Source organism: Pseudomonas sp. 14P5.3.2 (assembly GCF_057799175.1).
This window is the reverse complement of sequence record NZ_JBYOKU010000001.1, coordinates 57672-114823: the sequence shown is the minus strand read 5'-3', so window position 1 is coordinate 114823 and position 57152 is coordinate 57672. Positions and strand designations below refer to the sequence as shown.

At 59.6% G+C, this 57152-nt stretch carries 55 protein-coding genes and 1 pseudogene (2 of these 56 cut by a window edge); 24 read left to right on the top strand and 32 right to left on the bottom strand.

Translation table 11 applies throughout. The annotated features are described in order from the left end of the window. From AC27VU_RS00530 to AC27VU_RS00510, 5 genes are all read right to left on the bottom strand, one after another. Nucleotides 1-260, bottom strand: the start of a protein-coding gene (locus AC27VU_RS00530) for a serralysin family metalloprotease (protein ID WP_488723132.1). Its footprint begins 1204 nt before the window's first position; only the first 260 of its 1464 coding nucleotides appear in the window; its start codon is at nt 258-260; its stop codon lies beyond the left edge, outside the window. A 460-nt stretch (nt 261-720) separates the two neighbouring features. Next, a complete protein-coding gene (locus AC27VU_RS00525; RefSeq protein WP_103483487.1) occupies nt 721-1806 on the bottom strand; it encodes a polyamine ABC transporter substrate-binding protein in 1086 nt (361 codons plus the stop codon). Nucleotides 1807-1861: 55 nt separating this feature from the next. Next, nucleotides 1862-2206, bottom strand: a complete 345-nt coding sequence (locus AC27VU_RS00520) for a cupin domain-containing protein (RefSeq protein WP_003225018.1) — start codon at nt 2204-2206, stop codon at nt 1862-1864. 31 nt (nt 2207-2237) lie between these two features. After that, a complete protein-coding gene (locus AC27VU_RS00515; protein WP_103483489.1) occupies nt 2238-3644 on the bottom strand; it encodes an NAD(P)/FAD-dependent oxidoreductase in 1407 nt (468 codons plus the stop codon). Between the two features lie 52 nt (nt 3645-3696). Then, nucleotides 3697-4512, bottom strand: coding sequence for a helix-turn-helix domain-containing protein (locus tag AC27VU_RS00510; protein WP_226499291.1), 816 nt, complete (start codon nt 4510-4512; stop codon nt 3697-3699). A 263-nt stretch (nt 4513-4775) separates the two neighbouring features. On the opposite strand from AC27VU_RS00510, the gene AC27VU_RS00505 reads away from it, so the two are divergent. Next, the gene (locus AC27VU_RS00505; protein ID WP_045122460.1) at nt 4776-5048 is read left to right on the top strand and encodes a DUF1652 domain-containing protein; all 273 of its coding nucleotides are present in this window, start codon (nt 4776-4778) and stop codon (nt 5046-5048) included. A gap of 58 nt (nt 5049-5106) precedes the next feature. On the opposite strand, the gene AC27VU_RS00500 is transcribed toward AC27VU_RS00505, so the two are convergent. Further along, complete coding sequence (locus tag AC27VU_RS00500) at nt 5107-7581, bottom strand: UvrD-helicase domain-containing protein (protein ID WP_488723131.1); 2475 nt, start codon at nt 7579-7581, stop codon at nt 5107-5109. A 280-nt stretch (nt 7582-7861) separates the two neighbouring features. Here AC27VU_RS00500 and AC27VU_RS00495 point away from each other — a divergent pair, with 280 nt between their 5' ends. Beyond that, nucleotides 7862-8557: a pirin family protein gene (locus AC27VU_RS00495; RefSeq protein ID WP_003225024.1), complete on the top strand. Its 696-nt coding sequence runs from the start codon at nt 7862-7864 to the stop codon at nt 8555-8557. 186 nt (nt 8558-8743) lie between these two features. Here AC27VU_RS00495 and pgm read toward each other — a convergent pair whose 3' ends face one another. The 4 genes from pgm to AC27VU_RS00475 form a co-directional block, all read right to left on the bottom strand. Continuing rightward, entirely contained in the window at nt 8744-10390 is a 1647-nt protein-coding gene (gene pgm / locus AC27VU_RS00490) for a phosphoglucomutase (alpha-D-glucose-1,6-bisphosphate-dependent) (protein WP_473019666.1), read from the bottom strand. 96 nt (nt 10391-10486) lie between these two features. After that, nucleotides 10487-11887 (bottom strand): aminotransferase-like domain-containing protein, encoded by a 1401-nt coding sequence (locus AC27VU_RS00485; protein ID WP_488723130.1) that lies wholly within the window; start codon nt 11885-11887, stop codon nt 10487-10489. Between the two features lie 48 nt (nt 11888-11935). Further along, entirely contained in the window at nt 11936-13396 is a 1461-nt protein-coding gene (locus AC27VU_RS00480) for a hypothetical protein (RefSeq protein WP_488723129.1), read from the bottom strand. A 547-nt stretch (nt 13397-13943) separates the two neighbouring features. Beyond that, nucleotides 13944-14966, bottom strand: coding sequence for a zinc-dependent alcohol dehydrogenase family protein (locus tag AC27VU_RS00475; RefSeq protein ID WP_488723128.1), 1023 nt, complete (start codon nt 14964-14966; stop codon nt 13944-13946). A 270-nt stretch (nt 14967-15236) separates the two neighbouring features. Here AC27VU_RS00475 and AC27VU_RS00470 point away from each other — a divergent pair, with 270 nt between their 5' ends. From AC27VU_RS00470 to AC27VU_RS00455, 4 genes and pseudogenes are all read left to right on the top strand, one after another. Beyond that, nucleotides 15237-16151: a LysR family transcriptional regulator gene (locus AC27VU_RS00470; protein ID WP_027612769.1), complete on the top strand. Its 915-nt coding sequence runs from the start codon at nt 15237-15239 to the stop codon at nt 16149-16151. Nucleotides 16152-16484: 333 nt separating this feature from the next. Beyond that, nucleotides 16485-17042: a hypothetical protein gene (locus AC27VU_RS00465; protein ID WP_172488780.1), complete on the top strand. Its 558-nt coding sequence runs from the start codon at nt 16485-16487 to the stop codon at nt 17040-17042. 2 nt (nt 17043-17044) lie between these two features. Next, nucleotides 17045-17713: a hypothetical protein gene (locus tag AC27VU_RS00460; protein ID WP_488723127.1), complete on the top strand. Its 669-nt coding sequence runs from the start codon at nt 17045-17047 to the stop codon at nt 17711-17713. 129 nt (nt 17714-17842) lie between these two features. Then, nucleotides 17843-18066: pseudogene (locus AC27VU_RS00455) on the top strand (transposase); the annotation flags it as partial. Nucleotides 18067-18360: 294 nt separating this feature from the next. On the opposite strand, the gene AC27VU_RS00450 reads toward AC27VU_RS00455, so the two are convergent. The 3 genes from AC27VU_RS00450 to AC27VU_RS00440 form a co-directional block, all read right to left on the bottom strand. Further along, entirely contained in the window at nt 18361-19245 is an 885-nt protein-coding gene (locus tag AC27VU_RS00450) for a restriction endonuclease (RefSeq protein WP_488723126.1), read from the bottom strand. A gap of 323 nt (nt 19246-19568) precedes the next feature. Beyond that, on the bottom strand, nt 19569-22499 hold the full coding sequence (locus AC27VU_RS00445) for a DEAD/DEAH box helicase (RefSeq protein ID WP_488723125.1): 2931 nt from the start codon (nt 22497-22499) through the stop codon (nt 19569-19571). 395 nt (nt 22500-22894) lie between these two features. Next, a complete protein-coding gene (locus tag AC27VU_RS00440; RefSeq protein WP_003225034.1) occupies nt 22895-24073 on the bottom strand; it encodes a sugar transporter in 1179 nt (392 codons plus the stop codon). Between the two features lie 273 nt (nt 24074-24346). On the opposite strand from AC27VU_RS00440, the gene AC27VU_RS00435 reads away from it, so the two are divergent. Then, nucleotides 24347-24715, top strand: coding sequence for a hypothetical protein (locus tag AC27VU_RS00435; RefSeq protein ID WP_003225036.1), 369 nt, complete (start codon nt 24347-24349; stop codon nt 24713-24715). A gap of 32 nt (nt 24716-24747) precedes the next feature. On the opposite strand, the gene AC27VU_RS00430 is transcribed toward AC27VU_RS00435, so the two are convergent. Next, nucleotides 24748-25032 carry a hypothetical protein gene (locus tag AC27VU_RS00430; protein ID WP_003225039.1) on the bottom strand — a complete coding sequence of 95 codons (285 nt, stop codon included), beginning with the start codon at nt 25030-25032 and terminating at the stop codon, nt 24748-24750. Nucleotides 25033-25098: 66 nt separating this feature from the next. After that, entirely contained in the window at nt 25099-25509 is a 411-nt protein-coding gene (locus tag AC27VU_RS00425) for a hypothetical protein (RefSeq protein WP_488723124.1), read from the bottom strand. Between the two features lie 99 nt (nt 25510-25608). Between AC27VU_RS00425 and argP the strand changes: the two genes are divergently transcribed. Further along, a complete protein-coding gene (gene argP / locus AC27VU_RS00420) occupies nt 25609-26535 on the top strand; it encodes an HTH-type transcriptional regulator ArgP (RefSeq protein ID WP_488723123.1) in 927 nt (308 codons plus the stop codon). Between the two features lie 63 nt (nt 26536-26598). Here the strand turns inward: argP and AC27VU_RS00415 are convergent, their stop codons facing one another. Both AC27VU_RS00415 and AC27VU_RS00410 read right to left on the bottom strand, forming a co-directional pair. Next, on the bottom strand, nt 26599-27147 hold the full coding sequence (locus tag AC27VU_RS00415; RefSeq protein ID WP_226499285.1) for a GNAT family N-acetyltransferase: 549 nt from the start codon (nt 27145-27147) through the stop codon (nt 26599-26601). Continuing rightward, the gene (locus AC27VU_RS00410) at nt 27144-27701 is read right to left on the bottom strand and encodes an RNA polymerase sigma factor (protein ID WP_488723122.1); all 558 of its coding nucleotides are present in this window, start codon (nt 27699-27701) and stop codon (nt 27144-27146) included. The genes AC27VU_RS00415 and AC27VU_RS00410 overlap by 4 nt, the downstream gene beginning before the upstream one ends. A gap of 265 nt (nt 27702-27966) precedes the next feature. Here AC27VU_RS00410 and sctW point away from each other — a divergent pair, with 265 nt between their 5' ends. From sctW to AC27VU_RS00345, 13 genes are all read left to right on the top strand, one after another. Next, nucleotides 27967-29076 (top strand): type III secretion system gatekeeper subunit SctW, encoded by a 1110-nt coding sequence (gene sctW, locus AC27VU_RS00405; RefSeq protein ID WP_003225051.1) that lies wholly within the window; start codon nt 27967-27969, stop codon nt 29074-29076. Then, nucleotides 29073-31166: a type III secretion system export apparatus subunit SctV gene (gene sctV / locus AC27VU_RS00400; protein WP_003225053.1), complete on the top strand. Its 2094-nt coding sequence runs from the start codon at nt 29073-29075 to the stop codon at nt 31164-31166. Before sctW ends, sctV begins: the two co-directional genes overlap by 4 nt. 12 nt (nt 31167-31178) lie before the next feature. Next, nucleotides 31179-32111, top strand: coding sequence for an FHA domain-containing protein (locus AC27VU_RS00395; RefSeq protein ID WP_338802040.1), 933 nt, complete (start codon nt 31179-31181; stop codon nt 32109-32111). Further along, entirely contained in the window at nt 32111-33466 is a 1356-nt protein-coding gene (locus tag AC27VU_RS00390; protein WP_488723121.1) for a FliI/YscN family ATPase, read from the top strand. The genes AC27VU_RS00395 and AC27VU_RS00390 overlap by 1 nt, the downstream gene beginning before the upstream one ends. Next, on the top strand, nt 33453-33905 hold the full coding sequence (locus tag AC27VU_RS00385; RefSeq protein WP_488723120.1) for a type III secretion protein: 453 nt from the start codon (nt 33453-33455) through the stop codon (nt 33903-33905). Before AC27VU_RS00390 ends, AC27VU_RS00385 begins: the two co-directional genes overlap by 14 nt. Next, nucleotides 33902-34453, top strand: a complete 552-nt coding sequence (locus tag AC27VU_RS00380) for a type III secretion system HrpP C-terminal domain-containing protein (protein WP_488723119.1) — start codon at nt 33902-33904, stop codon at nt 34451-34453. The genes AC27VU_RS00385 and AC27VU_RS00380 overlap by 4 nt, the downstream gene beginning before the upstream one ends. Before the next feature lies 1 nt (nt 34454). After that, nucleotides 34455-35486 (top strand): type III secretion system cytoplasmic ring protein SctQ, encoded by a 1032-nt coding sequence (sctQ, locus tag AC27VU_RS00375; protein WP_488723118.1) that lies wholly within the window; start codon nt 34455-34457, stop codon nt 35484-35486. Beyond that, nucleotides 35483-36136, top strand: coding sequence for a type III secretion system export apparatus subunit SctR (gene sctR, locus AC27VU_RS00370; RefSeq protein ID WP_003225064.1), 654 nt, complete (start codon nt 35483-35485; stop codon nt 36134-36136). The genes sctQ and sctR overlap by 4 nt, the downstream gene beginning before the upstream one ends. 7 nt (nt 36137-36143) lie before the next feature. After that, complete coding sequence (gene sctS, locus AC27VU_RS00365) at nt 36144-36404, top strand: type III secretion system export apparatus subunit SctS (protein WP_003225065.1); 261 nt, start codon at nt 36144-36146, stop codon at nt 36402-36404. A gap of 1 nt (nt 36405) precedes the next feature. After that, nucleotides 36406-37206, top strand: a complete 801-nt coding sequence (sctT, locus tag AC27VU_RS00360) for a type III secretion system export apparatus subunit SctT (protein ID WP_488723117.1) — start codon at nt 36406-36408, stop codon at nt 37204-37206. Continuing rightward, entirely contained in the window at nt 37203-38294 is a 1092-nt protein-coding gene (sctU, locus tag AC27VU_RS00355) for a type III secretion system export apparatus subunit SctU (RefSeq protein ID WP_003225071.1), read from the top strand. The genes sctT and sctU overlap by 4 nt, the downstream gene beginning before the upstream one ends. A gap of 125 nt (nt 38295-38419) precedes the next feature. Beyond that, complete coding sequence (locus AC27VU_RS00350; RefSeq protein WP_488723116.1) at nt 38420-43381, top strand: AvrE-family type 3 secretion system effector; 4962 nt, start codon at nt 38420-38422, stop codon at nt 43379-43381. A gap of 78 nt (nt 43382-43459) precedes the next feature. After that, nucleotides 43460-44071 carry an aspartyl/asparaginyl beta-hydroxylase domain-containing protein gene (locus tag AC27VU_RS00345; protein ID WP_262141782.1) on the top strand — a complete coding sequence of 204 codons (612 nt, stop codon included), beginning with the start codon at nt 43460-43462 and terminating at the stop codon, nt 44069-44071. 55 nt (nt 44072-44126) lie between these two features. On the opposite strand, the gene AC27VU_RS00340 is transcribed toward AC27VU_RS00345, so the two are convergent. The 15 genes from AC27VU_RS00340 to AC27VU_RS00270 all read right to left on the bottom strand — a co-directional run bounded on the left by AC27VU_RS00340 (nt 44127) and on the right by AC27VU_RS00270 (nt 54380). Beyond that, complete coding sequence (locus AC27VU_RS00340; RefSeq protein ID WP_262141781.1) at nt 44127-44444, bottom strand: HrpW-specific chaperone; 318 nt, start codon at nt 44442-44444, stop codon at nt 44127-44129. Nucleotide 44445: 1 nt separating this feature from the next. Next, nucleotides 44446-45786, bottom strand: coding sequence for a pectate lyase (locus AC27VU_RS00335; RefSeq protein WP_262141780.1), 1341 nt, complete (start codon nt 45784-45786; stop codon nt 44446-44448). A 132-nt stretch (nt 45787-45918) separates the two neighbouring features. Further along, nucleotides 45919-46317 carry a type III secretion system chaperone gene (locus AC27VU_RS00330; RefSeq protein WP_262141779.1) on the bottom strand — a complete coding sequence of 133 codons (399 nt, stop codon included), beginning with the start codon at nt 46315-46317 and terminating at the stop codon, nt 45919-45921. 98 nt (nt 46318-46415) lie between these two features. Then, complete coding sequence (locus AC27VU_RS00325; RefSeq protein WP_003225079.1) at nt 46416-46766, bottom strand: hypothetical protein; 351 nt, start codon at nt 46764-46766, stop codon at nt 46416-46418. Continuing rightward, nucleotides 46759-46953, bottom strand: coding sequence for a hypothetical protein (locus AC27VU_RS00320; RefSeq protein WP_146774697.1), 195 nt, complete (start codon nt 46951-46953; stop codon nt 46759-46761). Before AC27VU_RS00320 ends, AC27VU_RS00325 begins: the two co-directional genes overlap by 8 nt. 100 nt (nt 46954-47053) lie before the next feature. Then, nucleotides 47054-49039: a type III secretion system outer membrane ring subunit SctC gene (sctC, locus tag AC27VU_RS00315; protein ID WP_262141777.1), complete on the bottom strand. Its 1986-nt coding sequence runs from the start codon at nt 49037-49039 to the stop codon at nt 47054-47056. Between the two features lie 13 nt (nt 49040-49052). Next, on the bottom strand, nt 49053-49463 hold the full coding sequence (locus AC27VU_RS00310) for a type III secretion system chaperone (protein WP_003225083.1): 411 nt from the start codon (nt 49461-49463) through the stop codon (nt 49053-49055). Continuing rightward, nucleotides 49450-49671 (bottom strand): HPr kinase, encoded by a 222-nt coding sequence (locus tag AC27VU_RS00305; protein ID WP_003225084.1) that lies wholly within the window; start codon nt 49669-49671, stop codon nt 49450-49452. Before AC27VU_RS00305 ends, AC27VU_RS00310 begins: the two co-directional genes overlap by 14 nt. 63 nt (nt 49672-49734) lie before the next feature. Beyond that, entirely contained in the window at nt 49735-50340 is a 606-nt protein-coding gene (sctL, locus tag AC27VU_RS00300; RefSeq protein ID WP_262141776.1) for a type III secretion system stator protein SctL, read from the bottom strand. Further along, the gene (locus tag AC27VU_RS00295; RefSeq protein WP_262141775.1) at nt 50309-50938 is read right to left on the bottom strand and encodes a hypothetical protein; all 630 of its coding nucleotides are present in this window, start codon (nt 50936-50938) and stop codon (nt 50309-50311) included. Before AC27VU_RS00295 ends, sctL begins: the two co-directional genes overlap by 32 nt. After that, complete coding sequence (sctJ, locus tag AC27VU_RS00290; RefSeq protein ID WP_103483513.1) at nt 50935-51729, bottom strand: type III secretion system inner membrane ring lipoprotein SctJ; 795 nt, start codon at nt 51727-51729, stop codon at nt 50935-50937. Before sctJ ends, AC27VU_RS00295 begins: the two co-directional genes overlap by 4 nt. Before the next feature lie 9 nt (nt 51730-51738). Further along, entirely contained in the window at nt 51739-52095 is a 357-nt protein-coding gene (gene sctI, locus AC27VU_RS00285) for a type III secretion system inner rod subunit SctI (protein ID WP_201137602.1), read from the bottom strand. Nucleotides 52096-52127: 32 nt separating this feature from the next. Next, nucleotides 52128-53045: a DNA-binding protein gene (locus AC27VU_RS00280; RefSeq protein WP_003225093.1), complete on the bottom strand. Its 918-nt coding sequence runs from the start codon at nt 53043-53045 to the stop codon at nt 52128-52130. Between the two features lie 68 nt (nt 53046-53113). Beyond that, on the bottom strand, nt 53114-53356 hold the full coding sequence (locus tag AC27VU_RS00275) for a type III secretion system major pilin HrpA (RefSeq protein WP_488723115.1): 243 nt from the start codon (nt 53354-53356) through the stop codon (nt 53114-53116). Nucleotides 53357-53438: 82 nt separating this feature from the next. Beyond that, the gene (locus AC27VU_RS00270; RefSeq protein ID WP_003225097.1) at nt 53439-54380 is read right to left on the bottom strand and encodes a sigma 54-interacting transcriptional regulator; all 942 of its coding nucleotides are present in this window, start codon (nt 54378-54380) and stop codon (nt 53439-53441) included. Nucleotides 54381-54963: 583 nt separating this feature from the next. On the opposite strand from AC27VU_RS00270, the gene AC27VU_RS00265 reads away from it, so the two are divergent. From AC27VU_RS00265 to mexE, 3 genes are all read left to right on the top strand, one after another. Beyond that, nucleotides 54964-55311 carry a hypothetical protein gene (locus AC27VU_RS00265; protein ID WP_003225099.1) on the top strand — a complete coding sequence of 116 codons (348 nt, stop codon included), beginning with the start codon at nt 54964-54966 and terminating at the stop codon, nt 55309-55311. Nucleotides 55312-55326: 15 nt separating this feature from the next. Continuing rightward, nucleotides 55327-55779 carry a DUF805 domain-containing protein gene (locus tag AC27VU_RS00260; RefSeq protein WP_103483515.1) on the top strand — a complete coding sequence of 151 codons (453 nt, stop codon included), beginning with the start codon at nt 55327-55329 and terminating at the stop codon, nt 55777-55779. Nucleotides 55780-56052: 273 nt separating this feature from the next. After that, nucleotides 56053-57152 carry the 5' portion of a multidrug efflux RND transporter periplasmic adaptor subunit MexE gene (gene mexE / locus AC27VU_RS00255; protein ID WP_262141774.1) on the top strand. Its footprint extends 154 nt past the window's final position, so only the first 1100 of its 1254 coding nucleotides appear in the window; its start codon is at nt 56053-56055; the stop codon falls past the right edge of the window.

Below are 57152 nucleotides of genomic sequence, written 5' to 3'. Positions count from 1 at the left end.
AAGGTGTAAGTCAGTTCGATCTTGCCGCTGTTATCGAGATCGTGCCAGGAAGCACCGTCTCGCAACAGTTGAGTAGCGGCTTGATCCACCGAGAAGGAGGGTTTGCCATTGACCGTGAGGTTGCCGCCACGATCGTACTGATGGCTGAAGCTATTGATCTGGTTCCAGGCGGAGCTGGATGCAGCCAGAGACTGCGCTGCGCCGACAGGTACGAATGTATCTGCGGTGATATCAATAGCGTTAGCTTTTACTTTCGACATAAACACACTTCCTTGTTTAGCAATGGAACAGTTTTTGTCAGATAGCGACAATCCCTGGCGAGATCGTCCTATCACTCGCCCAATGAAGGCGTAAGAAACCTGACACAATTTGAAATCTGTCGTCTAGCGTTTTTTTGAGATCAAATTGAACTGTTGCGTAAAACTGCCGAAAACAAAGCCTGCGGGGTCGAAAGATTGTTTTACCGGGCATCACCACGCCCAATTGTCTGACGATTTTCTATTTAAATATTAAATATTGGTAAGTTGTTTTTTGTTAGACGCGTCTCACTTTCCTGCACTCTATTAGTGCGATGCCAGTGTATTGATATCAAATAAAATGCTGCGCTGAAAACACATTGTGGGAGCGGGCTTGCTCGCGAATGCGGCTTATCAATCAACATAATTGCTGACTGAACGGACGCATTCGCGAGCAAGCCCGCTCCCACAGGAATGAAGTGAATCAGCTACCCGTTCGAATCTTGTTCCACACCCGCGTACGAATCCGGTCGATGTTCAGCGGCATCGCTTCCAGCGCGAACAGCTTGCCCATCATCTCCGGGCTCGGATAGACCTTGGTGTCGCTCTTGATAGCGGGGTCGATCAGACTGTCAGCCTGCTCGTTGCCGTTGGCGTAGTGCACGTAATTGCTGATGCCGGCCATCACGTCCGGTCGCAGCAGGTAGTTCATGAACGCGTAACCGGCCTTCTCGTCCGGCGCATCGGCCGGCATGGCCACCATGTCGAACCAGATCGCCGCGCCTTCCTTGGGAATCGCGTAACCGATGTCGATGCCGTTCTTCGCTTCCTTGGCGCGGTTTTCCGCTTGCAGGATGTCGCCGGAGAAGCCGACCGCCACGCAGATGTCACCGTTGGCCAGGTCACTGGTGTATTTCGAGGAATGGAAGTAGCTGACATACGGCCGCACTTTCATCAGCAGCGCTTCAGCTTTCTTGTAGTCCTCGGGGTTCTTGCTGTGGGGCGGCAAACCCAGATAGTTGAGCGCCGCCGGCAGCAGTTCCGGGCCGTTATCGAGGATCGCCACACCGCACTTCTGCAGTTTTTCCATGTACTCGGGCTTGAAGATCAGATCCCAGGAGTCCACTGGCGCGTTGTCACCCAGCACCGCTTTGACCTTGGCGATGTTGTAGCCGATACCCGTGCTGCCCCACAGGTAAGGAAAGCCGTGCTCGTTGTTCGGATCGTTGACCTGCAAGGCCTTGAGCAATACCGGGTTGAGGTTCTTCCAGTTCGGCAACTGGCTCTTGTCGAGTTTCTTCAGCGCCCCGCCCTGGATCTGCCGGGCCATGAAGTGGTTGGACGGGAATACCACGTCATAACCGGATTTGCCGGTCATCAACTTGCCGTCGAGGGTTTCGTTGCTGTCGTAGACGTCATAGGTGACGCCGATGCCGGTGTCTTTCTGGAAGCTTTTCGTGGTGTCCGGCGCGATGTAATCGGACCAGTTGTAAACCTTGACCGTTTCGGCGGCATGGCTGATGGAGGCGGCCAGCAGCAGCGGCGCCAGAGCGAGGGTTTTCTGGATCATGAGGTGATTCCTGTAGTGGCTATTTTTGTTGGCAGGCAATCAAAGGATCAAACAATCAGAAAATCAGCACGTAGGTCTTGCGCACGGTCTCCTGGATATCCCAGATGCCGAGCGTATTGGCCGGCAACATCAGTGCGTCGCCACCTTGTATGTGCAGGGTTGCGCCGCCGTCGTCCGGGGTGAACGTGCAACGCCCGGAAATGAAATGGCAGAATTCCTGCGCGGTGATCTGCCGGCGCCAGCGCCCCGGGGTGCATTCCCAGACGCCGGTTTCGACGCCGTCGTCGCGTTCGACGCTGGTGGTCGAGGCAATGGCGACCGGCTCACCGAGTGGCACGGCGACCGGGTTGGACTCGTCCAGTTGCAGAGTGGCGGTGTTCTTGAACTGCGTAATGCTCATGGGGGGACCTGTCTTTTGAAGAAAACGGCGGTTAGTGCATGAAACCTTCCATGAAACCCGCGACCTGGCTGGCAAGCTTGCGCCGCCACGGTGCAGTGGCCGGGTTGGCCAGGGTCTGGTCTTCGTGGACAAAACTTTTGATGATCGCGTTGTAGCCAAGCCAGCGGCACGGCTCCGGTTCCCAGGCGCGCAGCGCATGTATCCCGCCATCCGGCAGCACCCACGGCTGATGCACCAGTTCGGTGTCACGCTCCAGAATCAGATCGGCCAGGGTGCGGCCGCCAAGGTTGCTGGCACCGACACCCTCCCCGCCATAACCGCCGGACAGCGCGATGCCATTGGCGCGATCGCAGAGCATGTGCGGCTTGAAATGCCGCGACATGCCGAGGTTGCCGCCCCAGGCGTGGGTGATCTGTACGTTTTTCAGTTGCGGGAACAATTCGCCGAACAGATAGCGGCGCAGCTCGACTTCATCGCGGGTCAGATCGAAGTTATGCCGCAGCTTGCCGGCGAACTGGTAACCACCGCGGGCGCCAAAGATCAGGCGGTTATCAGCACTGCGCTGGCCGTAGGTGACCTGGCGGCTGAACTCGCTGAAGGCCTGGCCACGGTTGAGGCCGATTTCATCCCAGGTCGCTGCCGACAACGGTTCGGTGGCGACAATCAGGCTTTGCACCGGCAACTGATAGCGGCCCAGCGGCGGCAACGTCACCGAATAACCTTCGACGGCTGGCACGATCCAGCGACTGCGCACACTGGCCTTGGCCGTGCGCAGGCTGCCGGACTGCCAGTGCGTGACCGGGCTGTTTTCGTAGATCTTCACGCCCATGTTCTGCACGGTGCGCGCCAGACCGCGCACCAGTTTCGCCGGGTGAATGGTCGCCACATGCGGCGCATAGATGCCGCCGTAGGGTTTTGCCACACGAATCTGTTGCGCCAGTTGCTCGGGGCTGAGCCAGCGATAATCGTTGTCGGTCAGGCCCTGAGCATGCAGTTTGTCGAGGTATTCACGCAGGCTGGTTTCCTGCTCCGGATAGCGTGCGGCGCAGTACAGCACCCCGCCTTTGCGGTAATCGCAGTCGATGCCCTCACGTTCGAGCACAACTTCCACTTCATCGGGGATGCTGTGCAGCAGATCGAACGAAGCGCGGCGTTGTTGTGGCGAGAGCCCGGCAAGCAGTCGATCCTCGCCCAGCAGGTTGCCCATCAGCCAGCCGCCATTGCGCCCGGACGCACCGAAACCGGCGGTTTGCGCCTCGACGATGGCGATATCCAGACCGGGAGCGAGTTTTTTCAGGTAGTACGCGGTCCACAGCCCGGTATAACCGGCGCCGATGATTGCAACGTCGACATCCAGATCCCGCTCCAGCGCTGGCCGCGCGGTTAGCGGCTCGTCGAGTTGATCCATCCACAAACTGATAGTGCGCCACGCCGGCATGCAAGACTCCGCCACTGAAAACCTTCGATGGCGCCGATCCTAGTGCGTGCCTTCAGCGAATGTCTTGCGCGCGTGCCCGCAAAGAAATTTGTTTGGCGTAAGCCTTGGGGGATTGGCCGGTGTGCTGGCGGAAACAGCTGTAGAACGCTGACAGCGAGTTGAAACCGGCCGCAAACGCCAGCTCGTCGATACGCAGCGGCGGCGTGGCCTGATCCAGTGACTTGAGCAAGTGCTGCAAGCGTGCCTGGTTGACGTAGCGATAGAAGCTCTGGCCCAACACCTGATTGAGCAGATAGGAAATCTGATTGCGGCTGTACCCGCACTCCTTCGCCACTCGTTGCAGGTCCAGTTCCGGATCGAGGTACGGCTGCTGGCGTTCGAAATACTGCTGCAGATCCTCGGCCATGAAACTGATCTGGCGCGGCGACAAGCCCAGGCGACTCACCGCCGGGCGCTGACTGGGTGCAACGGCACCGTTGGTTTGCGCACGGACCAGTGAAGCGTATTCGTTGACCCGCCAGATCAACCCGTCCTTGACGGTAATCGCTTCGCTGGAACGGAATGACACCAGCCCGTCGCCGCCGCGCAGGGTCACTTCGTACTGAATGAACGCAGTGTTGCCATCCACGCGGATCCGGTCGCAATGCTCCAGCGCTTCGTCGGATTCTCGCGGCATGCTCACGCGCACGTACTCGCGCAGTTCGTCGAGGCCGAGGACCCGGTTCTGAAAGAAATCGTTGTACTGGACGTCCGGGTGATACAGCGCCATGACGCTGTCCAGATCGCGGTGCTTCCAGCTCAGGTGATAGCGCATGACCGTGGCGGCCGTGGCCGGGGTCTGTTCGGGGCCGTCATCGTCGGCGTGCATAAAGGGCTCGGTGCAAAAGAGTCGAGCTTGCCCAACTTCATGAAAACGATCAACGAGCAAACCGTAGTGGCCTTTTGGCGATCAATGACCAGAGCGTGACTTACATCAAAAAACGCGAAGCAATCGCAAAATGAACTGAAAAATCTCACAGAGATTTCACATCCGGATGCTACTTTTAAAGTCACTGAACGGTTGAGCCAATGAAGGCTCTTCCCACCTAACATGAGCAAAAGGAAGCGCTCGATGAAGAAGGCGGGCAACACATGAATAAAGCTTCGAGCAAAGTCACCTTCCCCAACGCGTGCCAGCTGATGCGCTGGCACTTTCATCCCATGGGTTTCGAAGCAACGATGGATGCACCGGGCAGCATGATTGCCCGTCTGTTTGATCGCGCCAGCGGTGAAACCATGATCGCTATCGCCGGCATTCCATGTGCCACGGTGATGAACGCGGCCGATGTCGAGCGCATTATCGAGGCCGTAGAGGATGAGCTGGAGGCATTCATTCCTCCGGAATCTTTCAGGAGTTACGCATAAGTTGTTGTTTTAAGTAAAAAAGCCCGCCGTAAATGCGGGCTTTTTTTGTGCGCGGCGGTTACCCGGTTTTTGCTTGCGAGCGGTGATCGACAAAGAACGCCTTGCCTTGCGCAACCCGATCGGACGCCCTCGGCATGTTTACTGCCTGGTTGTCCTGCGGCTCGACGTACCAATAGCAATGGCTGACCGCCCGAGTGATGCCGACATAAGCCAGACGCAGGATCTCGTCCTTTTGCGCCGTGTCATAAGGCTCGCTGTCACCGGCCTTGCCCAGCCCGGCCATGCGGTACACCTGATTCTTGTACGGCGAACTGGTCAGGTGCTGGCAATCACCGAGCAGGAACACGGCGTCGGCTTGCAGACCTTTGGCGCTGTGATAGGTCAGTTGCTTCAGGCGTCGAGCCTCGTAGGGCAAGCTCGAATCCACATTAACTACAGACTGTATATGCTGTTCTATCAATGACTTATCACTGCTTTTTCGATAAAGCATCAAGATTGAATCGCCGCGATTGTAGTGTTCGGCCAGGCGCTGACCCAAAGCCTGATCATCGCGCTCCAGCACATTTACCGGCTGCAATGCCTTGGCTGCGCCACTGGCCTTGGCCTTCTTGCCCGGAATTGCCGGCGCGGCGCGGACGATGTGTTCGGCGGCATCGATGATGTGCTGATGGCTGCGGTAATTGTCACTGAGCATCACCCGCGTGGTGCTCGGCGACGGGAATTCCTTGTTGAACTCCATGAAGTAACTCGGCGAACTGCCCCGCCAGCCGTAGATCGACTGCCAGTCGTCACCCACGCACAGCAACGACGAACGCTGTGCGCCCCGCCCGACATGCATGGCCGGGCCACGACTGCGGATTTCCGCAAGGCTGGCGCGGATCCATGAGACGATTTGCGGCGATACGTCCTGAAACTCGTCGATCATCAAGTGCGACATGGGCCGCAGCAGCTCATCACTCAGCAGCTTGAGATTTTCCGGCGAGTGTTCGCTGAACAGCGCGAACATCCGGTTGTAGGTCATCACCGGCGGCTTCTGATCAAGCAAATGATCTTCCAGGGCACGCCAGAACAGGCTCAGCGCCTCGAAGAAAAACCGATCCGGATCATCCTTGGCAAAACTCATACGACCGACAGCGTCCGGCACATCCAGCCCGAGGTTTTCGATGAAACCGGCCGCCGCGACAAAACAGTCCAGCAGCGGCGCTGAGACCAGTTCACCTTTGACCTTGTAATCGAACCCGGGACCCGCGCTCGCATCGCCGGCCAACGTCGACAGAACTCGCTTTGACATTTCATAACTATCTAGCCAAATCAATGGCTTACGGCAGAAAGCTTGAAACAGGGTGCGTTTTACAGCCCACTCGGCGCGTACGCTGAGCTTGGCGTTGGGCCGGCAGATCTGCGGGTTTTCCCGGGGATCGAAGCCAAGCACCACCCAGGCATCGAGGCTGGGGATGTAGCCATGACAATGAAAGGTCGAACCGTTGATCTCGAACGTCTGCCGGTTGGGCTCAATGCCTTTGATCGGCCAGGCACCGGCGCGAAACCACAGGTCTTCGATGGCGTCGCACAGTTCTTCGTCGCGTTTGGATGCCAGTTCGGTCACCGCCATGCGCTTCTGCACGTCCGGGTGATCGCGCTCCAGTTCCTTCAACTGCAAGGCAGCCTTGGCCAACGGCTGAATCAACGGGCGAAAACGCTCGTCTTCATTGAATAACCGGTGGTAGCAGGCGTTGAGCTGCTGGCGCTGGGCATCGTTGATCCGCAAATCGAACGGGTTGCTGTCGACGTCCTCGTCAGCCCCTTGTGGTCGATTGCTGAGGTTTTCAAAAGCCTGCAAACGCTCGAAGCCCGGCAGGCTGCGAACCATCGGCAGAATGCGCGAGTGAAAGGTCCGCACCAGATCCCGCGCCTGTTTCAGACTCAATATCTGTCCCCAGAGCGCGAACATCTCGATCAGTTTATTGATGAAATCCTTACGTGATTCGCGCGTGAAGGTCACCACGGTCATCGAGTCGAGTTCAAAGCCCATATAATGCGTGAGCAACAGAATACGCAGCACCAGCGTCGTCGATTTACCCGCACCGGCCCCGGCAATCACCGAGGTTGAGGGTGTATCACTGAAAATCATCTTCCATTGCGCGACGCTTGGCTGGGCGTGCTCGGGCAGCAGGCGTGCCACATCGGCCTTCATGCGTTTCTTCAGTTCGGCGCTGAGTGGCAGACGCCAATCATCGAACAGATGGTTGTCGACGCTCGGCGGACGATGCTCGGTGCTGCGGCTGTCACGAATCAGCAGGACCTGGCGACCTTCCTCCAGCCCTTCGAGTTTTCCTTCTTTGAAACCGTACTCCACACCCGCGGTGTGCCCGCTGCGAAACCCGTCAGCCTGACCGTGCAGCCAAGAGGCACGGTGCTGGGCGCGCAAACGCGTCAGGCCATGGCCGAAGAAACGCGCGGCCAGACGTTTGAACCAAGGCATCTCGGCCAACGGACGAAGTTCGGGAGGAAGATCGGGAGTGTGTTGCGCCACGCTGATGGGCTCCAGTGTGTGAGGCTGTTGGGGGCTATGGTGTCTTTATTTGCCCATGAGTTCTAGCGAAATGCTTACAGGTCATTGGTTTAGGCGATGAACTGAAAGTTGGGTGAGATCGTTTCGAGCCTGTTTCCCATCAATAGATTCGATGAGAATGCCGCACTTTTTACGCTTTTTCTCGATGATTGACTGAAGGATGATGCCCGTCATTAACCAACGGTCTCGCTTCGTGGCCTCTGGCGTTGCGCCCCATGACGAACCTTTTGAGGAGACGATCATGCTTGAACTCAGACCTTTCAACACGCTGGGCGGCGCTCATCACGGCTGGTTGGATGCCCATCACCACTTTTCGTTCGCCGAATACTATGACCCGCAGCGCATGAACTGGGGCAATCTGCGGGTGTGGAACGATGATGTGATCGCCGCCGGCACCGGGTTCCCACAACACCCGCACCGCGACATGGAAATCATCACTTACGTTCGCGAAGGTGCGATTACCCACCAGGACAACCTTGGCAACAAGGGCCGTACCGAGGCTGGCGACGTACAGGTCATGAGCGCCGGTACGGGCATCGCTCACAGCGAGTACAACCTGGAAGACCAGGAAACGCGGATTTTCCAGATATGGATTCTTCCAACCGAAACCGGCGCGCCACCATCGTGGGGCGCCAAACCGTTCCCCAAAGGCCAGCGCGAAGGGTTCGTGACCCTGGCCAGCGGCAAGGACGGTGACGACCAGAGCCTGCGCATTCGCGCCGATGCGCGGCTGGTCGCGGCGAATATCAAGGCTGGGGAAACGGCTGAATATCGTCTGGATGCCGGACGCCGAGCCTACCTAGTGCCTGCCACCGGTTTGATTGAAGTCAATGGCTTGCGTGCGCAAGCTCGAGACGGAGTTGCTGTGGAACATGAGTCGGTGCTGACCGTGACCGCGCTCGAAGACAGCGAAATCGTGTTGGTGGATCTGGCTTGATGGCCTGAACTGCAGGCGAAAAAAAGGGGCGACCGTCATGGTCGCCCCTTTTTTGTAACCTTTGTAGCGAGGGGACTCATCCCCGATTGGCCGCGAAGCGGCCCTTCTTTACCGTTGGAGCGGACTGCTACGCAGTCCATCGGGGATGAATCCCCTCACCACAGAAAGAACTCACCTCCCTGAAGATCACTGGGTGCTGATTGCTCCATCCACCAGCGTTTGCGCTTCGGCCACCAGTTGCTTGAGGTGATCGTCGCCAATGAAGCTTTCGGCGTAGATCTTGTAGATGTCTTCAGTACCCGAAGGACGCGCGGCGAACCAGCCGTTTTCGGTCATCACCTTCAGGCCACCAATGGCCTGATCGTTGCCCGGCGCGTGGCTGAGGATGCTCTGAATCTTCTCGCCTGCCAGCTCGGTCGAAGTCACTTGCTCCGGCGACAGCTTGCTCAGCAGCGCTTTCTGCTCAGGGTTGGCCTTGGCATCGACGCGCACCGAGAACGGTTCGCCCAGTTCATCGGTCAGGGCGCGATAGGCCTGGCTTGGATCACGGCCGGTACGGGCGGTCATTTCAGCCGCCAACAACGCCGGAATCAAACCGTCCTTGTCGGTGCTCCAGACGCCGCCATCCTTGCGCAGGAACGAAGCGCCAGCACTCTCCTCGCCACCAAAACCCAACGAGCCGTCAAACAGGCCATCGGCGAACCATTTGAAACCGACCGGTACTTCGTACAGACGACGTCCCAGACGCTTGGCCACGCGATCGATCAGACCGCTGCTGACCACGGTTTTACCCACGGCGGCATCGGCGCGCCATTGCGGACGATTCTGGAACAGGTAGTCGATGGACACCGCCAGGTAGTTGTTCGGCGCCAGCAGACCACCCGAAGGGGTGACGATGCCATGACGGTCGTGATCCGGGTCGCAGGCGAAGGCCACCTCGTAACGTTCCTTGAGACCAATCAAACCTTGCATGGCATGGCTGGAGGAAGGATCCATGCGGATCTGCCCGTCCCAATCGACCGTCATGAAACGGAAAGTCGGATCGACCTGCTTGTTCACCACGTCCAGATCAAGACGGTAATGCTCGGCAATCGCCGACCAGTAGCGCACCCCTGCTCCGCCCAGCGGATCGACACCCAGACGCAGCTTGGCGTCACGAATGGCATCGAAGTCGATCACGTTGATCAGATCGGCAACGTAGGTGTTCAGATAATCGTGACGGTGAGTGGTGCTGGCCTTGAGCGCCTGCTCGTAGCTGATGCGTTTGACGCCGGCCAGTTTGTTGGCGAGCAGTTCGTTGGCCTTGGCTTCGATCCACTTGGTGATGTGGGTATCGGCCGGGCCACCGTTGGTAGGGTTGTATTTGTAGCCACCGCTTTGCGGCGGATTGTGCGACGGCGTAATCACGATGCCATCCGCCAGGCCCGAAGTGCGGCCACGGTTGTAGCAGAGAATGGCGTGTGAAATCGCCGGGGTTGGCGTGTATTCGTCACCTTCGGCGATCATCACGGTCACGCCGTTGGCCGCCAGCACTTCCAGCGCGCTGGCCCCGGCCGGGGTCGACAGTGCGTGAGTATCAATGCCCACAAACAACGGGCCATCGATGCCCTGGGCTTCGCGGTACAGGCAGATCGCCTGGCTGATTGCCAGAACGTGCCACTCATTGAAACTCAGGTCGAAGGAGCTGCCGCGGTGCCCGGAAGTACCAAACGCCACACGCTGGGTGGAAATCGAAGCGTCCGGTTGGCCGGTGTAATAAGCCGTTACCAGTCGCGGGATGTCGACCAACAATTCTGCCGGTGCCGGTTTGCCCGCAAAAGGACTGATAGTCATGCAAAACCTCTGAAATAGAGTGGTTCAGGAAATACAGCGCAGTTTACTGGCAGTTTGACCACAGCGCGACGGGATCTATCCGACAGATTTCAACGTTCATTCAAGAGGTGCCAACCGCAGTGCATCGCCCAGCAGTGCAATCGCCCCTGCCAAACCGGTGTCACTATGATCCAGCAGGTTCAGGCGCAGATGACGACGGTGCAATCCCTGCAAACTGAACAGTTCGCCCGGCGCAATCAATACCTGTTGTCGGAGCAGGCGCTGGAACACATCGCGCATGTCCACCGGACGCAGTGCCCGTACCCAGACGGTCGCACCGCCTTGCGGTTCGACGACCTGAAGTGCATCGCCCAAACGCTCGCGCAGCAACTGAATCATCGGGGCCCGGCACTCCCTGAGGAGCCTGCGAAGTACATGCAGGTGCTGGTCGATCCGGCCGTTTCCAAACAGTCGGGCAATGGCTTTCTGACGGATCGGGGACAGTCGGAATGATCGCATCAGAAAATGCCGCAGCATTTCGTTTTTCCATTGGCGCGATAACACGAACCCGTATGGGGCCTCGATGCCAATGATTTTCTCGAAGGAGGAGAAGATCAACAGCCGGTCAGGATCCAGCCGATCACGCAAGCGCTCGCCGTCCACTCCCTCGCCAAGCTCGCCATAGCAATCATTTTCCAGCACCCAGGTGCCATGCTCGCGAAGCAGTCCGGCAATGATGTCGCGGTTATCCGCAGGTACCTGCGTGCCACGGGGCATGCTCAGGCCCGACGACAGGAGAATCAGCCGCACGCTTTCAGTCTTGAGCAGTGTTTCCAGAAGTTGCGGCTCCAGCCCGCCACAGGCCAGCAACGGCAGCTCGATCACGCGCACCTCTGCCGCCTGCAGTAACCGCAGTATCAACCAGTCACACGGCGACTCGACCAGAACGGTTGCGTGTTTGAGTTGCAGAACGGCAACGAGGATTTCCAGTACCCCGCGCAGATCCGCACCGATGTAGACATCCTCGGCATGCCAGCATTGCCTCGGCGAGGTGGTGTAGCGGGCCGCCAGCGCAGCGCGCAACTCCGAGTCACCACAGGGCTGGCCGAGCAACAGTGGCTGCCGGGGGTACTGGCGCAGCAGTTCGCGCTCCATCAACAGCAACGGGCTGTCCAGCGATTGGAGTGAAACCGGATCTTCGGCACTCAACAATCGCATCCCAGGGCGCCGCGCATTGACGTAGACCGTTTCGAGCAGATCATTGCCAAACGCTGGCTGCGTAACCTGCGCCACCGCCCGGGCGTAGTACCCGGACTTGGCGACTGAATAGATCCTGCCTTCCTTCTCCAGCAACGAATAAGCGTATTGAATGGTCGAGATCGATACGTTCAGACGATTGGCCAACTGGCGCAACGACGGCAGCCTGGCGTTGCCGTCGCCAGCCGACTCCGCTATCAACCGCATCAGGTAGCGATAGACCGCCTGATAAGCAAAACCGGGCTCCCGCGCAGTCTTCATGGGCCCAATACCGTTGACACAGATGCGCCGAAGAATGGAGCGCTCACCTCAACGTTCCGCTGATCGCTCACCCACGCTGGCGTCGATAGCCGTTTGGTGCGCGGCGTCTGCTGCGTTCGGGGCGGCGCCACGCACCGGCAATGACTCCATGGCGTAGAGACGACTGATCAGCCTGACCGGCAAACCACTGACATCCGTCATCCATTGCAGCACTTGCTCCGGGCCGTGCAGCCCCTGCATGGCACGATGCAAATCGGGCATCGCCACCAACATGCCGGGATGACAACGGCGCAGGAACCGCTCGAGGCCGGCACCACGGTCAATGAACGGCGTGAACAACAGGCAGACCCATTGGGTTTCATTCAAGCCATAGGTCGCGTGAATGCAGTTCGCCGCGGCCTCGCGCAGTTCATCCAGCGCCGGCTGTTGCCCCAACCTGGCAATCATCTGCTCGCATACCGGTTCCGGCACCCGTTGCTGCTGCATGGTCGCCAGCATGTGCTGAACATGTTGGGAAAATCCGGTTTCATAGCTGCGGCCGTCGAGGAATTCCGCCTCCAGGCCGCGCAAATGGGCCTTGATCAACGGGTCGGCATATTCGCCCTCGCCCTGGTGGAACACCCACTCCTCTGCCTGAAACCCGAGAAACTCGCTGAGCAGCGGCCAGCGTTCTTCCAGGTTGCCCACCGCCATGTCGTGAATGTCGACAAACGTTGTGCGACGGCATGACTCGAACCCGTCTTCCGGACGCCAGCAGCGGCGCTCGGATTCGGCGTAAAAACCACGATATAAGTCCCCTCCCAATCCGTCGAGCAAGGCGAACAGCTCATCGAATGTTCCGGCATTGGGCGACAGCGCACCGAGCCCCGCCTTTTGCACCGCCCGATCGAGGTTATCGATGAATTGCTTTTGTCGACGCGGCGACTCGCTGGCAACCCAGGCGTCGACACCATTGCCCCAGCGGGCGATCTGGCCGCAAAACTCCGCCCAGGCCAGGCATGCGTCATCCCACAACTCAAGCTTTTCGTCCGAAGCCCGTCGATGCCCCATCATCAGTAGGTTGGTGCGATTGGCTTCCGTACTGTCCTTGTCGGGCGGCGCCAGGTGATTGAATGGCAACACCTGACGATGATCCACCATCAGCAACTCGACCCGGGGATCGTCGTACAGAAACAGTGCGGCGAAGCTGCGGTGCATATTTCCGGGCGCCGCCCCCGCTCCGCTCCAGCGCAATGTGGCCACACGCAACTGAAAAGTGGCCGGCGCTCGACCAGCGATACTCAGCTGCGCGGCGCGCAGCAACGCCAGGGTATAGCAACTGTCACGGGTACCGGACGGCGTCACCATGACCTTGTATTCACCCATGCGCTCCATTCCACCCGCGGCCACCACCAGCCGCTGAATCAGCAATTGCAATGCTGTGCGTTCGGCTCTGGAAAAGAAGCTCAGCAGACGCTGCAATACTTGCTGATAGACATAGTTCATTGCCTGATCATGGATCGTGCTCATCAGTACTTTACCCGGCGTAAAAAATTCATATCGCGCATCAGCAGCGAAGCTGGCGCAATAAATTCATCAATAAGTAATAGACGATCAAATACTAACACTTATGCTTTTGAAGTTATTTGAAACACTTGACGCATGGAAGTCGATATCTTCGCCACTCTAGGTGACGTAAACCCCCGTCACCATTGAGTTTTCCCTGAGTGAAAAATATCTGAGGAAACTTCTTACAGCGTCCCACGAACATTGAGTACAACAAAAGCAGAACGACAATAGGAAATAACCTACAGCCATTAAACAGAAACCGGTATATCGCCCACAGGAGGAAATATTAAACACGGCAAACAAAACAGAATGCACAGACATGGCTCATTCCTTGAGATGAAAGTAATCATTCAATTATCAGGGCTTAAATGCCGATTAGAAGATACAGATAGCGGACAAAAACCGGTTCAGATGCACAACCGGTCACGCACCCTGTCCGGTATGTCTGATTATTTGCGAGGGGTACAACGCAAGAGTCCGTGGGGCCACGGACTCTGTTTGGAGGGCGTTACGCAGGTTCGACCTGAAGGGCGACCCGTTCGCGGCATGGGCATTCGTCCATGTAGCGATGTGCTTCGACGAACTCGTTGAACGGGAAGACCCGAGTCTTGAGTGGCAGCAGTACGCGGTCGGCGGTGAGCTGATTGATGTCACGCAGGGCACGCTGCAAGGCGACGGGGTCCTGGGTGATGCCCAGCTCGGGCTTACCGGTAAAGTTACCGATGCAGTGTACGAAGAACTGAATGTTTTTCTGGAACGCCGCACACGCCGGGAATGGTGTCTGGTTACCACCCTGCAGACCGTACAGAACCAGGCTGCCACGTGGCGCTAGCACATCACCGAGCAACGACATTTGCGGGCCGCCGAGACCATCGAATACCACGTCGACACCACGGCTGTCGGTGATCTTGTTGATGCGCATCAACAGATCTTCTTCCTCGGTGACGATGACTTTCTCGGCACCCAGCGACAGCAGGTATTCGCGCTCTTCAGCGGTTTTCGTTGCCGCGATCACCCGCACACCCAGGGCTTTGCCCAACTGGACAAAGGACGGGCCGGCGCAATGGCTGGCGTCAGTGACCAGGGCAAACTGCCCGGGTTTGACCCGTGCCAGATCGACGTAGGCGAAATAGGCGATCAACAGCGGTGTGTAATGCACGCTGGCTTCTACCGGGCTGAGCACATCCGGATAGCGGGTCAGCGCGGTGCGTGGCAGCACGATCTGCTCGCCATACACCGGATAGTCGTTCGGACTTTGCGCCGGGAAACTGGCCACCTTGTCGCCAACCGACAGATCGCCGATACCGTCGCCGACGGCGGTCACCACACCGGCCATTTCATGGCCGAGACCGGACGGCAGGCGCGCCTGGGACGAGGCCAGGTTCTGACGCCAGAGAATGTCGTACCAGCTGATGCCGATCGCTTCGACACGCACCTGCACTTCGCCGGGACCTGGCTGAGCGGCCGCATGCTCTTCGCATTTGAGCACCTCGGCCGGACCAAACTTGTGAAAACGGATCGTGCGGGACATCGCAAACCTCGTCAAAGTAACCTCTAATGCCCTGAACTCTATCTGGGCTTTTGACCCAAGACTATCAGTGGCTATTAATAGTCGACATGCCTGTCATTGATTCCGCAGTATGGACGGCATTGGCAAAATCGATGAAAAAAATACCGCAACCGGCTCGGTAAAGCTGAATTTAGCGGTGCAGAGTACCAGCCTTTCCCCGTAATATTCATGCCGGCCATTGTTCTCATATGGCCGCTCTCGTCAAGCTTGATGACTCTGCCAGGACTCCAGATGAATCGTAATGACCTGCGTCGTGTCGACCTGAACCTGTTGATCGTATTCGAAACTCTGATGCACGAACGCAGCGTGACCCGCGCCGCCGAGAAGCTTTTTCTTGGCCAGCCGGCAATCAGTGCGGCGCTCTCGCGCCTGCGCAGCCTGTTCGATGACCCGTTGTTCGTGCGCACCGGGCGCAGCATGGAACCCTCCGCCCGCGCGGTGGAGATCTTCGCCCTGCTCTCCCCGGCGCTCGACTCGATTTCCACCGCCGTCAGCCGTGCGGCTGAGTTCGATCCGGCCACCAGCACTTCGGTATTCCGTATCGGCCTGTCCGACGACGTCGAATTCGCCCTGCTGCCAATGCTGCTCAAACGTCTGCGCGCCGAAGCACCGGGCATCGTGCTGGTCGTGCGTCGGGTCAACTACATATTGATGCCGGGGCTGCTGGCTTCTGGCGAAATCTCCATCGGCGTCAGCTACACCACTGACCTGCCGGCCAACGCCAAACGCAAGGTGCTGCGTCGCAGCCAGCCGAAACTGCTGCGCGCCGACACCGTGCCCGGCCCGCTCAGTCTGGATGACTATTGCGCCCGCCCGCATGCGCTGGTGTCGTTCGCCGGCGACCTCAGTGGCTTTATTGATGAAGAGCTGGAGAAACTCGGGCGCAAGCGCCACGTGGTGCTGGCCGTGCCGCAGTTCAATGGCTTGAGTACGTTGCTCGCCGGCACCGACATCGTCGCCACCGTACCGGATTACACCGCCGATGCACTGACGGCCGCCGGTGGCGTGCGGGCGGAAGACCCGCCGTTGCCGACGCGCACGTTTGAGCTGCACATGGCGTGGCGCGGGTCGCAGGATAATGATCCCGGGGAGCGTTGGTTACGGTCGCGGATTCAGATGTTTTTTGGCGACCCTGAGAGTCTCTAGGGGCCGGATGGCGGGCTGTTTATCCGATCACTTCTGCCTTTTCAAGGACCATGGAGATCCATCCACCTCCAGTGCATTGCTACATTGGGGGCATATCTGAGGGCATGCTTTGGATGGTTTAAAAAGGATGCCCCCAGCCTGAGGCCAAGCAGGCTATTGATGAGGGTGAATGGACTGAAGAAGATATGAGCCCTCAGCCCTACCCCGTATCAATGGCCGAGTCGTAGTGAGCGCGCCACTAGCCGCACTGAACAAATGCGTGCGAATGTAAAAAAATATGACGGCATAATGCCTCGTCAATGCCCCCTCCTCCGCCCCATGCAAGGAATGCCGGTGAAACGCATCCAACGAGATTTCGTAACCCTCTTCAACTGCCTCTGGTATCGCGACTTTCCCGTGACAGAGGAGCACTCCATGGCCAACCCTGCCAACTGGACTATTCATATCGGCCTGGTGGTCAGGCAATGCGCGACCCTGCTCGGCGCTCGCGCACTGTTCGAGCAAGGCGGCCGTACCGATGCAGTCATACGTTTTCCGGAACAAACCCTGGCCTATGTGGAATGGGAATGGAAACGCGCCCATACCGATATTAATGAGTTCGAAAAGCTGCTGAAACGCGCCGATGATGCAGTGTTTCAGACCTTCATCGGCTACACCAGGGTCAATGAACTGCAGATGGCGCTGGAGCGCATACACGGCGTTTGGGAACACGCGGACAAGCCATTGCTGGTATTTCTCGTGACCTATGAATGGCACGGGCGCAGTCGCTATTTCAAGGAACTGAAAACCTACGAATTCGCCAGGGGCCGCTACAAACACGTTCGCAGCCAGCCAGCATTGCCCTGGCTGGTCAACCGCAAGACCTACAACAACGTCGGCGAGGATGCTTGAAGGTGAACAACGTCCAAGCCCTGAAGCTGGTCGATGCGGTGTTCGCCGACATTCTACGGGCACGCTCTGCCGATGATTTTTCGGCCATCGTCTCCCAGCGCCCCGACCTTCATGTCAATCGATTGGACCGTAAGGACTACCCGGAACTGCGGCTCTCGATCAACAGCGATGAGATTGCCACCCTGGTAGCCGACGGGCTGCTGACCGACGAGGGCGAGCTCCACCCCCGAATCAGCGCCAGGACCCTGTCACCGCTGGAAAAGCTGCTCTATTCCGTCGCCTGGAAGAACGGCGACCTGCCGAAGGTGACGCACATCGTCGAAGGAGTGCGCGGCGTCCATGCCGACACTGCACGGAAAAACGGCCCGGGACAGGTGTTCCACCAGTTTGGCCGCCACCTTGCCGACAAGCGCGAGCCCATCATCGACCAGCATGTCCTGCGTGCTTTCCTGCTATGGCGCGCCGATCGCAACGACGAAAAAAAGATGGACTCCATCCGCCGGATCACGTTGCTCAACAACCAGGTCTCTGGGATCAACGATTACAAGAGCTGGCTGAAAACCGAATGCTTCGACCCGCAACTGAAAGAGTCAGCGGATTACCTGATGCACATCGACAGCACGCTGTTCGCCCTAGGCAAAACCATCAAGCTGGGCAAGTGCACCGGATGATCTCCGTTCCGTGGCCATGAAGCGGGGTGCGGATCAACACCTCGTTCATTACTGCTGAAACACCTCGATGCGGTGGTCGCGCAGGTAGTCCGCCATCCCGCCTAGCACTATAGGCAAATGGGTATATTTATGACTAACAGCAACGGCAAGGGTGGCGGCGAAGTGCTTAGTCAAGAGCGGCGCCGGCGCTGGAGCCCCGAGCAGAAGCTGCCATGGTGCAAGAGCCTGGAGCCTGGGCAAAGCGTCTCGGTAGCCGCCAGGCGCAACGGTATCAATGCCAACCAGCTTTTCCTGTGGAGCAAGCTTTACCAAGAGGCAGCTTGTCGGCAGTCAGCGCCGGTGAAGCCGTCCTTTAGGCCTCTGAGCTGAACTATGCGCTAAAGCAAATCCTTGAGCTGCGGCCGTCTGTGCTGGCTATCTACCTATTCATGCCACGGTCAGTCTTGCCCAAGCAGGTAGGGCAATTCCGCATCAGCGCCACATCATGCAGAAGAAAGCGCCCGTACCGGGCGCTCGACGTGGCTGTTTGCCAACAACCAACGGTCTACAACGACCATACCTCCGAAAACTGCGTGGATTGCCGTACATTTTCCTCTAATTTAATACCACACCGAAGAGGTCAGTTGCTTCACCAGCAACAGAACACGTCAAATAAAATTATTTACAATGAGAGGCATAAAAATCTCATCTGAATTTTCTTCTAGCTTCTCACCAACACGACAATCCACAGTTGTATATATCGACGCATTTGTAAACCTGACGCAAGACCTTCCTCCGGATTTTCGCTCAAGGAGAGTTTTCATTGCGTCTGCGGGCAATTTAGCTTTCAACTGAGCAAGGGCGCTCAGCCCGAAATCTAGCGAAACAACATAGCTGTCACCACCAGGCAACGCAGTACCACTTCCAGTTGTGAACATATTGCCATCAAGCTGGGCAATGAAACTTATGGGAACATCTGGGAAGATTAGATGCTCGACCTTATGAAAGCCAAGCCTCTTGAGATGTAGGCCAAGGTCCTTTGCTAACTTAAACTCACAATTCAATGAGTTTTCTGGACCCAAAATCCTCTTCAGCTCATCTAGATACTGAGGCAACAGAGCTATTGCAAAATGCAATATAGGGTCCGGCTTACTTACATTAAAAAGCACAAACTCCCGGCCATTACACAATGCGAACATTGGCACACGAATCTCACTATGAATAGCATAAGAATAAGCCTGTTCAACGTGAGCCCCTGAAGTGATATTTTCGCCCGGCGCCTTTGCTTCAAGAAGCCATGAATACCTACCACTTACTTCAAAAAGGTAATCTGGGATACAGGTAATCTTTTTTCGAGAGCTACCAATCGATACGAACGGATGAACAAGCGGCTTACTACGAACAATTTTATATGGCTTACTAGCTGAATATCCTAGGCACTTCAATATAGGAAGAATAATTTCCTCTCTAACAGAGTCCTCCTTGAAATCTGGATCATCAAGCTCCTCCAATTTAAAATCTTTGATCGGATTAAAACTCTCCTCAATTCTCATCGAGCCTCCAAATTTCAGCCATTAAAAAATAGTCATAACTCAGACACTTAATGGAGCGCAGAGTGCCGAATGACGAAGCTATTGTCGTCAACCCCTTACGCTTACTTTCAAAAAACACCATCAAATAATTTATTCTAACTGGCAATTTCGCCATACGTCCCTTGCCACCTAAACCAATTATTCTCTCGAGTGTTTAGCCGCACTAATCTCATCGAACCCGGATAGCAAGCGCACATGCAGGCTTGAACTCCATAGCCTTCTTTAACTCCCCAGATTGCAATTGACGTGAAGCCTCTCCACTGCAAGACGGTAGCAACCTTACTTTAACCATTGGTGATAACTCTCACATCCGAGCCGGATACGCTCTTAATGTACGAGTAACTGGTGCCGAGCACAGCTAGCTGATCAGCGGAGATTTTGGCTGCCGAGATGGCTGGTTGGACGATCACAAAACGGAAAATCATCTCGTGATCGTGGCACTTATTGCGCAGCAGCTCTAAATCGACGGGTTCGCCCTTGAGGATCCTGTCAAACCCTTTTGACAACGAGTACTGATAGCGCTCCAGCAATCGGTTAAAGAACTTTTCTTCGGTGTGCAGCCACTTCACGGAGCGTGATGCCTGACCGCAGACCTCGTAGACGTCGGACACTCGGGCGCCCGGTTGATTCGCGCCAGGACAGTACTTGCAGTGGTACAGGTCGACAAAGATGGCATCCTTGCTTTCCTTGATCGCCACCAAATCGGCGATCTCGCCGGCGCCATCATCGTTGAAAATGAACGTGTAATCGTTCTCGATTTTGCTATAAGTGAACCCCTGAACTGTGTCCGGGTTGCGTTCCGCCCTCATCGACTCGCTGTGGATCTGGGTTGTGCCCCAGTCCCACGGTTCGATCAAGGCGACCGGCAGCTTTAGGTCCAAACTGTTGGGGGAGTAGTAGCGGTAGTTGCCTTCGACCATCGAACCATCGACGGCCAGCAGTACCAGCGGGTTGCTATCCAGGTACTGCTCGAACGAGCTCTCTTCAGCGGAGACGATCTTGACCCCTGGGCAGAAAAATTTGTAGGCGTCATCCAACAGTCGGATCGTGATATCCGGTAATTGACGCGCCGTACCATCGACTGCCGTTGCGCTGATGGGCACTTGCAGGGTCAATGCATCTACTCGCTGGGGCTTGCCCAATTCCACATCCAGCAAGTTGAACACCTCAGCCACGTACGCCAGCGAAATCTTCTGCTCATTTTCAATCAGGATCGACGCCGGCCAATCGGCATAGAACAACCCCGTCGGCCACGCCCCCTCAATCTTTTCCGAGCGAATTACATCCTTGAGTATTTCGGACGGGTTGATCGTCGCGTCGTTGAGCTTGTGCGAGGCACGCTTGCACCACTCGATCCAGTCGTTGATGCTGGAAGCGTTCATCTCCCAGATCTTGCCCTTGTGCGAACAGCCAACGGTAGTGCGCTGGCCATCTTCGTAGCCGGTGGCGAAGATGTTGGACTTTCTCGCCGTGCCGTTCTCGATTTCACTGATGACGGTATTGATGTCGCGCCCAACATGCATGGTGAAACGCAGATCCTTTCGCATGCGCGAAAGGCCCACGTTTTGCAGCTTCATGAGTTTAATGCCGTGTAGGGTGCGGAAGGTCGGCTCGCCGCTGATGCGCCGGGAATCCTTGGCGATCAGGCTCAGGAAACGGTTCGCTTGCGACTCATCCCCGGAAGAATGGACGAACAGCGTCTTGTCGGACTCATGGTAGTACGCCAGGTAGAGGATCCAGTTGGTGTCCATGATCGTCGACGTCTGCGCCCAGCCGACGGGCGTTTCGCGCCGCGTCACCATGATGATGGTGTCGGCCTCGTCGTTGATGGACAGGAGCTGCAGCGGCTCTTTCTTCTGCGAGAAGTGCTTGGCCTTCTCAGGTCGCCAGTCGTCAAGCTCCACGTGGTAGGCGACCGCACTGATCTTGGGGTTGGGGTTCAAGCCGAAAATGTCCTCGGCATCGGCATCCTCAGGAAACTGTTCGGTGAATGTCTCCTTTTCGATCTCGCGGGCGATTTTGTCCTGGCTGACATCACGAATCACCGCACTCCAGTCGGCACTTTCCTTGTACAGCACCGCCATCTGGTAATCGACTTTCTGGTTGGCGATATTGGAGACGAACTTGGCGTCACCGAGCGTATCATCGACTCGTGTTAGACGACCGATAAACTGCAGGGTAACGGCGGGACTGCGGTGCTGGTCGTGGATGGCCGCAATCTTCAGCTCCGGCAAGTCGAAGCCTTCGCCCAGCATGTCCACACAGACGATGATCTTGTATTTCTTCTCGACGATTTCACCCAGTAGCCTAGCCCGGTTCGGCACTTTGCTGTGGATAAGGATGGGCGAAAGATCCTCATGCTGCTTATACAGCTCAAACAGTGCGGCGGCACGTTTTTGCGACCGGGCACGTACCATCAGCAGGTGGTTGAACCCCTGCGCGCGGTCGTTTCGCAACAGCTCGACCGCCTTGTCAGCCACCACCTGGTCGGCCAGTTCCAGGTTGTACTCGCGCACCGGATGGAACTCGATCGCCTTGAAGTAGCCATCGATCTGGGCATCCTTCAGCGGGTAGTTGTAGATGATCTTGCCATCCAACGGCTGGTTGTCCTCCCGGAACGGAGTGGCGGTGAATTGCAGGCAGGGCTTGTCTTTGAACGCAGTTTTCACCCTGTCCCAGGTCAGGGCGGCCACATGATGCGCTTCATCGATGATCAGGTGACTGCACAACGCCGCCAAGGCCTCCAAGGCCGGTTGGTCGAATCGCTGTAGCGCTTGCGGCGTGGCGACGATCACATTGGCATCAGCCAGCTGTTGTACCTCGTCAGCGGCCAGACCTGAGCCGATAGCCCGCACCACCGGGTTGAGTGCGGTAGCCGAAACGGCGCCGATCTCCCGCAACTTCTTCAGTTCATGGCATTTGTCGGCCAGTTGGGAACGCAACGCGTCAGAGGGCACCAGCACAAGGGTCCTGGCCAATCGCCCGGCGACCAGCAACCCGAGCATGGTGTCGGTTTTGCCAGTGCCGGTCGGCATTACGATTGTTGCGGTCGTGGTGGGGGCCATCACCAAGTACCCCAGGGCGGCATACAGCGCAGCCAGTTGCGGCTTGCGCAAACCCGGCGTCTGGGTTTCCCGCACATCCAGATTGAAATTGAACAGATGCTGCTGCCAACTGCGATAGACGTCTGCGTACTTCCCTGCTTCAACGGCCATTACGGGTACCCGATTGGAGGATGAGGATTAGCCTGCCTAGCTAATGGCTACATGCTACCAGCGAAGAGCTGGCGTGGTGTAGGCCTGCCAGACACCAATCCCCTGCCCTAGCTAACCAATCATCCGGTTATCCCTTATGCATCCCAGCCTGCAGTACACTGAAAGCCATCAACGACCACCTTGCTCCGCTTCAGAAATCGCCAATGCTGATCGTCTGCGCACCCGTCGCGACTGGGGGAAAAATTGGGGGCACAGCTTCAAAATTCCATCCTGAAACTACCGCCCTAGAGCCAAGTAAAAATGTTCTTCGGCGACCCGGACAGTCTCGAGTTGCCTGCACATTAAGCAGGCAACGTTTTAAATGAAATGCGCCCGGCGGCTTGTAGTCCTTGAACTCAAGCCACGGACCGGGCCAGGCGATACAGCGACAGGCAGTAAAACGCCAGCGCCGACGCCGCCAGCATTCCGCCCACCACCCCAATGTAAGCAAAGCCAAACTGACTTCCCACCCAACTCCCCACCAGTGCCCCGCCGCCGATACCGATGTTGTAGATCCCGGAAAACAACGCCATCGCCACGTCGGTAGCGTCCGGAGCCAGCACCAGGACTTTCGACTGTAACGCCAGCCCGAAGCCCATGATCGCCATCCCCCAGAACACACTCAGCACGCCGAGGTATGAGACGTTACCGCTCAACGGCAACAGCGAAGCCAGGCACAAGGCGAGCAACGACACGCAGATGATCAGAAAGCGCTGCGGGTTATAGCTGTGCAGGTAGCTGAATAGCAGCGAGCCGAAAATACCGGCGCCGCCGAATAACAACAGCAGGAGCGTCACCACATCGCCGCTCATGCCCGCCACGGTCAGAACGAACGGTTCGATGTAGCTGTAGGCGGTGAACTGTGCCGTCACGACCAGCGCCGTCAGCACATAGATGGCCACCAGTGCCGGCCGCTTCAACAACACGGGCAGACTCTTGAGCGAGCCGGAGTTCTGACTGGGCAGCAACGGCAACACCTTCGCCAGACAGAACACCAGCGCCGCCGCAAAGCCGGCGATCACGATGAACGTGGTGCGCCAGCCCATGGCCTCGCCCAACAAGCGGCCGAGGGGAATGCCCAGCACCATCGCCAGCGAAGTACCGGTAGCCAGCAAACCCAAGGCCTGAACCTGTTTGCCCGGCGGCGCGAGGCGTACGGCCAGAGACGCGGTGATCGACCAGAACAGCGCATGCGACAGCGCCACACCGATCCGGCTCACCAGCAACACACCGAAGCTGGTCGCCAGACTCGACAGAATGTGACTGGCGATAAACATTCCAAACAGCACGATCAACAGCCGTCGGCGCTCGACATTGCGTGTCAGCAGCATGATCGGCAGCGACGTCAAAGACACCACCCACGCATAGATAGTCAACATCAGGCCAACCTGCGCGGTCGACATGTCGAAGCTGCTGCCGATCGAACTCAACAGACCGACCGGTACAAACTCGGTGGTGTTGAACACAAACGCAGCCAGTGCCAGGGCAATCACTGCGTACCAGTTGCCGTTGTTTGTCGCCGTAGAATCACTCATTTAAACGTCGTATTACTCTTCGATGATCGTGCGTAATTGTACGCATGCGATCCGTGCCCATCTGTCGGTTTTTTGTACACCCATTGCCGAAAAGCCTCATACGACAGGTGGTTCGATGACGACTGTACTATAAAGATTTGGTGACTTGTCCAACGGGTTGAAGCACTCGACGTTCACTTTCGAGTGCCCCTCGATCCCTCAAGCACAGGCATCAGGCCAGCGGACCAGGACGTGCAGCCCCTGAATGTATGACCTCACTTCCTGGAAATTCCCATGAAAACGCCTCATACCTGCGCTGCACGCGTCATTCCCCTCCTTTTCCTGACATTCAGCGCTGCCGCCACGTTAAGCGGTTGCATGAGCGCTGAACAACAAGCGGCTGAAGACCGTCAGACATGCGCCGGTTACGGCTACGTACAAGGCTCTACCGAGTTTGCAAACTGCATGATGATCTCCGACCAGAAACGCAAGAAAGCCGTTGCCGATTGGCAAGCCCAGCAAGATCGGGAGTGGCAACAGAAAACCGCGAAACCCGCCATGCAGGAATGTAATACCACCGAAAGCGTCGACGTTCAGGGTGACGCGTCAGCCGATGGCCAAACCACACGAACCAAGTCCAACACGGTATGCATCGGTCAATAAGGCGAGGTCTTGAATGAGACCATCTGCCTCGCTCATTGCCCTGAGTAGCCTTTGACGCGCATGCAATCATTCGTCAGGTCGATCTGTTTTTCCGCAATGACGATCCCGTCACCCACGGCACTGCCCATGCCGTGAGTTGTATCGTTTGCAGCAGGGCTTGAATGGTAGCTGGCGGTCGCGGCCTTGGCCTGGTACTGGCATTCAGCTTTGTCGTGCTGAATATCAGCGGCACTCGCGCCGGGCCTGGACCAGTCATGCACAGATGTCACACAGGCGCTCAACAGCGTCGCAAGCAACGCAATCATCAATAACTTCATGGTGTGTACCGCCGATAGATTAAAAGTTGCAATGTTTCTGGCTGGCTCGAATCGCCGAAACAGCGATCACTTGCAGACGAATGTCACGTTAGCCACGTCATTCCCGGGATCGAGCGGCAAGCGCGATTGCACGTCAAACACGTCGATCTGCTTGCCGAGCGAAGCGCACTTCTTCCCGGCGCCGCTAAGCGCCATCCGACGGGCGTCGGAATGAGTGTGGCGGGACGGCTGTGTTTTTGCCGAGACCTGATACTCATAAGGACCGAGTTTCAGGTCGTGGGATTGCCAGACATAGTTGCCGACCAATGCAATGGCGCTCACAGCGATGATCATATTGAGTTTCATGGCAAGTATCGGACGCTGCATATTTGAATGCTCATCACGCCCACCTTTCTCTGTGAATAAAGCCTCATTGCTGTCATTCGGAAAATCGGATGACACCCGGTGCAGTGTGTTGCGCGGGCTGAAACCGCTCACTGTCGCCGCCGAGCAATGATTGAGCAGCGCTATGTTTAAGTGAAGAAAAACGCAGTATCTTTCAGTAACGATTAGAAATACTTAACCAGAGCGACAGCCATGCAACTCGACGCAAAACAGATGCAGGCGTTCCTCGCCGTGGTCGACAGCGGCAGTTTCGAGAAGGCTGCGGAACGTCTTAACGTGACGCCGTCGGCGGTGTCGCAACGCATACACGCCCTTGAAGTTCGCTTGGGCCGCTCGGTGGTGGTGCGCGGTCGCCCGTGCGAGCCGACCCTAGCGGGCAGAAAACTGATGCTCTATCTGCGTCGTGCAACCGTGCTCGAAGAAGAACTGCTGAACGAGCTGACCGGCGATGAACAGGATCACCTGCGCGTGGTCATTGCCGTCAATGGCGACACGCTGGCGACATGGTTCTTTCCGGCACTGGCCGAGATATTCGTCAGCGAGAATATTTTGCTCGACGTCGTGGTCGATGATCAGGATCACACCTATGCCTTGCTGGAAAGCGGCCAGGTCATCGGCTGTATCGGCACGCGTTCGCAGCCTATGCGCGGTTGTTTCGCTGAGCTGCTGGGTCCGGTGCGTTACCAGTTGGTCGCATCGCCAGAGTTTCAGCAGCGCTGGTTTGCCAAAGGCCTGACCCGCGCGGCGGCACGCAAGGCGCCGGTATTTGCCTATTCGCGCAAAGACACCCTGCAGTCGGAGTTCATGCAGTCACGCTTCGGCCTGCACGCAGACGCTTACCCCACGCACTACCTGTCACTGCCAGAGGCTCGTCTGAAAGCCATTCGCCGCGGACTCGGCTACGGCATGGTGCCGTATATGCAGGTCAGCGATTTGCTGAAAAGTCGTGAACTGGTGGATGTGGCGCCGGGGCATTTCACCGATGTCGAGCTGTACTGGCATGCGTGGGCGCTGCAATCACCGCGCATGGAAATGCTCTCCGAGCGCGCCGTGCACGCAGCACGACGGATCTTGAGCAGCAAAGGACCGGTGAAGCGCTCCACCATCTCGAGAAAATGACCAGCGCCGCTGCCGAGGCTGCCCTCGGCAGCGGCGACGCGAGTCACCGCTGCACATCTGCCCTCAGTCCGGCCCATCCTCAAACAACGGTAGACCAAACAGCAACACGTCCGCCCGCTCCTCGCCAAACCGGGCGATACCTGGCAAGCGGGCCCAGAGTACCGCGCCGATGGATTGCACGATGTGCTGGCTAGGCACGTTGGCGGCCATGATCCAGGCGACCAGGGTTTCCAGGCCGAACTGACGCCCGAGGATCACCGTCGCATGGCCCAGGCGCACGCCGATGCCACTGCCGTAGCGATCGGCGCGCACATAAATGGCGGTTTCGCCGGTGTTGCGGCAGGCCTGGGTGCCCCAACTGAAGCGGTTGATCGACAGCCAGCCAACCACTTCGCCGCCGCGTTCAAGCACGTAGACGGGCAGGCCATCGCGCTTGTACAGATTGATATAGAAAGTCACTTCCTCAAGCGTCATCGGCCGGGTCACTGGCGAGTTGGCACCCGTGCCGGCGGTTTCGTTGAAGATCTCCATCATCGCCGGCAGGTCGGCATCGCAGGACTCACGCACACCGCGCGGCAGGGTCATGGGTTGGCTATGACGAAATCCGTTCATGCGCTGGCCCTCTCGGTGTAGACACTGGACTTCAACTGGCACCGGGCCCTGGCCAGACGTGAACGCACCGTGCCGATGGGCACGCCCAGTTGCTGCGCGGCGTCCTGATAGCTGATGTCGGAATCCACCACCAGATCGATCACCGCGCGCATGTCCACCGATAAGTCGTCGATGGCCTCCAGCGTGCGCCTGAGCAGACGCTGGTGCTCGCTGACCTGGCTCGGGTCGTGGCCATATTCCAGACTTTCGATGCCTGCCTCTTCCAGCACCGCGCACTGCGGCCGGCGATAGAAGTTCTTGAAGTGGTTGCTGACCAGGTTAGTGGCAATGCCGAACAGCCAGGTTTCCGGTTTCGACGCCCCGGTGTACTTGTGCTGGTTGCGCCAGGCTTCCAGATAAGTCATCTGCATCAGGTCATCGACATCGGCCGGGTTGAACACTCGCTTATTGATGAAACCGCGCAGCTTTTTCTCGCTGCTGTGTGCCAGTCCGCCCAGGTCCAGTTCGATGGCGGCAATGACTTTCGCTTCCGTTTGAACACTACTCGATTCCACGCTTGTTCCCTCATCACTCACGCTATGCCGACAGTGGCGGGAGGGATAGAGAGCAGCGAGCGTACCAACCCTGGTAATTTTCCAACGTGTTGTTTTTAAACACTTTTAAAAACAGAAAAGTGCGTTTTTTGCCATTTGTTGCACTTTCGACAAAATGCCTGTGCCAGTTCTTGCACAGTCAACCGGGCTGCTTCGCGCCCAGGGAACCGGACGCCGGCAAACGCCACTCACTGCACACCTGAATAGCGGTGGAACGTGCGCCTCCATGAAAATTTCCAACTACAACGATGCCCTGCCACTGGACTTGCTGCCGCGTCCGCTGTTTGGCACCGAAGCCACTGCGGCCACGGCGAAGAACCCGCTGATCGACTCCATGGAAGAGGTGGCCCTGAAGTTCAGCGAAAGCATCGAGCGCCACAGCAAGAGCCTCGACGAGCGCCACATCAGCGATGCTTCCCGAGGGCAGCGCGTGGAGCGCATCGAGAAGCTCGTCGAGCTCTATCGCCTGCTTGATCACGGCGACCAGCCAAGCCTCGAACAACAGGCGCGGCGCATGCAGCAGCAACTGCAACAGCAGCCGTCGCTGCAGGCGGCGCTGAGCGTCGCGGACAATGATCCGGCGCGCACCGACATCCTGCTGCAACAGGCGATGCGCCTGTCATTGGCTGAAGGTCTGGACGGCGAGGCGCAGAACACGCGCGAGCTGATCGACGAATTGCGTCTGGTGCACGGTGACAAAATCCGAGCGGGCTTCAATACCGCCAGCGCCATCGCCCTGTTCAGCCGCGACCCGCAGCAACGCGCGGCGATGCGTCAGCTCTACTACAAAGCCATCGTCGGCCAGCAACCCTTGGCCAGCCTGCTCGAAGCCCTGCTCGAACACTTCAGTGAAGAGCAATTCGCCCGTGGCCTGCGCACCTTGCAACGGGCGCTGGCGGACGACATCGCCGCCCTTTCGCCCTCGTTGCCCGGTAACGTTCTCGGCTCGATGTTGCGCGGCTTGGGCTCCTGCGGGCAGCTCAACAATCTGATCAAGGCTTGCCACGACCTGTTGCAGCGTTTGAGCCAGAAACAACGCCGCGAAAGCATGACGCCGCTGGCCATGAGCAAACGGCTGCTGCGCTTTTGTGCCAACGGTTTCTTTGCCCGCGACCTGACGCTGCTCAGCGATGACACCCTGGACAACGCTCCGCACTTGCAGCCGCTGTATTTCAACGGCCTCTATCCACTGCTGCAAAACCTGCCGCTGGTGTTGTGGAAAGACCTCAAGACCCGGCAAAACGGCCTGCGCCTGTTGCATAACCTGATGGAGCAACTGGCCCGGCAAGAACGCCAGGCCATGGGGCTGGTCGAGCCGGGGCGAGGTCTGCAATGAATCGCCTGATCCACGCCCTCAACCGCCTGGCGCTGGCGGTGATGCGCCGCACCGAAATCGTCGGCGCCGTGATGGTCATGGCCATCGTGTTCATGATGATCCTGCCACTGCCCACCGCATTGGTCGACGTGTTGATTGCGCTGAACATCTGCATCTCTTCGCTGCTGATCGTGCTGGCCATGTACCTGCCGCGACCGCTGGCGTTCTCGACGTTTCCGGCAGTGCTATTGCTGACCACCATGTTTCGGCTGTCGCTGTCGATTGCCACCACCCGCCTGATCCTGCTGCAACAGGATGCGGGGCACATCGTCGAAGCCTTCGGCAGTTTCGTGGTGGGCGGCAATCTAGCGGTGGGTCTGGTGATCTTCCTGATCCTGACCATCGTCAACTTTCTGGTGATCACCAAGGGCTCGGAACGGGTGGCCGAAGTCGCCGCGCGCTTCACCCTGGATGCCATGCCCGGCAAACAGATGTCGATCGACAGCGACCTGCGCGCCAACCTGATCAACGTGCGTGAAGCCCGTCAGCGGCGCGAGCAATTGTCCAAGGAAAGTCAGTTGTTCGGTGCCATGGACGGTGCGATGAAATTCGTCAAAGGTGACGCCATCGCCGGTCTGGTGATCGTCTTTATCAACCTGATCGGCGGCTTCTCCATCGGCGTGCTGCAAAACGGCATGCAAGCCTCCGACGCCATGCACCTGTACTCGGTGCTGACCATCGGCGACGGCCTGATCGCGCAGATTCCCGCGCTGCTGATTTCCCTGACTGCCGGCATGATCATCACCCGGGTAGCGCCGGACAGTCAGGCCGGCGACGCCAACATCGGCCATGAAATCGCCGAACAATTGACCAGTCAGCCCAAGGCCTGGGTGTTTTCCTCGATCGGCATGCTCGGCTTTGCCGCGATCCCCGGCATGCCCAGTCTGGTGTTCATCAGCATCAGCCTGATTTGCCTGTTCAGTGGCCTGATTCAGCTGTGGCGCATTCGCCAGAAGCAGATTCTCCAGGATCACGACGGCGCCACCCGCAATGGCGCGCCCGAGCTCAATGGCCGCGAAGACATCCGCCGCTTTAATCCGTCCCGCGCCTATTTGTTGCAGTTCCATCCCGCCCACAAAGGCAGTGCGGCGCTGGAGCGTTTGCTGCACGGCATTCGCCAGCGACGTAACACCCTGGTGCACCGTTTCGGCTTGACATTGCCTTCGTTCGATCTGGAGTTCAGCGAGGATTGCGCCGAAGACGAATTTCGATTCTGCGTCTACGAAGTGCCGCTGATTCGCGCCACCTGGAGTGAAACCCTGCAAGCCGTGCATCTGCGCCAGTGCGGGGAGCTGCACGACGGCGAGCCGGGGCGCGCGGAGCGTGATGAGAGTGAATGGGTGTGGTTTGCCCCCGACCATGCGCTGTTGCGCATGAGCAGTGTCGAGCCGGTCAGTGCCGAGGAACTGATCCTCGAACGCATGAGCCGCGCCTTCCAGGCCACCGGCCCGCAGTTCATTGGTCTGCAGGAAAGCAAGGCGATCCTCGGCTGGCTCGAAAGCGAACAGCCGGAGCTGGCGCAGGAGCTGCAACGTACCCTGCCCCTGGCGCGTTTCGCCGCCGTGCTGCAACGGCTGTCCGCCGAGCTGGTGTCGCTGCGCTCGGTGCGGCCGATTGCCGAGACGCTGATCGAACAAGGGCAACACGAACGCGACCTGAACGCCCTCACCGATTACGTGCGCATCGCCCTCAAGGCACAAATCTGCCACCAGCACACCGAACAAGGTGCGCTCAATGCGTGGCTGATCACCCCGGAAACCGAAGTGCTGCTGCGCGACGCCCTGCGCCAGAGCCAGAACGAAGCCTGGTTTGCCCTCGAACCGGAACTGGGCAATGCCCTGCTCGAACAACTGCGCCACGCTTTCCCGCTGCGCTCGCGACCGGCGCCGGTGCTGCTGGTGGCGCAGGACCTGCGCAGCCCGTTGCACGGTTTGCTCAGGGATGAATTCAACCATGTTCCGGTGCTGTCCTTCGCCGAGTTGCTGTCCTCGGTGCAGGTACAGGTGCTGGGACGCCTCGATCTGCAAGAAGCCCATGCCTTGATGGCCTGACGGAGTGATGCGATGAAACCCGAGATGATGTATGAGCTGCGCGTGCTCACCGGTTTGCACCGGGGTGCGGCGCTGCCGTTGAGCGGTGGCGAATGGTGCATCGGTTCGGCCCAGAGCGCCGACCTGGCGTTGTACGACCCCGGCATCAAGGATCGCCACTGCCTGCTGCGGCTGGTCGACGACACCTGGTCGCTGGCCCGCAAGGACGGCCCGGTCACCGACAGCGAGGGGCACAAGGTCGATGCCATCGCCACCCTGCAACCGGGCACGCCGTTTGCCCTCAATGGTGTCTGGTTGTCGGTGGTCAGTGCCAACACCGAATGGCCCGCCGAGGAAGAGCCTGAAGATCAGCCGCAGGCATCGACAGAAACCCCATTGCCGCCCATGAATGCGGAGCGCGACGCTGACATAGCCGCCCCGACTCGCTCGCGTTCGCTGCTCGGCCCATTGCTGATGCTGGGTGCGCTGTTGCTGTTTCTCGCCACATTGATCTGGGGCATCAACACCCCGGCGCAACCGCCGACGCCGCTGCCAGTGCCGGGCCGAACCGCGCTCAAGGATGCCGCCGAAGTCCGTCAGGTTCTGCAAGACATGCTCAACGAGCGTGAGTTGCAGAGCCGGATCAGCCTCGTCGAGCAACCGGGCAAAATCCTGCTCAAAGGCCGTTTCGACGAGGACGATCTGCTGCAATCGACCGAACGCATGCTGCTGCGTTTCGAGCAGCAGTATCGCAGCCCGTTGCAGGTGCTCAGCGACCTGCCCGAAGCCACCCCGCTGCTGCCGTTCAGCATTGTCCAGATCAGTCTGGCGCGCTTGCCCAACGTGTTGACCAGCGATGGCCGGCGCTTGTTTCTCGGCGACGAAGTGGCTGGCGTGCGGCTGGTCGGCATCAGCGAACATCAAGTGGTGTTCGAAGGTGATCGGCGCATTGAGGTGAGCTGGTGATGCAGGATGCCATCGCACAGTTGCAGCAATGGTGCGGGCAACATCGGCAACGGATCGAACACTGCGCACCGGTAGCGATCCACGGGCGCATCACCGGGGTCAGCGGCATTTTGCTGCACAGCCGCATGCCCCGGGCGCGGATCGGCGATCTGTGCCAGATCCAGCGTGCCGACGGCAGCGAGGTGATGGCCGAAATCGTCGGGTTCGACCGTGAACACACGTTGCTGGCGGCCCTCGGCGCGCTGGACGGGATAGCCATTGGCGCGCGAGTCACACCACTGTTCCAGCCGCACAGTCTGCTGGTCGGCGATCACCTTTTAGGCTGCGTGCTCGACGGCTTTGGCCGCGCGCTCAACGGCGAAGGCCCGCAGGCGTTTGCCGAGGCCGGGGCGATTGGCGCGCTGCCGGTGATTCGCGATGCCCCTGCCGCCAGCGAGCGCCCGCGAATCGAAGCACCGCTGGCCACCGGGCTGCGCGCCATCGACGGTCTGCTGACGCTGGGTGAAGGCCAGCGGGTGGGGATATTCGCCGGCGCCGGCTGCGGCAAGACCACCCTGCTCGCCGAACTGGCACGCAATACCCCGTGTCAGGCCATCGTGTTTGGCTTGATCGGCGAGCGCGGACGCGAGCTGCGTGAGTTTCTCGACCATGAACTGGATGCCGAACTGCGCAGCCGCACCGTGCTGGTCTGCGCCACCTCCGACCGCAGCAGCATGGAGCGCGCCCGCGCTGCGTTCACCGCCACGGCGATTGCCGAGGGCTTCCGCCAGCAGGGCAAGTCGACGCTGCTGATCATTGACTCGCTGACCCGCTTTGCCCGTGCCCAGCGCGAGATCGGTCTGGCCAGCGGTGAGCCGGCCGGGCGCGGTGGCTTGCCGCCGTCGGTCTACAGCCTGTTGCCGCGTCTGGTGGAACGCGCCGGGCGCACCCACGACGGCGTCATCACCGCGCTGTATTCGGTGCTGATCGAACAGGACTCGATGAACGATCCGGTCGCCGACGAGGTGCGCTCGCTGCTCGACGGCCACATCGTGCTGTCCCGGCGCCTGGCCGAACGCGGGCATTACCCGGCGGTGGACATTCTCGCCAGCCTGAGCCGGACAATGAGCAATGTGGTGGGAACCGAACAGCAACACGGGGCCACACAGTTGCGCCGACTGATGGCTGCTTATCAGCAAGTGGAAATGCTCATCAAGCTCGGCGAGTACCAGCCTGGCAACGACCCGCTGACCGATTGCGCCGTGGACGCTCGCGCCCGCATCGAGGCCTTCCTCCAGCAATCGCTGCGCGAGCCGGTGACGCTCGATGAAACCCTGGATCACCTTCTGCAGGTAACCGCCCATGCTCCAGTCTGATTCCGATTACCAGACCCCGGCCAATGCCGACCTGACACCGACGCTCGATCTGCTACTGCCGATCCGCCGCCACCGTTTGACCATGGCCGAACAAGCCTGGCACCGCCAACGCTCGGTGCTCAGCGCCTTGCACGGCCGGCTCGAACAATTGGCCGGTGAGCTGCGCGAGCTGCGTGACCAACACCAGCAAGGTCGCATTGACCAACGCGACGCCCACGTCAATCGGCGTCTGCTGCTCACCGAGATGAACCAGTGGCTGGTCGGCGAGCAACAGGCTCTGCGCAAAATCGAGCGGGTCGAGCAAAGCTATCAGGCCTTGCAGGACGAACATCGGCAACAGCAGCAATGGACGGCGGACAGCGAGCAGCAACTGCGGCGGCGCCAGCGCGATGTGGAGAAACTCGACTATTTGCGCGACCTCGCACGGGATGCCTCATGAATCCGCGCCACGCCACGCTCAAACCGCCACCGCGTATGCCCGAAGCCCCGCGCCCACGTCAGGAAACCACGGCCTCGACCTGGCCCGCCAGAACCGAACGGCGCCAGGATCTGCGCGGTGAAATTCGTGACGAGAGCGAGCATTTCGAACACTTGCTGGACACCCTGGGCAACCTCGACCGAGACCTGCTGGCCGACTTTGGCGGTGCCGGTTTTCAGGAGCCGCAGCAGCAGAATTCCGGTTCCTCCGCAGACAGTGCGGCGGCACCGGAGCAGCGCGACATCGATTGGTGGCAAGCACTGCTGGAACGTCTGGAGCAGCATCTGGATGATCCGCAACCCGGCGTACTCGAAGCGCATCTGGAGCTGCCCAACCTTGGCCCGGTCAAGGTCAATGTCATCCACCACGGCGCGGCGCTGGAAATCGCCGTGCACATGACTCCGGATGCGTGGCGTCAGGTTGAACCACTGCAGCAGACCAGCGCGACGTGGCTTGCCCGGCAATTGGGACGTGCGGTGCGCCTGCGGCTGCACCGGGAGGGCGTTTGACATGACCGTGCAAGCGTTGCGCCTGCGCAACCTGTCGTCGGCCGAAGCCCAGGTGCGCGAGCGCCTGGGCGCGGGCCTGTGCCTGAACCTGACGCAACCGGCGCCCACTACCCTTCATCTACGGCTGGCCCCGACCGCCTTCAATAGCGAGCCCACCACAGCGCTCGAATCAGTTTGCGGCCGGTTCTGGCTGGACAACGCAGAACCACTGCTGAGTGCGATCTCCGCATGCCCGGCGATCCTTGCCGACCCACTGACTGCCAGCACGCAATGCTCCTGGTACTGGCCGCTGTACAACCAGTATCTGGCCCCTGAACTGCAGGCGATATGGAGCCCGTTGCAAACGGTCATTGCACCGCCCGTGCCGGGGCTGGACTGTCTGCTGGAGCTGCGCGGCGCGACGCTGGGCACCCACACCAGCCGTCTGCGAATCAGCGCCGAGACCTTGCTGCGCTGGCTCGAAAACGCGGCCTGGCAAAGCAATCCCGGCAACGATAACGACCCGATCTGGCCCGTGCATATCCCGTTGCTGCTGGGACATTGCAGCTTGAGTCGCGGCGAATTACTCGGCCTGCAACCGGGTGATGTTCTGCTTATCCACCAGGCCCTGTTCAGCGCCGACGGCCAGGGCAGCCTGCAGATCGGCGCCTGCCGTCTGCACCTGCGTCAATTGCCGGGCACTGCCCTGCACTTCACCCTCACCGAACTGGAAGACCTGACGATGAATGCCTCTCTGGATCACTTCGCCCTCGCCGATCAACCCGTGTCCAGCGAGGTACAGCCCTCAGCGCCGGGTGCAGAATCCACGCGCTTTGACGACCTGCCGCTGGCCCTGACCTTGCGTGCCGGCAGCCTCCACTTGAGCCTCGGCCAGTTGCGTAATCTGGGGGTCGGCTCGGTGCTGCGATTCAACGGCTGCACCCCGGGGGAAGCCACGTTATGTCACGGCGAGCGGGTGCTGGCGCAGGGCGAACTGGTCGACATCGAAGGCCGTCTGGGCTTGCAGATCACCCGGCTGGAGCCGCGCTTGTGAATGTGCAGGATGTCGACCCGCTGACCCTCGCCCTGTTCCTCGGCGCCCTGTCGCTGGTGCCGCTGCTGATGATGATTTGCACCGCGTTCCTGAAGATTTCCATGGTGCTGCTGATTACCCGCAACGCCATCGGTGTGCAGCAGGCACCGCCGAACATGGCGCTGTACGGCATCGCGCTGGCGGCGACGCTGTTCATCATGGCGCCGGTGTTCAACGACATGGGCCAGCGCTTCCGGCAGTTGCCGCAACGCATGGACAACTTCAGCGCCATGCAAAGCGCCGGCACCCAGGTGCTGGAGCCGTTGCGCCTGTTCATGTCACGCAATGTCGATCCCGACATCCAGACCCATCTGCTGGAAAACACTCAGCGCATGTGGCCGGCGCCGATGGCGGCCAAGGCCAGCCGCGACGACCTGCTGCTGATTGTCCCGGCGTTCGTGCTCTCGGAATTGCAGGCCGGGTTCCAGATCGGTTTTCTGATCTACGTGCCCTTCATCGTGATCGACCTGATCGTCTCCAACATCCTGCTCGCGCTGGGCATGCAAATGGTGGCGCCGATGACCATTTCCCTGCCGTTGAAGATCCTGCTGTTCGTGCTGGTCGATGGCTGGACACGACTGCTCGATGGCCTTTTCTACAGCTACCTGTGAGGGCGCCATGGATACATTGACGCTGTTCAAGCAGGCAATGTTGCTGGTGGTGGTGCTGTCGGCGCCGCCGTTGATCGTGGCGGTGATCGTCGGCGTGCTGACCTCGTTGCTGCAAGCGGTCATGCAGTTGCAGGACCAGACCCTGCCGTTCGCGATCAAACTTGTCGCCGTGGGCATCGCTCTGGCGTTGACCGGACGCTGGATTGGCGTCGAGTTGATGCAATTGGCCAACCTGGCATTCAGCATGATCGCGCAGACGAGGGCCTGAAATGTTCCAGCCGGCCTTCACTGAAGTCTCCGAATCCATCCTCGCTCTGACGTTAGGCATGGCGCGCCTCTATCCCTGCCTGTTTCTGGTGCCGGCGTTCGCCTTTCGCGAGATCAAGGGCATGCTGCGCCACGCCATCGTCCTGGCGTTGGCGCTGGTGCCGATGCCAGGCATCCGCGCCAGTCTGACCGGTCACGACCTGGGCTGGATCGACCTTGGCGGGCTGGTCTTGAAAGAGAGCCTGATCGGCCTGCTGCTGGGCCTGTTGCTGGCGATGCCGTTCTGGATGTTTGAGTCCATCGGCTGCCTGTTCGACAACCAGCGCGGTGCGCTGATCGGCGGCCAGATCAACCCGGCATTAGGCGACAACACCTCGGAACTGGGGCACATGTTCAAGCAACTGTTGATTCTGTTGCTGATCCTCGGCGGCGGTTATGCCGCGCTGACGCAGGTGATCTGGGACAGCTACGCGGTGTGGCCGGCCAATCACTGGCTGCCAATGCCCGCTGCGGATGGCTGGGATCTTTACCTGAAACTGCTCGCCAGCACCTTTCGCTGCATGGTGCTGTACGCCGCGCCGCTGGTGGGTTTGTTGTTGCTGATCGAGTTCGGCATGGCGATTCTCAGCCTGTACAGCCCGCAGTTGCAGGTGTCGACGCTGGCGATGCCGGCAAAAAGCCTGGTCGGTCTGGGCTTTCTGGTGCTCTATCTGCCGATGCTGTGCTGGCTCGGCCAGGGCCAGTTGGCGCAGTTGGGCGACTTCAAACACCTGCTGCCCTTGCTGCTCAAGGCCACGCCATGAGCGAAAAAACCGAGCAGCCGACGCAGAAAAAACTCGCCGATGCCCGCAAGAAAGGTCAGGTAGGCCAAAGCCAGGACGTGCCCAAACTGCTGATCTTCGGCGCACTGCTCGAGCTGATCCTGGGGCTGGCCGACGGCGGCATCGCCAGGCTCAAGGCGCTGATGAACCTGCCCCTGCAGCAGATCGGCCGGCCGTTCGGCGCCGGCGTCGGCGAGGTGTTGACCAAGGCCGGCTGGGACTTGTTGCTGTTCATGCTGCCAGTGCTGGGGATTGCCGTGGCCATGCGCCTGATCGGTGGCTGGGTGCAGTTCGGGCCGCTGTTCGCGCCCGAAGCGCTCAAGCTGGATTTCGAGCGGCTCAATCCACTGAATCAGTTCAAGCAGATGTTCTCTTCGCGCCAGTTGTTCAACCTGCTCAACAGCCTGTGCAAGGCGTTGCTGATCGGTGTGGTGCTGTACCTGGTGTTGCCGCCGGCGCTGGGCGATCTGATCGGTCTGGCCAGTGCTGACCTGGACACTTACTGGCAAGCCATGATCGCCCTGTTTCGCCGCCTCTCGCGTATCTGCCTGGGTTTGCTGCTGGTGCTGGCGGTGGTGGACTTCGCCCTGCAGAAGTACTTCTTCATCAAGGGTCAGCGCATGAGCCACGAAGACCTGCGCAAGGAATTCAAGCAAATGGAAGGCGACCCGCACATGAAGTCGCACCGCAAGTCGCTGGCCCGGGAAATGCTCCAGCAGCCGGCCGGCGCGGCTGCGGCCAAGGCGCCGGTGGAAGAAGCCGACTTGCTGCTGGTCAACCCGACCCACTATGCCGTGGCGTTGTTCTATCGCCCGCAGCAAACCCCGCTGCCACGCATCATCGGCAAAGGCCACGATGCCGAGGCGCGGGAGCTGATCGAGCGCGCCCGGGCGGCCGGCGTGCCGGTGATTCGTTACGTGTGGCTGGCGCGCACGCTGTATCGCAGCGAAGTCGGCCAGTTCATCCCGCGTGAAACCCTGCAAGCGGTGGCTCAGGTCTATCGCCTGCTGCGTGAGCTCGACGATCAGCTGCAGGAGCAGACCATTGAAATGCCCGGCACACCCTACTGAACCACCAAGGAACCATCAAGGAACCAGCTCTCGGCGCCGGCCACTCAGGGCAAAGGAATTTTTCCTGAACGCCCAAGGCGGACGTAACGACCCCGCCGTGTCAGTCCATGACCTGGAGCTCTCCCATGGAGTCATCGATTCAACGGGCGGCGTCGCCGACGCTGGCGCCCCTCCCGCAGACCACCCACAACCCGCTGGGCCTGGAACAACAGCAGCAGGCACCGACCCAGCGCAGCAGTCACACCTTGAGAGATCTGGGTCGACGCCTGCTGAACCTGGTCGGCCATGTCAAACAGGACACCCAGGCGACGCCTCGCCTGTCGGCCCCCTCCTCCTCGGCCAGCAACGCCAATCCGTCGGCGGCACTGGAAAGCGAACCGCAGGCCTCGTCTTCGAGCGCCGGCAACACCGGGCAAACGCCGCGACTGAGCCGCAGCAACGCCGCGCACTTCAATGGTCAGGAAGAGCGCATTCAGCGCCGCACGCCGAGCGACGACAAGTCGCCGGAGATACATCTGGATGCCAAGGGCCAGCCGCAATTCAGTGATTTCAAACCGGCTGCGGTGGCCGATCTGCTGCACAGCACCTTGACCCGATCCGGGCAGCACTATCAGGCCAGCGCCAGTGACCGCAATGGCGAGGACCATCTGCTGCTGGAGTCCCAAGGCCATTTGCTGCACATCAAACAGACGCCGATCGCCGTGACAATGCTGCGCAGCAGCCAGCCGGCCGGCCCGCAGGAAACCGGCAAAGGTCAGTCACCGACACTGGTCCTGCAAGACCAGCAAGCACGCGTCAACACCGGCAACGCACTGGACACGATTGGCCGCGCGCATCTCGGCCATCTGACCGGAATCCATCAGGATCGCGACGGTCAGCCCTTGCGTCTGCACGAAGAAAAGCTTTACGAATTCGATCACGCCAGCCGCACCTGGAGCACGCCGCCGGGCAGCGAAGACATGCAGTTCAGCCATCTGTCGAGTCAGGGCAACGGCAAGTTGTATGGACAGATCGGCGATCATCTGGTGGACCTCACCAGCCGCGATGTACCGCACGTTGAAATTCCGCAACTCAAGGCCTTTTCGGTCGGCGCCGATCAGCATGTCGCGACCCTGAGTGGCGAGCAGAACCGTACCCTGCACCTGTTCGATCTGGCACAGGAAACCCCGGCCACCGGCGCCGGCAAGACGCTGATCCTCAATGGCGGCCTGGCCGAAGCCAGGCACATCGGACTGAGCCCTGAGCGCTTGTTCGTCAGCGACACTGAAGGTCGTCTGTACAGCGTCAAGCGTGCGGATATCGATGCCGAATCGTCGACCCTGCAACTGATGCCCGAGGAGCACTTCCACCCCGAAGGTGAACGCCTGGGCGGCAAACATCAGGTCAGCGGTTTGCTCCATGACAATCAGGGCGGTTTGCAGGTGTTGCTCAGCGATCGCGCCGGGCAGACCCACACCCATGCGCTGGACGAGCCCAATCTGCGCCTCAAGGATGGCTGGAATCTCAGTGACGCGCTGGTGCTGGACAACAAGCGCGGCCTGCCCGGCAGTGCCGCGCCAACGCCGGCGCAGACCTTCGACCTTGATCGGCTGGGCCGGGTGGGCCTGAGCGATCAGCGTGTGCAGCGCTGGGACTCCACCAGTCAGGACTGGAAGGACACCGGCATCAAGGACGTCGAGCAGTTGCAGCGCGGTATCGACAGCAAAGCTTATTTGCTGCAGGACGGGCAGTTGAAAAAGCTCGATGTCAGCCCCCATTACAATACCGTCAACGTCGGCGGCAGCCACACCCTGAACCAGCCGCCGCGCTCAACCAAGGTTGCACTGGGCGAGCCGCTGGCCGGCCTTGAAGAGCGCCATATCACTGCATTCGCGATGCTCAACGACAAGCAGTTTGTCGCCCAGGACAGCAACCAGCGCCTGACCGCGCATCATCCCGACGGCACCAGCAGCGACCTCAGCCGCCTCGATCTGGAAGGCACCGTGGCCTCGCTGGCACTGGACGAAAATCACAACCTGCATGCGCTGACCACCGAAGGCAAACTGTTCACTCTGGCCAAGGATGACTGGCAGGCCAAGCCCGACCAGCCGCGCCCTGAGGCCAGCTGGAAACCCGTGCCGCTGCCGGCCGGGCAACGGCTGCAAAGTATCCGCACCGGCGATGACAATCGCTTGAACGTGACCGTCAGGGACAACCCCGAGCAACCGCCCTTGCAGCTCAAGGACCAGACCTGGCAACCCGTGACACCGCGCCCGGCCGACCATAACGCCCTCAGCGACTTGTTCACGCGAGTGCGCGGCGGCGAGAAAACCGCAAGAATTCCCGGTACCGGCCTCACCGCACGCCTGAATGCCAACTTCATGGGCCGTGGCAACGTGGAAAATTCCAACCGTGCACCCACCCGTGAATTCATCCGCGCCAACATTTTCAAACCGACGCTGGAAACCCCGCGGGTACTGAAAAATATCGGTAACCACATCCAGCATCACCACCACGGCCGCGAAGGTTTGCGTCCGCTGTACAAGTCCGAAGGCGAGTTGTTCAAGCGTCTGGAAATTCTCAATCACGATCAGCCCGCCGCGCCGCCGGGGCGCGATCTGAAGTCGCGGATCAGTCAGCTCGATCTTGGCCCGCAAGGCGCCGACCTGCTGCAGGATCTCGAATCCCTGCGCGGCGAGCTGGAGGACAACAGCCTGCGGGCCACCCGGCATCTGGGCCAGCAACACGGCAAGTCGAAACTGCTGCAGCAAAAGGAGGGTTTGCTGAACATTCACGGCGAACTGGCGCCGGCATCACGACGCACGCAACTGAGCATGAAACTGGAAAACCTCGGGCAAAAACTCAATATCGCCAGCTCGGGTCATGACCTGCTCAAGGAGGTGCAAGGCGCACTCAAGCAGGTTGCACCGTCAGCGGACAATCCCACCGGCGCCCTGCTCAAGACCCTGCAGGACAACGGCATGAAGCTCTCTCATCAGAAGGCCGATATTCCCCTCGGGCAACGCCGTGACGCCAGTGACAGCCAAGGACTGACCAAAGCCCGGCTGGCGCTGGACGTGGTGACGCTGAAGGACCTCGGCGACCTGCTGGGCAGGGTGGAAATGCTCCGCCCCGACGCCGACAACAGCCAGCAGCTGGCGCAGTTGAAAAAGCAATTCAGCGATTTGCGGGACAAGACCTACGGTGAACATCCGGTGAAGCAGATCACCGACATGGGTTTCACTGATCACGCCAACCTCGAAGCGTCCTACGACGGCATCAAGGCCTTCCTCAACGGGTTCAAGAAGGAAGACCACGCCACCAGCGTCAACCTGCGGGCCGCAACCGGCAGCAAGACCCAGGCGGAACTGGCGGACCAGCTCAAGTCGGCGCTCAAGCAACTCGAACACCCCGACGACGAAATTGCCCTGCAACGCAGCTACGGACTCAACCTCAGCACGCCGTTCGTGTCGCTGGCCAACAAGGGCATGGGCCCGTGGCCCAGCGGTGCGGTGGGTGGCGGGCGCAATTACAACCTCAACGCCGAGCGTGGCGACAAAGGCGTGACCGTGTACCTGCAACGTGAAGGCTCGGGGATGGCCAGCGGTGGCGTGGGTGGCGGCAAGGACTACTGGCCGGGGTTCTTCAAGGCCGGCGAAGTGGACAAGTTCACCAAGGTTGATATCGGCAATGATCGGCAACTGACCCCGGCGTTTCGCCTGGGCGTGGACGTCACCGGCACCGCCACCCGCACTCAGCGTGACGGCGTGGTGTTCACCGTGCCTGACGAAGGCATCGATCAGTTCGTCGACAACCTGTTCAGCGGCAAGATGAGTCCGCTTGAAGTGATGAAAAAAGGCGTCGATCACGAAACCCAGAAAGGCCTGCGTTTCAACGTCGACGTCAATGCCAGCGCCAGCGCCGAGATGCGCGTCGCCCTTGGCATCAGCGACAAGGACAGCTCGCCGTTATCCGCCGCCGCACGGGTCGGTGTCGGCGGCACGGTCAACGTCAACCTGCTCAACTACACCAACTACTCCCTCGACCAGCACAGCAACAAGGGCGAGTTGCAGGAAAGCAGCCGCAACCGTCCGCGCGCGCTCAACAGCTTCGGCGGTTCACTGTTCGCCCGCGCCCAGCTCGCCGGCAGCAATGCCCAGCCGTCCGGCGCCTCGCAGGGCGTGGTCGCGCCACTGGGTGGCAGTGCGACCGTCAACGTCGACAACAAGACCAGCAAACGCGTCAAATTCACCTTCAAGGAAGCCGAACCGCTGACCAGTGCCAACCTGAGCAAACTCGGTGGCAGCCTCGGCGCCGCGTTCAAGGATCCGGCGTCACAACAGATACTGACGCGACTGGCCGATACCGCACATGCCGACTACGCAGGCCTCGGCCCCAAGGAAAAACTGCAAAAGCAACTGGACGGTCTGCAGCGACACTTCGCCGACAAACCGGCGGAAAACGACGAGCAATACGCAGCCCTGCGCGCGCTCAAGCGGGCCGGCGTGCAGCAACAGGCGGCGGAGGCCAGACACAGCCTGCTCGACGGCGGACGCTTTGAAAGCTCCTACACCAACCTCTCGCGTCTGGACGAGCAAGGCGTGGTGTCCAAGGTCATGAGTCTGGTCAGCCCGATGCACTCGCCGAGCAACGCTGAGCGCGTCTCGGCGTTGCTCGGCCAGGACCCGACGCTCAAGGCCCTGGTCAAGGATCTGCAAGGCACGCCGGGAACCCTGGCGCGAGTGCGCCTTGAACTCAAGGACTCGGTGCAGGACCGCATCGATGAAGGCAGCCGCCGAGGCGACCTGTCGCAGAAGGAACTGGCGGCGCTGCTCAGCGACCGCGACAACATGCGGATCAAGGCCATCACCGTGTTCCAGAGCGTCAACCAGCCCGAGAGTTTCACCTCGCCGCTGCCCTTGGTCAGCTACAGCAGCAGTGCTTCGCTCAACGTCAACAAGACGCTGGGCAAGATCAACTTCAGCTATGGCCAGGATCAGGACACCCCCAAGAGTTACTTCCTCGACGGCGAACTCTCAAGGCCTGGGGCTTCGCTCAAGGCTACGGTGGATGCCTTGAAGAAAGACGGCCTGCAACTCAAGAGCTGAACCTGCCTGCCTTCGCCGTGGTCCGCGTGGCCACGGCTTTTTCTCCAAGCGATTATCCAGACTCTCCAAGGAGGCCACATGCGTCCTGCGTTTTATCCCCTCGACGATTTTCCGTTACTGGCCGAACTGGCCGCGCAATGGCCGTTGATGCAGCACGAGGTGCTGACGTTGCAAGCGCCGGTGCTCGACATCGACCGCACTGACAAGGCTCATGAACAGATTCACCACGAAGTCACCACGCACCTGCAACAGGGCGGCGACTATGGCTGGCTCAAAGGCTGGGGCGACGCCGGTGGTAACCGCGACTGGGTGCAATACCCGCTGCTGTTCCGCGATCAGGTACTGCCTCCCGCCCGGGCGGCACTGCCGCGCACGGTGGCGCTGCTCGAAACCCTGGCCGGGCTCAAGGTCGCCGCCCTCGCTCGACTGGAGCCTCACGCCTGGCTCAGCACTCACCGTCATCCCGAGGTCTGCGAGGAAGGCCTGCTGCAAATGCACCTGACCCTGGGCGCGGCCGCCGAACGCAACTACGCCTACCTGAACGTTGCCGGCGAGTTTTATCAGCATCGCTGCGGCACGGCGGTGATCTTCGACGGCTCGCAGGATCATTTTGTGGTCAATGCCAGCGATGCACCGCGCACGATCCTTTATCTGGAATTCAAGCAGGCACGCCTGCAGGGCCAGCACTGAAGCGCAATAAAAAACGGGCGCCTGTCACCAGGTACCCGTTTTTTTATGGTGGCCGTTAGCGGCGCGGCTGAGCGTTCGCTTCCTGCAAACGCTCAGCCAGCAAACGGACAATCCAGTAGGCCGTCAGCGCAGCTGCCTGCTGTAATTGATCCGTTGCGCCATGCGGCTGGAAATCCTGTTCCAGGCTGTCGATGTAACGCGCCAGGCTGAAGCGCTCACTGCGGCGAATCGCCGGTTTTTCGAGGCTCGCCCGCAAGCTCTGACTGACCAGAGCGATGGCCTGTTCGAACGCCTGACGCTGACGGGCATCCAGCTCGCCATTGCCATGAACCAGCGCCTTCCAACTGCTCGGGATTGAAGGCTGGGCGCTCATGTCAGACCTCCTGGAACCGGGTCGACTCGGGCAGCTTGCTGTAAGCGTTCTGCACGTTTTTCAGGTCGATGTTGTGAGTGCTGATGTTCAAACCCTCGCTGTCGCTTTTGACGAAGGAGAACTTGCCGTTTTCGGCGCTGATATTGCTCAGATTGAGGTTCCAGTTGCCCTGCTGACCACCGTTGGTGCGCATGAAGGTGCCAAAGTCCTTGGCCTTGAAGTTGTCGACATTGACGTTGGCATCGGCATTGAGCTGGAAGATCTTGTCCGCCGCGCCCTGGGCACTGCTGTTGGTGATGTTCAGGTGGGTGGTCTTGGCGCCGCCGTCCTTCACCGTCAGGGCATCTTCGCCGACATTGGTCCAGTGCACGTTATCCACGTTGACTGGCTCCTCGCCGTTTGCCTTGACGTGCACGCCATCAGCGCCGTTTTCGCCGATGATCACGTTTTTCAAAGTGGCGCCTTCAGCCAGTTCGAACAGCGGTTTCTGCGACTCGCCCTGACCACCGTCGCCCAGTGCGGCACCGGCAGTGAAGGTCTTGCCGCCGCCGTCGAACACTTCGCCCGGCCCGACCTTGATGGTGCTGTTGACCACGGTCGGGTTGCTCGAAGCGGTCGGGAACATCACCGGCGCTGCACCGCTGTTGTCCAGAACCGGTGCCCCAGCTTCCGGGTTCGGGCTGACACCGGCGTCCGACACCGGCACAGTGTTGCCGGTTACCGGTGCGCCGCCCTTGCTTGATGTGCCACCACCGTCGGCTCCCGGCGTGCCAAAGGTATCGGGGTGGCTGTCCATGAACTGGGCGATCATCTCCAGCAGCTCCTTGAGTCGATCGTCGCCGGACACTTGTCCGCCGCCCTCTGCAGTCGGACTGATCGCGCTGTTCAGGGAGCCTTCGCCAAGGCTCTTCATCAGCGTATTGACCAGATCCTCGGGGCTCGAACCAGCGCCAGCCCCTTGCGTGCCCCCCACACCCTTGGCCTGTGCGCCGTCACCGCCCTGAGCACCGTCGCCGCCGAGGATCTTCTCGAACAGTGCCATCAAGACCTGAGTCAGCAACTCTTTGGACGACTCGCCGCCACTGCCCTCGGTGGCGGTTTGCCCGTCCTTGCCCGACCCTTGCAGCTTCTGCAGCAAATCATCGCCGGCGCTCTGGTCGGAGGCGCCGGCTTCCTTGCCCGACGATGAGCCCAGCAACATCTCGGCCAGCATGCTGGCCAGATCATGCAACCCGGAAGCACCGGACGGCGCGTTCTGACCTGGCAGCGTGCTCTGATCCAGCGACAAACCGGCCACCGACCCACTCTGTGAAAGCCCTGAAAAAACACTGAAATCTGCCATCTGCATCGTACCCCGTTGCTGAGAGAGTCCGGATCGAGGCCGGGATGGCCTCCGATCCACCGTGCTCGCCGCAGCACTGTGCGGCGACACGCCCTCTGTGTGGCCGGCGCTGACAGGCAGTTCCTTCGTCGATCAATTGAGCAGACGGGCCAGACTCACACGGGTTTCCCGTACCTGGGCAATAAAGCCCTGCACCAGCCCACCGAAGGTGTCTTCATCGAGTCGAGCCAGTTCACGGGAAGTACACAGGCGCACGTCGCCCTGATCCAGGGCCAACCAGCAGCCGCGCAAAGTCGCGACATCGAAGTTCATGCTCAGCAGACGTTGCAGGTTCTCCGCCCCCGGTTGCGCAGTGCCCAGGCGACAATGCAAAACCACGGTTTCGCTGTGTTCCGGCAACTCGATGACAGCCGCTTGAATATGGTCGCGGTCATATAACGCACAGACGCCGCGCTGAAAGGTAAGTGGCGTACCCAATTGGCTGGCCAACTGGGCAATTAAACGCTGGATGATGGACTCGGAGTTCGCCATTGCTTTTCCTGTAGTTGATTTCGCCGGACAGCTGCCGGTACGAAACATGAGTGGAAAAACAACGACGAGGAGTTCCGTTCAGAACAAACATTGCGAAATCAGTGTTTCAACCCGGCCAGCGACAAGAGTTGAGCAAGTAACGCCTGTAGTTGTTCTCCTTGATATTCATTGTTGAGTTCATGCCAGACCACGAAAGTGTGCTGGCTATCCAGGCAAATGTAGTAACCGTCGTAGGATTCAACATTTTCGAAACGCCGTTTAAGCGCGTCCGAAAACAAATCGGGACGTTGTGCCTGACGCTGGATATTCAGCGCCAGCCCCCAGCCCAGACTCTCCTTGCGACACACGAACTCAATGCCCGGAGCCCATTGCCAGGCACTGGCCTGCTTCTCGCCGATACGCGCAAGAAAATCCTGTTGATCGGTACTTTGCAAAATCGTTTCAGTCATTCAGAGACACCGTACTGTATTCGCCGCCGCCATCCCGTAATGCGGGAGACCACCAGACATTCAACTCGGCATTATTGGCGCCAAGTTGCTGACAATCACCTGAACCACATGAAGCTTCTGGAATTAAAGTACAAGCGCTCAACAAAAGCAGACTCGCTGCCACAATAATGGCCTGGTACAACTTCATCTCGTCACCTTCCTTGTCGGACGCTACATCCTTTTTCGGCCACCCATTGGGCAGGACGGCGAAAAAACGATGCAGGTCTCGTTATTTTTTATAACCCCCATCACTGTGGGGGCAACATCGATATCCGTGCCGGTGTTGCCGCAGGCGTTGCAGTCGCCGTCGGTCGTAAAGCCACGAAAATCTCAGTTGATTCACCAGGTTGCAACAGGAACTTGGGCGCAACTGTTACGGCCAATGTCTGTGATCCTGAACAAGCTGCCGGGTCAATGCGCTGCGGTGTGGCACTGGTGTTTTTCACCACGCCGACCGCCACCCGATAATCCGTTGCGTTGAACCACTGCATCCGCTGCCGATCCAGCGTGAGCGTCGCTGGCACTTTACACAGGTCGCCCAAGGCCGCACCAGATGATGACTGTTTGATATCACCCGGGATAGCGCCCTTGACCAGACCGGCAAAAGTCGCGGCTATCGCTGCACGCAAAATCGCAGGTTTTCCCGGTTCACGGCCGGACGCCAGCGCCCGGTCGAGTTGCCCGCGGTTTTCACTGGCCACATAGCGCGCCGGGTCTACCTGGTCGCCAATCAGGCGTGGTGTCAGGATGAACAAGCGCTCGCGCCGCGACGTCTGGCGCTTGTTGGAGGAAAACAGTGGCCCCAGCAACGGAATCTGTCCGAGCACCGGAACCTGTTGCTGCTGGTCGCCACGCTCATCGACGTGGAAACCACCGATCACCAGCGAACGGTTTTCGGCGATCACCGCCTGAGTGCTCACCGTGCCGCGTTTGACGGTCGGCGTCTGTTGGTCGCGAACCTGCTCCAGCTGGCCATCTTCGATATCGACGATCAACTGAAAACGATTGTCGCCACCGCCGGCAATGGTGCGCGGAATCACTTGCAGGCTGGTGCCGGCCGTAACCGGTTCAATCGTCGCCACGCGTTCGCCGGTGGCGGTGATGTACTGCGTGCGGCTGAAGTCGATCACTGCCGGCTGATTTTCCAGGGTCAGCACCGAGGGACGGGCGATCACCGAGGCCACGCCCTGCCCCTCCAGTGCCTGAATCTCGGCGAAGAATCGGTCGAAGTCGCGTATGAACAAGGTCGACGAGCCACTGCCGAGCAGCGAGCTACCCGCCGTGACGCTGCCAGCACGGGCCGACCAGCGCGACTCCAGGGTGGTCAACTGACTGCGGTCGATATCAAGGATGATCGCGTCGATCTCCACCAGTTTGCTCGGCAGATCCAGCTGCTCGATCAGTTGCTGGTATTGCCCGCGCTTGTCCGGGTTGTCGTAAATCAGCACGGCGTTGTTGCGCACATCAGCGGCAACGCGCCGCTGTCCACTGGCGTTGGACTTGACCTCGGCACGGCCGCTGACCCGCTCCGTGGCCAAACGCACGATCTTGCCCCGGGCAGTATCAGCCATGCTCTGCAGCGCATTGATATTGGCCTTGGGGTCCAGCGCTGAAGGCGTCGTGGAGCGCTGGTTTTCCAGCAGCCCTTCGAGAATCGCCGCCACGCCGGGAATGCTCACGGTTTGCTCGCGGTACTGAATCTGCCGGTCGGCGACGGCCGCAAAACGCAGAGGAAACATCATCACCTGCTGCTTCTCGTCAGGCTTGATCTTCTCCTTGCTGAAGCTGCGGATCAGCTCGACATAACGCGCCGGCCCGCTGACCAGCACCACACCTTCATCGGGCAATTCGCCCCAGCCGAAACGCTTGTCCAGCAGGCCGATATCGGTCAGCGCCTGTTTCAGATCCGGCGCGGCATCGGCCGACACTTCGAGGCGCTGTGCAACCTGAGCCGATTGGGGGCTGATGTACAACTTGCCGTTGTAGACGAACCACTGAAACTGGTGTTCCAGCGCCAGTCGATCGAGAAATTCCACGGCATTGGTCGCGCGCAATTTGACGTCGAGCATACCGCTGACACCGGTCACACTCAGGCCGACCCCAAAGGCATTGGCGAAATCCCTGAGCACGGTGTCCAGCGGAGTTTGTGTGGCTTCGTAGGCGTAAGCCGATTGCCCCCAGTCAGCGGGGACCGCAGCCAGGGTCGGCAACGACAGTGCCAGTAGCAGGGACATCCCGCACAAATGCTTAAACATACCGGTGCCCCAAAGGTAGAGCGTGATGCCGAGGGCGCACCGGTGCCGGGGTATGGGCCAGCATCGCTTCCCAGACTTCACGCTGATTGGCCAAGGCTTCCAGCGCGGCGATGATCGGGCTGACACCGTCGAATGGCAGATAGCGCACCAGACACAGACGCCGCTCCTGCGGGTCCAGCGCCAGGGCGGCGCTGAAGCGTCCGAGACTGGGGCCGGACAAACGCAGAGCCGCTTCAAGGTCGGCGTCGCCACCGCGCCAGGCGACACTCAATCCGGCACAACACAGCACTCCGGCGGGTCGCCGTTGCAGGCGCACCGATTGCTGATCGATCAGCAGCGTCAGCTCGCCCTCACCACTGTCCAGCCAGCGTTGCACGGTGACGCTCAGCTCAGCGGATTTCATTGATGATTGCCTTGGCCAGGTTGTGCTTGACGACAATTTCCTGATTGGCCGCCCAACTGGCGGTGGAGGACTGGCGGATCGCCGAGTTGAACGCGTGCCAGTCATCCGGGGAAAACGCATCCAGTGACAAAGCCGCGGAATCCAGATCCTTTTGCGTGTGTTCGAAGGTGTTGTCGAGACGGCGGCGCAGTGCATCAGAAGACAGCATGGTGAGACTCCAGGTCCGAAAACTGCCCACTGAGTGGTCAGCCTTCGAGTTTGGTTCCATGCGTTATCGCACTGATTGCGCCGGGACTCGCGGCAATGGCCAGACCTGGGCGACCAGGGCGCCCCACGACAGGCTGAAATCCCCCAGCGCCGTTCGCAGGCACAGGCTGTCCGGCGGCAGTTGCGGGTCGGCGCGGACACTCCACAGCGCTTGCGTCGTCTGCAACTGGTGGCTGACGGCATCCAGCTCTGCAGGATGACAGTGCAGCACGCCTGCTTCATCCGAGGGCTGAGCTGCGGCGAGCTGGCGCAATAGCGCCTTGATACGCTCCGGTTGCACCGTTTCGCCCAACAGACACTGCATGGCCTCGCTGACCAATGTTTCGGCACTGGCGATAATGTCCGTCCACATCTGTTGCCGCTGCTGCTGCCATTCGTTGAGCAGCGCGTCCGCCTGACGCCAGACCTCGGCCCGTGCCTGCTCACGGGCCTCGTCGGCCAGTTGCGCCGACTGCCGGCGTGCCTGAGCGAGGATGCTTTCGGCATTGCTGCGGGCAGCCTCCAGCAGCTGACTGGCCAACAGATTTTGTTCGAGGATTTCACGGCGCAGAACCGGGCCGTCGGGCAACGCCTGAGGATCACTGAACGTCAGACAGCGGCGAGTCAACATGGGGCGTTCCTTGTTCATTCGGGACAGTAAGGGCGTACCAACTGACGGCCTGCCACAGGCTCGTCAGGCGTTGCCCCGGCAGCGAAGCGAAACTCACACGTTCGGCATCGACCACGCGCGAACGGGCAAACGTCAGACGCAAGCGAGACCAGGCCGACTCCCCCACCCACGCCCGCAACAGGCGCAGGCCGCGAATCTCGGCAGTGTCGGCCAACGCTGTCGGCGGCAACCAGTTTCCCGGTTGCAGCGCCTTGCCCAGACGTCGACACCAGATCAGTTCGGGCTGGCTCAAGCCCGGTGGTTGCGGGGTCTGGCTGCCCGCGCAGACCGTTGCCACCAGGTTCAACACCCGCCGCCATTGCTCACGATCCAGGCTGAGCAACGGCAACAGAACGGGGTTGGGTGTGGCGGGCCAATCGGCGCTCATGCCCAGATGCGCATCCAGCCACGGCCCCGAATGACTGCGTAAAAACGCCAGGCAGTGTGTTGCAACGTTCTGCTCGCCCAAAGCCCAATCAGCCTCGGCTTGCCGTGCGCCCTGCACCCACCAGCGCACCCAGGCCAGCGCTTGCTCCGGAGAAACCGCCGGCACAGTCATCGCGGATCGGACGGCGTCGGTCTCGCCCCGCCTACCGCTTTGCCCAGGCGCTGACGCCATTGCGGGTTGAGCACCAGCAATCCGCCCGCCAGCAATAACGCCGCCAGCACACACAGCCCGGCAAGCCACTGCCAGAACTGCCAGCGTTCCTGAGTCATGCGCAGCGGGCCGATACTCACCTGTTCCTCGGCCTCCTGATAGCTCTGGGCGGGCACGAAGATCACCGCGAGTTTCTTGTCATCGGCGCCGCTGATTCCCGGAATGCTGCTGGCAACCATGCGCCGGATGCGTGGCAGTACACTGTCCGGGTCGAGTTCCGCGCGGTGTTTGATGAACACCGCTGCCGACGCCGGTTGCACCGGTTCGCCCGGCGCCACCCGTTCCGGCAGCACCACGTGAACCCGGGCCACCACCACACCGTCGATCTGCGACAGGGTCTGCTCCAGCTCCTGGGACAAGGCATAGAGGTACCGCGCGCGCTCTTCCAGCGGCGAGGAAATCACCCCTTCCTTGCGAAACACTTCACCCAGGCTGGAGCGCGAGCGGCGCGGCAACCCCACGGCTTCGAGCGCCCGCACCGCCCGGGAAATGTCACGGGTCGCCACCAGCACCGCGACGCCGTTCTTGTCCAGCCGCTTCTGCGCATCGATGTGCTTGCCGGCCAGTTCCGCCAGCACTTCGTTGGCGTCCTGTTCGGAGAGGTCGCGATGCAGCTCCATACGCTCGCCACAACCGCACAGCAGCAGGATCATCAGCGCCGGCACAAGCCGCCTGAATGCCTTGAAATGCATGGTCTGGCCTTATTGAAGACTGGTGAGTTTTTCTACGCTCTGAGCAGCCTTGCTCACCAGTTTGGCGCTGAGCAGGCTCTCCAGATAAAACGAGGACAAGGACCGGTTGGCCTGCAACGCCTGCTGCGGATCGGTGGAGCGCGATGCTCGCTGCAAGTCTCGATCGGCCTTGTCGGCATCCTTTTGCAGGGCCGTAGAAGCCCGGGCGATCGGCGAATCTGCCGCCTCCTCGCGCGGTGGCCGGGCAGCGGCCTGCTGCATCTGTGAGTTAAACCAGGCAATGTCCGCCTCGGCAGGCGGCCTGAGCGGCAGCCCTTCGGTAACGGATAGACCCGAGTGGTTAACTGTTACCCCTGTAATCGCCATTCACGCTCTCCTGCCGGGACGAAGGTTTACAATCAGCCGCGATAGCTGGTGGAGCTTTGCTGTACCAGCACCGACAAGACGTTGCCGGCCGCGATGCTGGCGTCGGTTTTCAGGGTGTTACCGGCACCGCCGTTAAGGAAGTTCTGCTCGGCATTGGGGAACAGTCCGCCCAGTGAATTGCCTTGGGCACTGCCCTTGACCTCACCCTTGATCATGTCGATGGCTTTCTGGAACTGCTTGCTCTCGCCTTTGGACATGAACAGATCGCCCTCGGACAACTCGCCCATCCAGTCCTTGGATTTGCCGTCCGGTTTGCCGAACTCTTCCGGGTGCATGTCCATGAAACGCGCGACTTCCTTGAGCACGTCCTTGTCGTCGTTGGAGAAAGCCATTTCACCCTTCGCGTCACGCACGGGGTTGCCGGTTGGCTTGAGCAGGTTGTCGAGTTTTTCTTCGCCCAGATTGCCCAGCAACGACGACAGCAAGTCTTGGATACCGCCACTGCCCTGACTGTTGCCGGTATTGCCGGCGCCCGGATTCCAGCCGCCATTGCTGCCACCGACGTTGCCGCCGTTCTGGGTGCCGCCGCCGAGAATGTCCTTGATCAGACCTTCCAGACCTTGGGTGAAGGCCTGTTTCTCCTCTTTGTTGAGGTAGTTGTCCTCACTCAGCTCATCACGCCAGCTGCGAACCTTGCCGTTGGCATCGTCGGGTTTGCCGAATTTGTCCGGGTTCTTGTCCATGTAGTCGGCGATCATCCCCAGCAGCGGGTTTTTCGCATCACGGATGTTCGCGCCGCTGCCGTTTTTCTCGAACAGTGCCTCGCCCAGCAACGAGGCGATCTGCCCGGCGCCGCTGTCGGAGTTGCTCTGCAGATTGCCCAGGCCGGAGGTATTGAAACCGCCCTGGAACGAGGTGGTCTGGGGCATGCTTATCGAAGTGGAAAACATAGATGTGCTCCTGCTTGACTGCGCAAGTCATGGCCCTCTCGACCGGAGTCGAGAGAGCCCACGACCACTTAGTAGTTGATCGCCTTGCCGGTCTGCTGGGCAGCGTTCTGCGCTTTGGTGGCAGAGTCCTGATAGGCGCTGGCGATACCGTTCACGGTATCGGTCATCATCTTGTTGGACTGAGCCTGGGCGTTCATGGTGGTGGTTGCTGCAGCAGTGGCGTCCATCTGCGTCATGGCAGCCATCGAAGCGCCAAGGGATGCGGTACCGGCCATAGTGTTACTCCTGATAATCGAAGGTTGTTTGAACACCCCAATGGTGTTCGAACAGTGAGTGGTCGATTCTCGGAAGCGGTTCCATGAGGTCGGCAAATCGATGCGCACAAACCCGAGATCACAGCTCGGGGGAATCGATGCTCAGGCTTTTCATACGGTGGTAAAGGGTGCGTCGGGGGATCCCCAGTTCGCTGATCACCGCGTCAATGCACTTGTCGTGACGGCTGAGGCAATCCTGGATCAGGGTTTTCTCGAACAGGCGCAAATGGCTTTTGAGCGGCACGCCGGACTGGCAATCACCGAAAGGTGCATCCATCTGCAACGCAGGCATGCCCAGCACGAAACGCTCGGCAGCGCATTTGAGTTCTCGGATGTTGCCCGGCCAGCGATGGCTGAGCAGACGCTTGAGCAGGTCGGGGTCGGGTTGCGGAATCGGTTGATGGTGACGCACGGCGGCTTCATTGACGAAGCGCTGAAACAACGGCTGGATGTGTTGCAGGCCCGAGCGCAAGGTGGGGAGCTGGATCTTGATCACATTGAGGCGAAAAAACAGGTCGCGGCGAAACTTTCCCTCTTCCACCAGTTTTTCCAGGGGGGTCTGGGTGGCGACGATTACCCGCAGATCCAGCGGCACAAAGCGCGTCGAGCCCAGGCGCTCGATACCGCGCATCTCCAGCACACGCAGCAACTTGGCCTGGAGCAGCAACGGCATGCTATCGATTTCGTCGAGATACAGCGTGCCGTGGTTGGAGGCTTCGATGTAGCCCGCCCGGGACTTTGACGCGCCGGTATAGGCGCCGGCCATGACCCCGAACAATTCACTCTCGGCCAGTTGTTCGGGCACCGCTGCACAGTTGAGTGCAATCAGCGGTCCCTCGCGACAGGACAATTGATGAATACGTCGGGCCAGCGTGTCCTTGCCGGTGCCGGTTTCGCCTTCCAGCACCATATCGACCTTCAATGGCGCAGCCTTATTTATGAAAGCTTGCAGCGTCCCTGCACTGTCGAGAACTTCATGTTCCCAATGCGTAGAGTGATTATTCGAAAAACCCCCGGTCATCTTGTTCCCTCATGATGATCACTTCTGTCGGGCTCGAGGAATACAGAACGCCGCACCTTCCTCAACGCAAAACACTGGAAGGAGAATCGACGTCGCGAACGCAATGTATGCCTGCCACACCATTCTTTTTTTTCTGGACGATAGAGATCAGCAGGTACCCGGCGTTCATTTTCACAGCCAATCCCCCACTGACTGGATCTGCCCGGCAATGCTTGCATGAACGACGGCGACTTGTATTTGCGCAAATCTGCCGCGCGACTGTCAATCGAGCAGACATCCGCTGTCAGGCAGTCTATGCAGCCCGTTCGAGCCGGCAAAATTGAAATTCAACAGCTCAATCATAGGGAATATCAATAACCCTGACATCTTGACGCTATCTGCGAAAGTACACCTCAAAAAGCGCCAGAAAACTTCAGGGATCTCAAAATGAATAGCCAATGGTAATACCCGCTTACTTTCTCTCGGATTAAACATTGAGAGGCTGTTTATACAAACGCTGCATGACAAATCTTGCAATAACTATTAACTTACCGCCGCCCCGACCGATGGAGGGTCGGGCATTCGCACTCAGTTAAGGAAAACGATGGCAATGGTCTATTGTCGTGCTTGCGCCAAGGAGCTACACGAAACGGCGCTCACCTGCCCCCAATGCGGGGCTGCCCAACAGGCCTGCGTGCCGCAAACGCAAGCTGCAATACCCTGGCTGGCCATCGTTTCGTTGATCCTCGGAATTATCAGCGCACTTACCCTGTTTGATGATTCCGAATGGGACAGGGATGCGATTGTCGGTGTGGGCATTCTCAGCCTTGCGGGCCTCACTTGCGGCATCGTCTGTATCAACCAAAAACACCCAGGAAGAAACCTCGCGATTGCCGGCATTGTTTTGTCAGGCCTTGCCGCGTTCGTTTTGTCCTGTCTATCGATTGAATAATTTTAGGGAAAAAATATGAGCTTGGTTTTCTGCCGTGGTTGCGCCAAGGAGATTAGTAGTCTGGCTGTGGCCTGCCCACAGTGCGGTGCACCTCAGGCAACTCAACAGTCCTATGCAAGCGGTCCCGCGATCACCACGGGCAACCCTTACGTGGAAGCGCTGAAGAATTACGCCGAATTCAAAGGCCGCGCCACTCGCCGCGAATACTGGATGTTCGTGCTGATCAACCTGGGTATCTGCATTGTCATGGGCGTTCTCGATGCAATGCTCAACACCAAGGGCGTGCTCTACAACCTGTACAGCCTGGCGATGTTCCTGCCGAGCATTGCCGCCGGTGCGCGCCGCATGCACGACACCGACCGTAGCGGCTGGTGGTTGCTGCTGCCGATCGTCAACCTGGTGTTCCTGGTGCAAGACAGCCAGCCGGGGCCAAACCGTTTCGGGCCGAACCGCAAAGGCAACAACTGAGTCACCCCGCAGCACGTTGAACGAGACGGCCTTCATGGCCGTCTCTTTGTTTGTACGACATGAATCTGAAACGCCGCTGGATCTTTACTCGCGGCGCAACATAGATTTGTCATCAAACAGATTGATAGCCCCCTAACGAAAGGTGCATGCTAGAGGGCTCGAATCGGTCTTATATCATTCCGAATGATAGTTACCTTTGCTTCATTCGATTCGTGCCATCACACCCCCGCCGAGCATCATCCGCCCATCTTCAATACATTGGCGGATGATTCCATGGAACAGTCACTCAAACATTTGCGCTTCCCCTTGGCCCTGTTGGCCGTGCTGGTGATGAGCGCTTGCGGCAAGACTCCGGAGACTGCCGCCACCCTGCCCGCTGCCAAAGTCAGCGTGGCGAAGGTGCTGGAACAACCGGTCAACGAGTGGGACGAATTCACCGGGCGCCTCGAAGCGCCGGAAACCGTTGAAATCCGTCCCCGGGTCTCTGGCCAGATCGACGAGGTCGCCTTCACTGAAGGCGCGCTGGTCAAAAAAGGCGACCTGCTGTTCCAGATCGACCCGCGTCCTTTCCAGGCTGAGGTGCGCCGCCTCGAAGCTCTGGTTGCCCAATCCCGCGCCAACGCCACCCGCAGTGAAAACGAAGCCGGTCGTGGCGAACGTCTGCGTGCCAGCAACGCGATCTCCGCTGAACTGGCCGACTCGCGCACCAGTGCTGCACAGGAAGCCCGCGCCGCCGTTGGCGCCCTGCAAGCGCAGCTGGATCTGGCCAAGCTGAACCTGAGCTTCACCCGCGTCACCGCGCCAATCAGTGGTCGCGTCAGCCGTGCCGAAATCACTGCGGGCAACCTGGTGACCGCCGACACCACCCCGCTCACCAGTGTGGTCTCCACCGACAAGGTCTACGCCTACTTCGACGCCGACGAGCGTGTGTTCCTCAAATACACCCAACTCGCCCGTAACGGTCAGCGCGGCGCGACCACTCCGGTGTACATGGGCCTGTCCAACGAAGACGGCAACCCGCACCTCGGTCAAATGAACTTCGTCGACAACCAGGTCAACCCGAAAACCGGCACCATCCGTGGTCGTGCGGTGTTCGACAACAGCGACGGCACCTACACCCCAGGCCTGTACGCACGGCTGAAACTGGTCGGCAGCGGCACCTACAACGCCATGCTGATCAACGACGAAGCGGTCGGCACCGATCTGGGCAAGAAGTTCGTGCTGGTGATGGATGCGGACAACAAGACCGCCTACCGTCCCGTCGAACTCGGGCCGAAGATCGAAGGCCTGCGCATCGTGCGCAGCGGCCTGAACAAGGACGACACGATCATCGTCAAGGGCTTGCAGCGGGTACGTCCGGGTTCGCCGGTTAC

What these genes read in the sequence shown, in the direction of transcription:
- AC27VU_RS00525 (WP_103483487.1), bottom strand. Translation starts at nt 1,806, where the DNA reads ATGATCCAGAAAACCCTCGCTCTGGCGCCGCTGCTGCTGGCCGCCTCC.
- AC27VU_RS00520 (WP_003225018.1), bottom strand. Translation starts at nt 2,206, where the DNA reads ATGAGCATTACGCAGTTCAAGAACACCGCCACTCTGCAACTGGACGAG.
- AC27VU_RS00515 (WP_103483489.1), bottom strand. Translation starts at nt 3,644, where the DNA reads ATGCCGGCGTGGCGCACTATCAGTTTGTGGATGGATCAACTCGACGAG.
- AC27VU_RS00510 (WP_226499291.1), bottom strand. Translation starts at nt 4,512, where the DNA reads ATGCACGCCGACGATGACGGCCCCGAACAGACCCCGGCCACGGCCGCC.
- AC27VU_RS00505 (WP_045122460.1), top strand. Translation starts at nt 4,776, where the DNA reads ATGAATAAAGCTTCGAGCAAAGTCACCTTCCCCAACGCGTGCCAGCTG.
- AC27VU_RS00495 (WP_003225024.1), top strand. Translation starts at nt 7,862, where the DNA reads ATGCTTGAACTCAGACCTTTCAACACGCTGGGCGGCGCTCATCACGGC.
- pgm (WP_473019666.1), bottom strand. Translation starts at nt 10,390, where the DNA reads ATGACTATCAGTCCTTTTGCGGGCAAACCGGCACCGGCAGAATTGTTG.
- AC27VU_RS00485 (WP_488723130.1), bottom strand. Translation starts at nt 11,887, where the DNA reads ATGAAGACTGCGCGGGAGCCCGGTTTTGCTTATCAGGCGGTCTATCGC.
- AC27VU_RS00480 (WP_488723129.1), bottom strand. Translation starts at nt 13,396, where the DNA reads ATGAGCACGATCCATGATCAGGCAATGAACTATGTCTATCAGCAAGTA.
- AC27VU_RS00475 (WP_488723128.1), bottom strand. Translation starts at nt 14,966, where the DNA reads ATGTCCCGCACGATCCGTTTTCACAAGTTTGGTCCGGCCGAGGTGCTC.
- AC27VU_RS00470 (WP_027612769.1), top strand. Translation starts at nt 15,237, where the DNA reads ATGAATCGTAATGACCTGCGTCGTGTCGACCTGAACCTGTTGATCGTA.
- AC27VU_RS00450 (WP_488723126.1), bottom strand. Translation starts at nt 19,245, where the DNA reads ATGAGAATTGAGGAGAGTTTTAATCCGATCAAAGATTTTAAATTGGAG.
- AC27VU_RS00445 (WP_488723125.1), bottom strand. Translation starts at nt 22,499, where the DNA reads ATGGCCGTTGAAGCAGGGAAGTACGCAGACGTCTATCGCAGTTGGCAG.
- AC27VU_RS00440 (WP_003225034.1), bottom strand. Translation starts at nt 24,073, where the DNA reads ATGAGTGATTCTACGGCGACAAACAACGGCAACTGGTACGCAGTGATT.
- AC27VU_RS00435 (WP_003225036.1), top strand. Translation starts at nt 24,347, where the DNA reads ATGAAAACGCCTCATACCTGCGCTGCACGCGTCATTCCCCTCCTTTTC.
- AC27VU_RS00430 (WP_003225039.1), bottom strand. Translation starts at nt 25,032, where the DNA reads ATGAAGTTATTGATGATTGCGTTGCTTGCGACGCTGTTGAGCGCCTGT.
- argP (WP_488723123.1), top strand. Translation starts at nt 25,609, where the DNA reads ATGCAACTCGACGCAAAACAGATGCAGGCGTTCCTCGCCGTGGTCGAC.
- AC27VU_RS00415 (WP_226499285.1), bottom strand. Translation starts at nt 27,147, where the DNA reads ATGAACGGATTTCGTCATAGCCAACCCATGACCCTGCCGCGCGGTGTG.
- sctW (WP_003225051.1), top strand. Translation starts at nt 27,967, where the DNA reads ATGAAAATTTCCAACTACAACGATGCCCTGCCACTGGACTTGCTGCCG.
- sctV (WP_003225053.1), top strand. Translation starts at nt 29,073, where the DNA reads ATGAATCGCCTGATCCACGCCCTCAACCGCCTGGCGCTGGCGGTGATG.
- AC27VU_RS00395 (WP_338802040.1), top strand. Translation starts at nt 31,179, where the DNA reads ATGAAACCCGAGATGATGTATGAGCTGCGCGTGCTCACCGGTTTGCAC.
- AC27VU_RS00390 (WP_488723121.1), top strand. Translation starts at nt 32,111, where the DNA reads ATGCAGGATGCCATCGCACAGTTGCAGCAATGGTGCGGGCAACATCGG.
- AC27VU_RS00385 (WP_488723120.1), top strand. Translation starts at nt 33,453, where the DNA reads ATGCTCCAGTCTGATTCCGATTACCAGACCCCGGCCAATGCCGACCTG.
- AC27VU_RS00380 (WP_488723119.1), top strand. Translation starts at nt 33,902, where the DNA reads ATGAATCCGCGCCACGCCACGCTCAAACCGCCACCGCGTATGCCCGAA.
- sctQ (WP_488723118.1), top strand. Translation starts at nt 34,455, where the DNA reads ATGACCGTGCAAGCGTTGCGCCTGCGCAACCTGTCGTCGGCCGAAGCC.
- sctS (WP_003225065.1), top strand. Translation starts at nt 36,144, where the DNA reads ATGGATACATTGACGCTGTTCAAGCAGGCAATGTTGCTGGTGGTGGTG.
- sctT (WP_488723117.1), top strand. Translation starts at nt 36,406, where the DNA reads ATGTTCCAGCCGGCCTTCACTGAAGTCTCCGAATCCATCCTCGCTCTG.
- sctU (WP_003225071.1), top strand. Translation starts at nt 37,203, where the DNA reads ATGAGCGAAAAAACCGAGCAGCCGACGCAGAAAAAACTCGCCGATGCC.
- AC27VU_RS00350 (WP_488723116.1), top strand. Translation starts at nt 38,420, where the DNA reads ATGGAGTCATCGATTCAACGGGCGGCGTCGCCGACGCTGGCGCCCCTC.
- AC27VU_RS00345 (WP_262141782.1), top strand. Translation starts at nt 43,460, where the DNA reads ATGCGTCCTGCGTTTTATCCCCTCGACGATTTTCCGTTACTGGCCGAA.
- AC27VU_RS00340 (WP_262141781.1), bottom strand. Translation starts at nt 44,444, where the DNA reads ATGAGCGCCCAGCCTTCAATCCCGAGCAGTTGGAAGGCGCTGGTTCAT.
- AC27VU_RS00335 (WP_262141780.1), bottom strand. Translation starts at nt 45,786, where the DNA reads ATGGCAGATTTCAGTGTTTTTTCAGGGCTTTCACAGAGTGGGTCGGTG.
- AC27VU_RS00330 (WP_262141779.1), bottom strand. Translation starts at nt 46,317, where the DNA reads ATGGCGAACTCCGAGTCCATCATCCAGCGTTTAATTGCCCAGTTGGCC.
- AC27VU_RS00325 (WP_003225079.1), bottom strand. Translation starts at nt 46,766, where the DNA reads ATGACTGAAACGATTTTGCAAAGTACCGATCAACAGGATTTTCTTGCG.
- AC27VU_RS00320 (WP_146774697.1), bottom strand. Translation starts at nt 46,953, where the DNA reads ATGAAGTTGTACCAGGCCATTATTGTGGCAGCGAGTCTGCTTTTGTTG.
- sctC (WP_262141777.1), bottom strand. Translation starts at nt 49,039, where the DNA reads ATGTCCCTGCTACTGGCACTGTCGTTGCCGACCCTGGCTGCGGTCCCC.
- AC27VU_RS00310 (WP_003225083.1), bottom strand. Translation starts at nt 49,463, where the DNA reads ATGAAATCCGCTGAGCTGAGCGTCACCGTGCAACGCTGGCTGGACAGT.
- AC27VU_RS00305 (WP_003225084.1), bottom strand. Translation starts at nt 49,671, where the DNA reads ATGCTGTCTTCTGATGCACTGCGCCGCCGTCTCGACAACACCTTCGAA.
- sctL (WP_262141776.1), bottom strand. Translation starts at nt 50,340, where the DNA reads ATGTTGACTCGCCGCTGTCTGACGTTCAGTGATCCTCAGGCGTTGCCC.
- AC27VU_RS00295 (WP_262141775.1), bottom strand. Translation starts at nt 50,938, where the DNA reads ATGACTGTGCCGGCGGTTTCTCCGGAGCAAGCGCTGGCCTGGGTGCGC.
- sctJ (WP_103483513.1), bottom strand. Translation starts at nt 51,729, where the DNA reads ATGCATTTCAAGGCATTCAGGCGGCTTGTGCCGGCGCTGATGATCCTG.
- sctI (WP_201137602.1), bottom strand. Translation starts at nt 52,095, where the DNA reads ATGGCGATTACAGGGGTAACAGTTAACCACTCGGGTCTATCCGTTACC.
- AC27VU_RS00280 (WP_003225093.1), bottom strand. Translation starts at nt 53,045, where the DNA reads ATGTTTTCCACTTCGATAAGCATGCCCCAGACCACCTCGTTCCAGGGC.
- AC27VU_RS00270 (WP_003225097.1), bottom strand. Translation starts at nt 54,380, where the DNA reads ATGACCGGGGGTTTTTCGAATAATCACTCTACGCATTGGGAACATGAA.
- AC27VU_RS00265 (WP_003225099.1), top strand. Translation starts at nt 54,964, where the DNA reads ATGGCAATGGTCTATTGTCGTGCTTGCGCCAAGGAGCTACACGAAACG.
- AC27VU_RS00260 (WP_103483515.1), top strand. Translation starts at nt 55,327, where the DNA reads ATGAGCTTGGTTTTCTGCCGTGGTTGCGCCAAGGAGATTAGTAGTCTG.